51 protein-coding genes, 1 pseudogene and 1 riboswitch (1 of these 53 running past the window's edge) are annotated in these 57,671 nt (G+C 44.4%); of the genes and pseudogenes, 21 read left to right on the top strand and 31 right to left on the bottom strand.

Annotation, left to right across the window (positions count from 1 at the left end):
* The 4 genes from ACM0OZ_RS08565 to ACM0OZ_RS08550 all read left to right on the top strand — a co-directional run.
* Positions 1 to 3,567, top strand: partial view of a PfaB family protein gene (locus ACM0OZ_RS08565; protein ID WP_414582370.1) — the 3' portion only. The gene continues 1,281 nt to the left of window position 1, outside the view; only the last 3,567 of its 4,848 coding nucleotides appear in the window; the start codon falls outside the window, past its left edge; its stop codon occupies positions 3,565 to 3,567.
* Between the two features lie 176 nt (positions 3,568 to 3,743).
* Entirely contained in the window at positions 3,744 to 5,405 is a 1,662-nt protein-coding gene (locus tag ACM0OZ_RS08560; protein ID WP_414582369.1) for a PfaD family polyunsaturated fatty acid/polyketide biosynthesis protein, read from the top strand.
* Between the two features lie 93 nt (positions 5,406 to 5,498).
* Entirely contained in the window at positions 5,499 to 7,019 is a 1,521-nt protein-coding gene (locus tag ACM0OZ_RS08555) for a thioester reductase domain-containing protein (protein WP_414582368.1), read from the top strand.
* 673 nt (positions 7,020 to 7,692) lie between these two features.
* Positions 7,693 to 8,463 (top strand): glucose 1-dehydrogenase, encoded by a 771-nt coding sequence (locus ACM0OZ_RS08550; protein WP_414582367.1) that lies wholly within the window; start codon positions 7,693 to 7,695, stop codon positions 8,461 to 8,463.
* A gap of 248 nt (positions 8,464 to 8,711) precedes the next feature.
* Here ACM0OZ_RS08550 and hetI read toward each other — a convergent pair whose 3' ends face one another.
* From hetI to ACM0OZ_RS08520, 6 genes are all read right to left on the bottom strand, one after another.
* Positions 8,712 to 9,431 carry a 4'-phosphopantetheinyl transferase HetI gene (hetI, locus tag ACM0OZ_RS08545; RefSeq protein WP_414582366.1) on the bottom strand — a complete coding sequence of 240 codons (720 nt, stop codon included), beginning with the start codon at positions 9,429 to 9,431 and terminating at the stop codon, positions 8,712 to 8,714.
* 459 nt (positions 9,432 to 9,890) lie between these two features.
* Positions 9,891 to 11,744 carry a precorrin-3B C(17)-methyltransferase gene (cobJ, locus tag ACM0OZ_RS08540; RefSeq protein WP_414582365.1) on the bottom strand — a complete coding sequence of 618 codons (1,854 nt, stop codon included), beginning with the start codon at positions 11,742 to 11,744 and terminating at the stop codon, positions 9,891 to 9,893.
* A 139-nt stretch (positions 11,745 to 11,883) separates the two neighbouring features.
* Entirely contained in the window at positions 11,884 to 12,588 is a 705-nt protein-coding gene (locus ACM0OZ_RS08535; RefSeq protein WP_332992564.1) for a precorrin-2 C(20)-methyltransferase, read from the bottom strand.
* Positions 12,585 to 13,214: a precorrin-8X methylmutase gene (locus ACM0OZ_RS08530; RefSeq protein ID WP_414582364.1), complete on the bottom strand. Its 630-nt coding sequence runs from the start codon at positions 13,212 to 13,214 to the stop codon at positions 12,585 to 12,587. Before ACM0OZ_RS08530 ends, ACM0OZ_RS08535 begins: the two co-directional genes overlap by 4 nt.
* 13 nt (positions 13,215 to 13,227) lie before the next feature.
* Complete coding sequence (cobG, locus tag ACM0OZ_RS08525) at positions 13,228 to 14,853, bottom strand: precorrin-3B synthase (RefSeq protein ID WP_414582363.1); 1,626 nt, start codon at positions 14,851 to 14,853, stop codon at positions 13,228 to 13,230.
* A gap of 48 nt (positions 14,854 to 14,901) precedes the next feature.
* Positions 14,902 to 15,065, bottom strand: a riboswitch (cobalamin riboswitch).
* A gap of 13 nt (positions 15,066 to 15,078) precedes the next feature.
* On the bottom strand, positions 15,079 to 15,432 hold the full coding sequence (locus ACM0OZ_RS08520; protein WP_414582362.1) for an RNA-guided endonuclease TnpB family protein: 354 nt from the start codon (positions 15,430 to 15,432) through the stop codon (positions 15,079 to 15,081).
* A 10-nt stretch (positions 15,433 to 15,442) separates the two neighbouring features.
* Here ACM0OZ_RS08520 and cbiE point away from each other — a divergent pair, with 10 nt between their 5' ends.
* The 4 genes from cbiE to ACM0OZ_RS08500 all read left to right on the top strand — a co-directional run bounded on the left by cbiE (position 15,443) and on the right by ACM0OZ_RS08500 (position 18,795).
* On the top strand, positions 15,443 to 16,651 hold the full coding sequence (gene cbiE, locus ACM0OZ_RS08515; protein ID WP_414582360.1) for a precorrin-6y C5,15-methyltransferase (decarboxylating) subunit CbiE: 1,209 nt from the start codon (positions 15,443 to 15,445) through the stop codon (positions 16,649 to 16,651).
* Positions 16,652 to 16,925: 274 nt separating this feature from the next.
* Positions 16,926 to 17,879 carry a restriction endonuclease gene (locus ACM0OZ_RS08510; RefSeq protein ID WP_414582359.1) on the top strand — a complete coding sequence of 318 codons (954 nt, stop codon included), beginning with the start codon at positions 16,926 to 16,928 and terminating at the stop codon, positions 17,877 to 17,879.
* Between the two features lie 336 nt (positions 17,880 to 18,215).
* Entirely contained in the window at positions 18,216 to 18,557 is a 342-nt protein-coding gene (locus ACM0OZ_RS08505; protein ID WP_414582358.1) for a DUF6883 domain-containing protein, read from the top strand.
* Complete coding sequence (locus ACM0OZ_RS08500; RefSeq protein WP_414582357.1) at positions 18,547 to 18,795, top strand: DUF4926 domain-containing protein; 249 nt, start codon at positions 18,547 to 18,549, stop codon at positions 18,793 to 18,795. The genes ACM0OZ_RS08505 and ACM0OZ_RS08500 overlap by 11 nt, the downstream gene beginning before the upstream one ends.
* Before the next feature lie 155 nt (positions 18,796 to 18,950).
* On the opposite strand, the gene ACM0OZ_RS08495 is transcribed toward ACM0OZ_RS08500, so the two are convergent.
* A complete protein-coding gene (locus ACM0OZ_RS08495; RefSeq protein ID WP_414582356.1) occupies positions 18,951 to 19,331 on the bottom strand; it encodes a type II toxin-antitoxin system VapC family toxin in 381 nt (126 codons plus the stop codon).
* A complete protein-coding gene (locus ACM0OZ_RS08490) occupies positions 19,328 to 19,594 on the bottom strand; it encodes an AbrB/MazE/SpoVT family DNA-binding domain-containing protein (RefSeq protein ID WP_414582355.1) in 267 nt (88 codons plus the stop codon). The genes ACM0OZ_RS08495 and ACM0OZ_RS08490 overlap by 4 nt, the downstream gene beginning before the upstream one ends.
* 483 nt (positions 19,595 to 20,077) lie before the next feature.
* On the opposite strand from ACM0OZ_RS08490, the gene ACM0OZ_RS08485 reads away from it, so the two are divergent.
* The 6 genes from ACM0OZ_RS08485 (at position 20,078) to ACM0OZ_RS08460 (ending at position 25,255) form a co-directional block, all read left to right on the top strand.
* On the top strand, positions 20,078 to 21,613 hold the full coding sequence (locus tag ACM0OZ_RS08485; protein WP_414582354.1) for a glycosyltransferase: 1,536 nt from the start codon (positions 20,078 to 20,080) through the stop codon (positions 21,611 to 21,613).
* Between the two features lie 84 nt (positions 21,614 to 21,697).
* Positions 21,698 to 22,813, top strand: coding sequence for a carboxylate-amine ligase (locus ACM0OZ_RS08480; protein ID WP_414582353.1), 1,116 nt, complete (start codon positions 21,698 to 21,700; stop codon positions 22,811 to 22,813).
* A 19-nt stretch (positions 22,814 to 22,832) separates the two neighbouring features.
* A complete protein-coding gene (locus ACM0OZ_RS08475; RefSeq protein ID WP_414582352.1) occupies positions 22,833 to 23,282 on the top strand; it encodes a hypothetical protein in 450 nt (149 codons plus the stop codon).
* A 73-nt stretch (positions 23,283 to 23,355) separates the two neighbouring features.
* Positions 23,356 to 24,114, top strand: coding sequence for an S-adenosyl-l-methionine hydroxide adenosyltransferase family protein (locus ACM0OZ_RS08470; protein ID WP_414582351.1), 759 nt, complete (start codon positions 23,356 to 23,358; stop codon positions 24,112 to 24,114).
* A gap of 129 nt (positions 24,115 to 24,243) precedes the next feature.
* On the top strand, positions 24,244 to 24,792 hold the full coding sequence (locus ACM0OZ_RS08465) for an isochorismatase family cysteine hydrolase (protein ID WP_414582350.1): 549 nt from the start codon (positions 24,244 to 24,246) through the stop codon (positions 24,790 to 24,792).
* Between the two features lie 151 nt (positions 24,793 to 24,943).
* Positions 24,944 to 25,255 carry a nucleotidyltransferase domain-containing protein gene (locus ACM0OZ_RS08460; protein ID WP_414582349.1) on the top strand — a complete coding sequence of 104 codons (312 nt, stop codon included), beginning with the start codon at positions 24,944 to 24,946 and terminating at the stop codon, positions 25,253 to 25,255.
* Positions 25,256 to 25,363: 108 nt separating this feature from the next.
* Here the strand turns inward: ACM0OZ_RS08460 and ACM0OZ_RS08455 are convergent, their stop codons facing one another.
* From ACM0OZ_RS08455 to ACM0OZ_RS08435, 5 genes are all read right to left on the bottom strand, one after another.
* Positions 25,364 to 25,567 carry a hypothetical protein gene (locus tag ACM0OZ_RS08455; RefSeq protein WP_414582348.1) on the bottom strand — a complete coding sequence of 68 codons (204 nt, stop codon included), beginning with the start codon at positions 25,565 to 25,567 and terminating at the stop codon, positions 25,364 to 25,366.
* A 180-nt stretch (positions 25,568 to 25,747) separates the two neighbouring features.
* On the bottom strand, positions 25,748 to 25,855 hold the full coding sequence (locus ACM0OZ_RS08450; RefSeq protein WP_414582347.1) for a type II toxin-antitoxin system HicA family toxin: 108 nt from the start codon (positions 25,853 to 25,855) through the stop codon (positions 25,748 to 25,750).
* Complete coding sequence (locus tag ACM0OZ_RS08445; protein ID WP_414582346.1) at positions 25,852 to 26,082, bottom strand: type II toxin-antitoxin system HicB family antitoxin; 231 nt, start codon at positions 26,080 to 26,082, stop codon at positions 25,852 to 25,854. Before ACM0OZ_RS08445 ends, ACM0OZ_RS08450 begins: the two co-directional genes overlap by 4 nt.
* A gap of 71 nt (positions 26,083 to 26,153) precedes the next feature.
* Positions 26,154 to 26,798 carry a Uma2 family endonuclease gene (locus tag ACM0OZ_RS08440; RefSeq protein ID WP_414582345.1) on the bottom strand — a complete coding sequence of 215 codons (645 nt, stop codon included), beginning with the start codon at positions 26,796 to 26,798 and terminating at the stop codon, positions 26,154 to 26,156.
* Between the two features lie 30 nt (positions 26,799 to 26,828).
* Positions 26,829 to 27,572, bottom strand: a complete 744-nt coding sequence (locus ACM0OZ_RS08435) for a cobalt-precorrin-6A reductase (RefSeq protein WP_414582344.1) — start codon at positions 27,570 to 27,572, stop codon at positions 26,829 to 26,831.
* Positions 27,573 to 28,011: 439 nt separating this feature from the next.
* On the opposite strand from ACM0OZ_RS08435, the gene ACM0OZ_RS08430 reads away from it, so the two are divergent.
* On the top strand, positions 28,012 to 28,809 hold the full coding sequence (locus tag ACM0OZ_RS08430) for a sulfite exporter TauE/SafE family protein (protein WP_414582343.1): 798 nt from the start codon (positions 28,012 to 28,014) through the stop codon (positions 28,807 to 28,809).
* On the opposite strand, the gene cbiD is transcribed toward ACM0OZ_RS08430, so the two are convergent.
* Positions 28,790 to 29,875 (bottom strand): cobalt-precorrin-5B (C(1))-methyltransferase CbiD, encoded by a 1,086-nt coding sequence (gene cbiD, locus ACM0OZ_RS08425; RefSeq protein ID WP_414582342.1) that lies wholly within the window; start codon positions 29,873 to 29,875, stop codon positions 28,790 to 28,792. The two genes, ACM0OZ_RS08430 and cbiD, sit on opposite strands and share 20 nt — an antisense overlap.
* 148 nt (positions 29,876 to 30,023) lie before the next feature.
* On the opposite strand from cbiD, the gene ACM0OZ_RS08420 reads away from it, so the two are divergent.
* Positions 30,024 to 30,758 (top strand): HAD family hydrolase, encoded by a 735-nt coding sequence (locus ACM0OZ_RS08420; protein ID WP_414582443.1) that lies wholly within the window; start codon positions 30,024 to 30,026, stop codon positions 30,756 to 30,758.
* Between the two features lie 545 nt (positions 30,759 to 31,303).
* Here ACM0OZ_RS08420 and ACM0OZ_RS08415 read toward each other — a convergent pair.
* The 6 genes from ACM0OZ_RS08415 to ACM0OZ_RS08390 form a co-directional block, all read right to left on the bottom strand.
* The gene (locus tag ACM0OZ_RS08415; RefSeq protein WP_414582341.1) at positions 31,304 to 31,480 is read right to left on the bottom strand and encodes a hypothetical protein; all 177 of its coding nucleotides are present in this window, start codon (positions 31,478 to 31,480) and stop codon (positions 31,304 to 31,306) included.
* Between the two features lie 29 nt (positions 31,481 to 31,509).
* The gene (locus ACM0OZ_RS08410; RefSeq protein WP_414582339.1) at positions 31,510 to 33,183 is read right to left on the bottom strand and encodes a WD40 repeat domain-containing protein; all 1,674 of its coding nucleotides are present in this window, start codon (positions 33,181 to 33,183) and stop codon (positions 31,510 to 31,512) included.
* Between the two features lie 149 nt (positions 33,184 to 33,332).
* Entirely contained in the window at positions 33,333 to 35,351 is a 2,019-nt protein-coding gene (locus ACM0OZ_RS08405; RefSeq protein ID WP_414582338.1) for an NACHT and WD repeat domain-containing protein, read from the bottom strand.
* Positions 35,348 to 36,442 (bottom strand): CHAT domain-containing protein, encoded by a 1,095-nt coding sequence (locus ACM0OZ_RS08400; protein WP_414582337.1) that lies wholly within the window; start codon positions 36,440 to 36,442, stop codon positions 35,348 to 35,350. Before ACM0OZ_RS08400 ends, ACM0OZ_RS08405 begins: the two co-directional genes overlap by 4 nt.
* A 639-nt stretch (positions 36,443 to 37,081) precedes the next feature.
* Positions 37,082 to 37,888 (bottom strand): aldo/keto reductase, encoded by an 807-nt coding sequence (locus tag ACM0OZ_RS08395; RefSeq protein ID WP_414582336.1) that lies wholly within the window; start codon positions 37,886 to 37,888, stop codon positions 37,082 to 37,084.
* An 80-nt stretch (positions 37,889 to 37,968) separates the two neighbouring features.
* A complete protein-coding gene (locus tag ACM0OZ_RS08390) occupies positions 37,969 to 39,177 on the bottom strand; it encodes an RNA-guided endonuclease InsQ/TnpB family protein (RefSeq protein WP_414582335.1) in 1,209 nt (402 codons plus the stop codon).
* Positions 39,178 to 39,244: 67 nt separating this feature from the next.
* Here ACM0OZ_RS08390 and ACM0OZ_RS08385 point away from each other — a divergent pair, with 67 nt between their 5' ends.
* Positions 39,245 to 39,391: a DNA-binding protein gene (locus tag ACM0OZ_RS08385; RefSeq protein ID WP_096563784.1), complete on the top strand. Its 147-nt coding sequence runs from the start codon at positions 39,245 to 39,247 to the stop codon at positions 39,389 to 39,391.
* A gap of 61 nt (positions 39,392 to 39,452) precedes the next feature.
* Here ACM0OZ_RS08385 and ACM0OZ_RS08380 read toward each other — a convergent pair whose 3' ends face one another.
* Positions 39,453 to 39,584, bottom strand: coding sequence for a hypothetical protein (locus ACM0OZ_RS08380; RefSeq protein ID WP_414582334.1), 132 nt, complete (start codon positions 39,582 to 39,584; stop codon positions 39,453 to 39,455).
* Positions 39,585 to 40,449: 865 nt separating this feature from the next.
* Here ACM0OZ_RS08380 and ACM0OZ_RS08375 point away from each other — a divergent pair.
* Together ACM0OZ_RS08375 and ACM0OZ_RS08370 are read left to right on the top strand one after the other, a co-directional pair.
* Positions 40,450 to 41,685, top strand: a complete 1,236-nt coding sequence (locus ACM0OZ_RS08375) for an MFS transporter (protein ID WP_414582333.1) — start codon at positions 40,450 to 40,452, stop codon at positions 41,683 to 41,685.
* Positions 41,686 to 42,364: 679 nt separating this feature from the next.
* Positions 42,365 to 43,318 carry a c-type heme family protein gene (locus tag ACM0OZ_RS08370; RefSeq protein WP_414582332.1) on the top strand — a complete coding sequence of 318 codons (954 nt, stop codon included), beginning with the start codon at positions 42,365 to 42,367 and terminating at the stop codon, positions 43,316 to 43,318.
* 205 nt (positions 43,319 to 43,523) lie between these two features.
* Here the strand turns inward: ACM0OZ_RS08370 and ACM0OZ_RS08365 are convergent, their stop codons facing one another.
* The 4 genes and pseudogenes from ACM0OZ_RS08365 to ACM0OZ_RS08350 form a co-directional block, all read right to left on the bottom strand.
* Complete coding sequence (locus tag ACM0OZ_RS08365; protein ID WP_414582331.1) at positions 43,524 to 43,811, bottom strand: zinc ribbon domain-containing protein; 288 nt, start codon at positions 43,809 to 43,811, stop codon at positions 43,524 to 43,526.
* A 350-nt stretch (positions 43,812 to 44,161) separates the two neighbouring features.
* Positions 44,162 to 45,829, bottom strand: coding sequence for an FAD-dependent monooxygenase (locus ACM0OZ_RS08360; protein WP_414582330.1), 1,668 nt, complete (start codon positions 45,827 to 45,829; stop codon positions 44,162 to 44,164).
* A gap of 151 nt (positions 45,830 to 45,980) precedes the next feature.
* Positions 45,981 to 46,098: pseudogene (locus ACM0OZ_RS08355) on the bottom strand (anthranilate phosphoribosyltransferase); the annotation flags it as partial.
* Between the two features lie 250 nt (positions 46,099 to 46,348).
* Positions 46,349 to 46,504, bottom strand: coding sequence for a hypothetical protein (locus tag ACM0OZ_RS08350; RefSeq protein WP_414582448.1), 156 nt, complete (start codon positions 46,502 to 46,504; stop codon positions 46,349 to 46,351).
* Positions 46,505 to 46,837: 333 nt separating this feature from the next.
* Between ACM0OZ_RS08350 and ACM0OZ_RS08345 the strand changes: the two genes are divergently transcribed.
* Complete coding sequence (locus tag ACM0OZ_RS08345; protein WP_414582329.1) at positions 46,838 to 47,068, top strand: zinc ribbon domain-containing protein; 231 nt, start codon at positions 46,838 to 46,840, stop codon at positions 47,066 to 47,068.
* Positions 47,069 to 47,315: 247 nt separating this feature from the next.
* On the top strand, positions 47,316 to 47,474 hold the full coding sequence (locus ACM0OZ_RS08340) for a hypothetical protein (RefSeq protein WP_414582328.1): 159 nt from the start codon (positions 47,316 to 47,318) through the stop codon (positions 47,472 to 47,474).
* Positions 47,475 to 47,630: 156 nt separating this feature from the next.
* Here the strand turns inward: ACM0OZ_RS08340 and ACM0OZ_RS08335 are convergent, their stop codons facing one another.
* From ACM0OZ_RS08335 to ACM0OZ_RS08310, 6 genes are all read right to left on the bottom strand, one after another.
* Positions 47,631 to 48,644 carry an NAD(P)/FAD-dependent oxidoreductase gene (locus ACM0OZ_RS08335; RefSeq protein WP_414582327.1) on the bottom strand — a complete coding sequence of 338 codons (1,014 nt, stop codon included), beginning with the start codon at positions 48,642 to 48,644 and terminating at the stop codon, positions 47,631 to 47,633.
* A gap of 360 nt (positions 48,645 to 49,004) precedes the next feature.
* On the bottom strand, positions 49,005 to 50,867 hold the full coding sequence (locus ACM0OZ_RS08330) for an iron uptake porin (RefSeq protein ID WP_414582326.1): 1,863 nt from the start codon (positions 50,865 to 50,867) through the stop codon (positions 49,005 to 49,007).
* A gap of 342 nt (positions 50,868 to 51,209) precedes the next feature.
* Positions 51,210 to 52,457, bottom strand: a complete 1,248-nt coding sequence (gene trpB, locus ACM0OZ_RS08325; RefSeq protein WP_414582325.1) for a tryptophan synthase subunit beta — start codon at positions 52,455 to 52,457, stop codon at positions 51,210 to 51,212.
* A 210-nt stretch (positions 52,458 to 52,667) separates the two neighbouring features.
* Complete coding sequence (trpA, locus tag ACM0OZ_RS08320; protein ID WP_414582324.1) at positions 52,668 to 53,483, bottom strand: tryptophan synthase subunit alpha; 816 nt, start codon at positions 53,481 to 53,483, stop codon at positions 52,668 to 52,670.
* Positions 53,484 to 53,554: 71 nt separating this feature from the next.
* Positions 53,555 to 54,406 carry an indole-3-glycerol phosphate synthase TrpC gene (gene trpC / locus ACM0OZ_RS08315; protein ID WP_414582323.1) on the bottom strand — a complete coding sequence of 284 codons (852 nt, stop codon included), beginning with the start codon at positions 54,404 to 54,406 and terminating at the stop codon, positions 53,555 to 53,557.
* A gap of 403 nt (positions 54,407 to 54,809) precedes the next feature.
* Entirely contained in the window at positions 54,810 to 57,005 is a 2,196-nt protein-coding gene (locus ACM0OZ_RS08310) for an anthranilate synthase (protein WP_414582322.1), read from the bottom strand.
* Positions 57,006 to 57,671 lie beyond the last annotated feature (666 nt).

Below are 57,671 nucleotides of genomic sequence, written 5' to 3'. Positions count from 1 at the left end.
CCAGTCAAACGAGCCGCCATCAGTGCATTTGGTTTTGGTGGAACCAACGCCCATATGATTTTGGAACAAGAGAACCTCTCCCCTAACCCCTCTTTGCTAGCGGGGAGGGGTGCCGAAGGCGGGGTGGGGTTCCGAGGGATATCAACTGAACCTGATACGACCTCCCCATCTCAACCAGTGCAACTTGACAAAATCGCCATTGTGGGTATGGATACCTTTTTCGGCTCCTGCAATGGATTAGATGCTTTTGACCGCAGCATTTATAACGGAACGCAGCATTTTATTCCCCTTCCGCCTGACAGATGGCATGGCTTAGAAGACCAAGAAGACTTACTCAAGAAGTATGGGTTACCAAACGCTAAAGCACCAGTAGGGGCATACATCCAAGATTTGGAAATAGATACCTTATCTTATAAAATCCCCCCGAACGAACTATCTAAGCTGAACCCGCAACAACTCTTACTTCTGAAAGTTGCCGATCGCGCCTTGAAAGATGCGGGAATCAAAGAAGGTGCAAATGTTGCAGTCATCATCGCCGCTGAGACAGAATTTTCTGTCCACCAGTTACAGCAGAGATGGAATCTCTCTTGGCAAATAAAAGAAAGCTTGATTGCTGGAGAAATTTCTTTACCAGAAGAAAAGATTGCTCAACTGGAAAGTATCCTCAAAGATGGTGTTCACAATCCAGTAGAAATCGGCGAATATCTGAGTTATATCGCCAATATCATGGCAAGTCGCATTTCTTCCCTGTGGGATTTTACAGGTCCAGCATTCACCATCACAGCGGGCGAGAATTCCACTTTCAAGGTGTTGGAAATCGCACAAATGTTACTGAGTGCTGGGGAAGTGGACGCTGTGCTTGTGGGTGCTGTTGATTTAGCTGGCGGGGTAGAAAATATCTTGCTGCGAAATCTCACTGCACAAATCAATACAGGAGTCAATACCCTCAGTTACGACCAAAAGGCGAATGGTTGGACGGTTGGTGAAGGTGCAGGCGCAGTTGTCCTGAAGCGCCACGACACAGCAACAAAGCAGAGCGATCGCATTTATGCAGTCATCGATGCCGTTAGTTTTGCACAACAGCATTCTACATCCAATGACTTGGACAGCCGTCTAACAACGCCTGATGCAACAGCCGTCAACTCTGTCTCGAGACAAGCTTTTGAGATTGCAGGTGTCAAACCTACAGACATTGAATATCTAGAAGTTTGTGGGAGTGGTATTCCCCAAGAAGATGAAGCAGAAATCAAAGGTTTAGTCCAGGCATATCCAGCGGATAAAAATGGTCTTAATTGTGCAATTGGCAGTGTCAAAGCAAATATCGGTCACACATATGTAGCATCGGGAATTGCCAGCTTAATTAAAACGGCTCTTTGTCTCCATCACAGATACATTCCCGCAACCCCCAAATGGTCTGGTGTCAAAAACCAAGAGGTTTGGCAGGATAGTCCCTTTTATGTTGCCACAGAATCAAGACCTTGGTTTTTGGGCAAAGACGCTAAAAAGCGAGTTGCTGCAATTAATAGCATGGGGATGGATGGGACTTACGCGCATGTCATCTTGTCAGAAGAACCTCAGCAGATACAGCGCCACAGCAAGTATTTGGAGCAAACACCTTATTATCTGTTCCCCATTGCAGCTGATAATCGCTCCGATTTACTCCAGCAGATTAACGCTCTCAAAACAACCATCGAAAATTCTACTTCTTTAAACGTTACTGCAAGCCAAACTTTTGCTATCTACAAACAGCGTGTTGAAGCAAATTATGCGATCGCAATTCTTGGACGAAACAAAAACGAATTAGCAAGGGAAATTGAAGCTGCCTTCAAAGGTGTGAATAATGCCTTTGAAAACGGGGAAGACTGGCAAACACCAGTAGGCAGTTATTTCACAGCTAAAGCAATAGGCAAGAAGGGGGGTGTAGCATACGTTTATCCTGCTGCGGTTAATTCCTATCTTGGCATCGGTCGTAATCTCTTCCGCCTGTTTCCCAAAGTTCACGATGACTTGGTCATCAAAAGTCTTTTCAGCCTTTTTGCTGAAGTTTCTCAGCTCGTCTTTCCCAGAAGCTTGAATAAATTATCAACCAGGCAGTTGGAAAATCTCGAACAGCGATTGCTCAATAATTCCTTGGCAATCTTTGAAACTGACATGGCATTTGCCAGACTCATTACCACAATTATCCGAGATGATTTCCTCCTCAAGCCAAAATATGTTTTTGGTTATAGCCTGGGCGAGACTAGTATGATGGCGGCGATGGGGGTATGGAGCAACTTTAGCCAAGGGATTAACGCCTTTCACGCATCTCCTTTGTTTGGAGACAGGATATCTGGACCGAAAAACGCCGTGCGGGAATATTGGGGATTACCATCAGCACAACAATCGCCAGATAATGATTTTTGGAGTACCTATCTTTTGATGGCGACTCCATCCCAGGTGAGGGAATGCCTCAAAAATGAAAATCGCGTCTACTTGACTCAGATAAATTCACCAGAAGAAGTTTTAATTGCTGGTGATACAGCCGCCTGTCAGAGAGTGATCAAAAGTTTGGGTTGCAACGCTTTCCGCGCTCCCTTCAACCATGCAATCCACTGCGAACCAATGGCATCGGAGTACGACGAAATAGTTAAAGTCAACACCTTGCCGTCCCACAACATACCCGGCGTTGTGTTTTACTCTGCGGCTGAGTATATGCCCATCAGACTTGATAGTGATGTCATCGCTCATAGTCTTACAAAAACCTTGTGTGAACAGGTTGATTTCCCTCGATTAGTGAACCGCGTCTACGAGGATGGGGCAAGAATATTCGTTGAAGCAGGGTCTGGCAATGTTTGTTCTCGATGGATTGATAAAATCCTAGAAAACAAAGAACATATCACCGTATCCTTCAATAGAAGAGGTATGGACGACCATACTTCTATTATCAGAGCATTAGCAAAACTTTTCAGTCATCAAGTTTCTCTGGATTTATCATCTCTGTATAGTCAGACAACAGAAACATCCAGTCAACTTAAACCGACTGTGAAAACTGTCAACTTGGGTGGAAACAGAATTGTTGCCAAAATCTTGAGTGACGAAAACCGTACGCTTTTTGAGAATGTAGCTAGCAAAAAACAACTTCATCTTGTTAGCAACCAGCATCAAAATATTCCTCTCTCCATAGAGTCTGAACTCACAAATTCACTCAAAGACTCAAGCAGTATCCACAATGGTGGAAGTCATCTCGGCAACCTGACACTATCAACGACTAAGCAAGACGAAGAAAACGTGAAAAATACCACTAATAACAGTTTTGGATCTAGGGAAGAGTTACAATCTTGTGAGTCAACTGTAACTCAAGAAATTATTTCTCAATCCATTCTGCATCCAATCAACACCACTCAAAATTTTGTCCATTCAGTGCCTATCCTTGACTTAAGTCAGTCTCAGTACGACAAGTTAAGTGCTAACAATAAGAGCGTTAATAAAGCTCACGCTGACTTCTTAAAATCCAGACAAGAATTTAGCCAACAAATGAGCGAAATTATTCAATTACAACTGGCTTGTGCTGAAAACTTACTGACTTAGTTATTTATTAATAGGTAGTAGTTAGTTGTTATTCTTTCACTATTGACAACTAACAAATGTACAGACGCGCCATGGCGCGTGTCTACAACTAACAAATGTACAGACGCGCCATGGCGCGTGTCTACAACTAACCACTAACGACTCTCTCTTACTCACAATTCAAGGGAATCACTACCGTGAAAACTGAAAATGCGGTATTAGGTAAATACAATAACGGTCTTAGCTTTTTTGGTCACTTCAATCACAATCAAGTTTGGAAAGGTGACTTAGATTGTGTGGCGTTTGAACCATCAGATATCAAAGAGAAATTGCAGAATTTACATAAACCTTGTTACATCGTAAGAGTAGCAGGAAAAATTGGTGTCACCAACGAAGGTTATTCTTGTTCTACTGATAATGGGACAGGACAAGTAGAATTGTTGATTGCAGTTCCACCGACCTCAACACATAATTTAGGAGACCCCAGTTTTCTTTCCTCTCATGGTGTGAAATACGCCTATGCTACTGGTGCAATGGCTGGCGGTATTGCATCTGAAGAGATGGTGATTGCACTTGGAAAAGAGAAAATTTTGGGCTCCTTTGGTGCTGGTGGTTTAAGTCCAGACCGTCTTGAAGCAGCTATTAACCGTATTCAACAAGCCTTACCTCAAGGTCCCTATGCTTCTAATCTTATTCACAGTCCGAATGAACCTGCTATTGAACGCCGTGCTGTGGATATCTACCTCAAATATGGGGTGAAAACTGTAGAAGCTTCGGCATTTTTGGACTTGACTCCCAATATTGTCTATTACCGTGCGGCTGGGCTGGGCGTGAATGCAGCCAATCAAATTGAAATCAAAAACAAAGTCATTGCCAAAATCTCCCGTCGAGAAGTCGCTAGCAAATTTCTGCAACCAGCACCACTAAAAATTCTTAAAGAACTTGTTGCACAAGGACTCATCAGTGAGTTACAGGCAAATCTTGCGGCTACGCTTCCCATCGCCGATGATATTACTGTAGAAGCGGATTCTGGCGGACATACAGACAATCGCCCCCTAGTTTGTCTGCTGCCTTCTATGTTGGCATTAAAAAATGAAATTCAGGAAAAATATCGTTACTCAACACCTATCAGAGTTGGAGTAGCCGGGGGAATTGGGACACCACAATCAGCAATAGCCGGCTTTATGATGGGTGCTGCTTATGTGGTGACTGGTTCGATTAATCAGTCGTGTGTTGAAGCTGGAACTTGTGATTTTACCAAGCAATTGTTAGCACAAGCAGAAATGGCTGACATGATGATGGCTCCAGCAGCAGATATGTTTGAAATGGGAGTCAAACTTCAAGTTTTAAAAAGAGGAACTATGTTCCCTCTACGAGCTCAGAAACTGTATGAGATATACAGGAATTATGACTCGATTGAAGATATCCCTGTCCCAGAACGAGAAAAATTAGAAAAACAAATTTTTCGTAAGAGCCTTGCTCAAGTATGGGAAGAAGCTGCAACTTATTTGTCCAAAAGAAATCCTGAAAAACTAGGGAAAGCAATCAACAATCCCAAAATGAAAATGGCGGCAATTTTTCGCTGGTATTTAGGATTATCCTCTCGCTGGTCTAGTTCTGGAGAAAAGGGTCGAGAAGTCGATTATCAAATTTGGTGTGGTCCGGTGATGGGTAGTTTTAATGACTGGGTTCGTGGTTCTTATTTGGCTGAGCCAAAAAATCGCCGAGTCGTTGATGTTGCTGATCACATCATGACTGGAGCAGCATTTTTATACCGCATTCAAAGTTTAAAAATTCAAGGTCTACAAATCTCGGATGACTACTGTCAGTATCGTCCAGTTTATTCTACTAGCTTTTAAAAGCTACAAATTGAGGGGTTCAAGAAACCCGGTTTCTCAGAGAAACCGGGTTTCTAAGAAATCGCAGACTATGATGTTAGAGGTGTGTAAATAATGGCTTCAAAACAGTTTCATACGGCAGAAGAAGTTCAAGAATGGCTAGTGTCTATTCTTGCTGAGGCACTAAAAATCGAACCTGATGAAATTAATATCCAAGAGTCTTTAGAAAGCTACGGTTTAGACTCAGCTCAAGCTATGGTTTTAGTGACCCAAGCAGAGAAGATGCTGGGGTTTGAAGTCTCTCCTACGTTGCTGTGGCATTACCCAAATGTCGAAGCACTTTCACAGCGTTTAGCTGAAGAATCGCAAAATTTGGAGTCACAGGTTGAAGACACGGGAGTTGCTCCTCGAACAAATCTTTCCGCTGTCAAGACGGTAACGCTCGATTTAAGTGCTGAAGCTGTTTTAGACCCGAACATCCGTCCTGCATCGACTTTTAAATTTACAACTGAACTGGATAATGTCTTTTTAACTGGAGGAACAGGCTTTTTAGGAGCTTTTCTCATCCATGAACTGCTACAGACAACAAATGCAGATATCTATTGCTTAGTACGTGCTGCTAATTCTGAGGAAGGCAAGCGCAAGCTGAAGAAAAACTTGCAACAATATGCGGTTTGGGAAGAAGAGTTTAGCCCCAGAATTACTGCGATTCCTGGAGATTTATCTCAGCCACTTTTAGGTCTCAGTACTGAAGGGTTTGAAATGCTGGCAGCTAATCTTGACGCTGTGTATCACAGTGCTGCCACGCTGAATTATGTATATCCCTACTCAGCACTGAAGACTGCTAATGTTCTGGGAACGCAGGAAGTGATACGCTTAGCAAGCGAAATCAAAGTTAAACCTCTGCATTACGTTTCTAGTGTTGCTGTTTTTGAATCACCTGCTTATGCTGGCAAGGTCGTTAAAGAACAGGATAACTTTGACCATTGGGAGGGTATTTATCTCGGTTACTCTCAAACAAAATGGGTTGCTGAAAAGTTAGTTAAGATTGCCGGTGAGCGAGGACTTCCCATTACCATCCACAGACCACCATTGATAGCAGGGGACAGTCGAACAGGTGTGTCTAACACTCATGATTTTACCAACCTGATGATCAAAGGCTGTCTTCAGATGGGATGTTTTCCAGATGTGGATTATATGCTGGATATGTCTCCTGTGGACTATGTGAGCAAAGCGATTGTTTATCTATCAAGGCAAAAAGAATCTATAGGCAAAGCTTTCCACTTACAACATCCTGAACCTGTATCCTTAAAGATGTTAGTTGAATGGATGCGCTCTTTCGGTTTTCCAATTCAAATGCTTCCTTATGACGAGTGGCAAGCACTGTTAATGAAAAATGCGACTTCTGTGGAAAATCCTTTGTACACACTACGACCTTTCTTATTTGAACGGTGGTCTCAAGAAGGACTGACGATTCCAGATTTATATCTGCAAGCTAAAAGACCCTTTATAAGCTGTCAGGAAACACTCGATGCACTTGCAGGAAGCTCGATTCTTTGTCCACCGATAGACTCTAAATTGTTTATCACATACTCCTCTTACTTGATTGAAACCGGTTTTTTGAATGTTGCCTAGAAGTGCGCCACTAGCTTTGTTTGAAAGGTAATGTAGTTAGCGTGTTTCATTAATTCTAATGGGTTACAAGATCCCCGACTTCTTAAAGAAGTCGGGGATCTGATCCCTATGATATGTCAAAATTAATGACATAAACTACTAGTTTGTATTATTGGTAATTGGTCTGAAGTTTAGACTTTTACTGCAATTGTTTCGATAAATAAGCGCTCTTAGCGTTGTGCATTAAACTTTTTGAGGCAGTCTGAGCGTTAAAAGCCGTCGCTCCAGACTGCCGTTTCTTTATGGATAATATGAATCAGCTAATGGGGAATGAGCAAATACTTACTTGGTAAGCTTTTTATTATAAATATTAGTGTTATTTATAATTCAAGCTAAGAAAAAATAAAAATGTTATAATCTGGTTAACTCCGTGCTTTGTTTGAAAGTAAGCTCCGTGAAGCAAAGCATTTCGGAAATTCTACCTACCGCAACGGGTGCGCTCCGCTACGGAATTTAAGTTTGGTTATGGTTCACAGCGATAAATCACCCAAAAGAGCTGATATTAAAGTTGGTTAATCACTTCGTTTATGTTGTTATTTGTTATCAGCTACTAGTTAGTCTTTGAAAATAACTAATAATTAACAACTCACAACTCATAATTAACCACTAAAAGCAAATTTATGGAGGTATTGAAGTGGTAGCAACGTTCACAGGAAAAGTCGTTCTGGTGACTGGAGGCGGTTCGGGAATTGGCAGGGCTTCTGCACTAGCATTTGCCAGGGAAGGAGCAAAGGTCGTTGTTGCTGATGTAGCTGTTGAAGCGGGTGTTGATACAGTTAGCAAAATCGAGGCAAGCTACGGTGAAGCTATTTTCGTTAAGACAGACGTTTCCAAGGCGGCTGAGGTCAAGAAACTGATTAAAAAAACTGTTGATACCTATGGAGCGATCGATTGTGCATTTAACAATGCTGGTATCAAGGGAGTGAGTAGTTCAACGGCTGCTTGCACCGAGGACAACTGGGATCGAGTGCTCAACATTAATCTTAAGGGTGTGTGGTTGTGCATGAAATACCAAATTCCTTATATGCGGGAACAAGGCGGCGGAGCGATCGTCAATATGTCCGCCGCTGCTGGTTTGAGTAACTGCCTGGAACGTTTTCCTGCCTACACTGCCAGCAAGAATGCTGTCATAGGACTGACGAAAACCGCCGCCGTTGAATATGCAAAAGCGGGTATCCGCATCAACGCATTGTGTCCAGGCTACATCTACACACCAATGGTTGAAAGCGAGATTCATCAAAACCATCAAAACTCTGATTTGAAAGATTTGATGGCTGATAAAGTCCCTATGGGACGTTGGGGAACCCCGGAAGAAATCGCTGAGATTGCACTTTTTCTGTGTTCAGATACTGCATCGTATGTCAACGGACATGCGATGGTTGTAGATGGTGGTTTAGTCGCATAGCCAGAAATTTAACAGTTACCAGTTATCAGTTATCAGTTATCAGTTGTCAGTTGACAGTTAACAATTAACAGTTCACTGTCCACTATCCACTATCCACTGCGGCTGGTACTGTTCACTGTTCACTGTTCACTGTTTTAATCATTTATGCAGGACAACAGAAAGCTTGGCAGATGTGCAGACCCTGTTTTCCCAGATATGGTCTTTTAGGGTCTTGAGAGTGCTTCAATGATTGGGTGAGGTTCTCAAGATTAATACTGCCAGCATCTTAACTGCAAGCCACTACCCTCTACAGCAACAGCCGCAACAGAATTGTCAGCTGGTACCAACTCATCCAAGCTCCATTTTTCCTCTGTCTTTAGCTTTGCTGGTTGCCCTGGAGTGAGGGAAACCTCTATTTGCTCTAAGTGAGCAATTCCTACTCCAGTGGCTTTTAAATATGCTTCTTTGCAAGTCCAGTAGCGGAAAAATACCTCTTGCATTTTGTTGGGAGGAAGCCCACACATCACTGCATATTCCGCAGGTGAAAAGTATCGTTTAGCAAGGGCAAGAACGTCAGAAATCGGGCGGATGTATTCTAGGTCTACTCCCACGAGGCGATCGCAACTCACTGCACACAAAGCTAACCCAACTGAGTGAGTCAAGTTAAACGATAGTTTACTATCAGCAAACGTATCAGCTAACACTGGTTTGCCAGAGGATTCATAAGAGAACTGCAATTGTTGCGCCTCGACACCCAAGTAGCGACCCAATATAGTTCGCAGTATACCGCGACCAGCAATAAAACGCTGCCGATGCTGTTCTTTATAAAAACGCTTTGCTCGACAAACTTCGTCGCTGGAGAGGGTTGCTGCCAAATGTTGCAACTGTGCTTCTGGTCTGTCAAGGTCAATTCGCCAGACATGAACTTCATCCTGCAACAAAGTTAAATCTGCCGATGCAGGCAGCCACAAATGATTTTCAACAGTCATTGAGTCACGCAGTAATAGTTAGCTAATGCCTGAATTTAGATACCTAAATTTTGAGAGGATTGGTGTTAACAGCGGTGTTCTTCCGCTATGAACGATCGCCCCCTACTCATTGTGCGGTAATTTACCACTCTCACGACAAGATGTAGGAGATGTGTGGATTTATCCGTCATTCCTCTCGTTTGGGCTTTCATCGGAAAGCCCCAATCTCACACTCAACAAATCAATGGTCTAACGGTGTTGTCGCTTTTTCCAAGAGATAGAAGAAAAAGTGCGTTGTCAAAATCGGTTTTGCTTTTTGACTTTCCCGTTATTATATAACTTTATGACCTGATTCCGATAGTCTTCTTGTAAGCGATTCTTAACTATTTTCAGACTTTTCTTGTTGAAGCGATAAGAGGTACAAGGGGGACAAGGGAGAGAGGGTACAATTATGAACGCAACTTGGTATCAAAAGCGATTTTATGGAGTCTTGGGTTCATCATATCGACGGGGAGTGTAGACCCAAACGCTACCATCGCACCGCTGAATCATCCGGGTTTTGCTTGACCCGACAAGAATGACTGTCCGCATATCAGCAAGTTCTGGTGCTAAATCTTCCAAAGTGTAAACCTCAACAGATTCTCCATTCCTACCAAGGTTGCGGGCAAGTACCACGGTCGTATCAGGATGTCTGTAACGCAATAATATATTTCGTGTCTCTGCTAGTTGCCAAAGGCGCTGCTTTGACACTGGGTTATAAAAAGCAATCACGAAATCAGCTTGGGCAGCAGCAGTAATTCGCTGTTCGATAATTGACCACGGCTTCAAAATGTCAGACAGGGAGATGGTGCAGAAGTCATGACCAAGCGGGGCACCAATCTTTGCCGCCGCTGCTTGCATCGCGGAAATACCCGGTGCGACTTGAATTTCGATACCTTGCCATTCTGGTTTTGCCTCTTGATCAAGCACTTCAAATACTGCTGCTGCCATTGCATAAATACCGGGATCACCAGAGGATACCACCGCCACAAAACGCCCCTCTGCGGCTAAATCCAGCGCCATCCGCGCCCGTGCAAGTTCTTCCCGGTTGTCGGACTCATGCCGCCGTTTGTTGTTGCCAAGAGAACCCACTAATTCTAAGTATGTAGAATAACCTACTAAATCAGTGGCATTACGTAAAATTTCCTTGACTTCCGGTGACATCCAATCGCTTGCTCCGGGTCCGGTGCCAATTATTGCCAACCGACCACGTGGTTTGCCTGTGGTGTTGATATCGATGGGTAGGGGTGCAAGTGCGATTGGCTTTGCCACTGCCCCTTGGGCAATCGCCCCAAAGGGCGCTGCGCTCTGCGCAATCGCGCAGCTAAAGTCAGATAATTGTCGTTGCATCACCAACCGCCCAGAGGAAGCCGCTAATGCGATCGCTACTGCCCCATCTGCGGTATTGTTTTGCGACATAGCAGCAGCAATCTCATCGGTCGTAAAGAAGCGAATAGGCACGTTGAGGGCGTCGGCAATTGCTTGTAAAGCTGGATTGGCAGCATCAAGGGTGCTGGCGAAGACTCCGGCAACGGATGCTGGGGCTAACTCAGCATCAGCTAGCATTTGCTGCACAAGGGCGATTTCCTCAGAACCCCACCCCCTGCCCCTCCCCGCAAGCGAGGAGGGGTGCCCGATAGGGCGGGGTGAGGTGCAACTGACTCCAATTGCCACGGTTGCTGGGTGATAGACGAGGCGGGTTGAGATGGAAACGACTGGCTTTTCTGTAATTTGTATGACTCTTTCTGCATCTTGGTCGATAGGTAACGAACTATTCCTCAACCAAGGTGCATCACCCTCCAACCTCACGGAATGTCCCGCCAACAAGTCGGACATGAAAGATTTGGCGTATTCGGGGTTCGCCAGGCGGTAGCCTGCTGGGGGGTCTTCTAGTGCGATGCCAAATCGGATGTCACCTGTAGTTGTGATGGCAGGTTTGACACCCAGTACGCTAGCGATTTGGCGTGCCAGAGAATTTACACCATTGAGTCCGCCTAAAAGTGGCACGACTGCACTACCATCTTCGGCAACAGCTAGAACTGGGGGTTCCTGTCGCTTGTTGGCAAGCAGTGGCGCGAGGGTTCGGATCAGGATACCTGTAGCACAAATGCCAATGATGGGTGTTCCATTGGCGAACAACTCCCGTAGTGTCGTTCCAAACTCAGTAAAAGTGACATCCACATCAGAAGTACGACCTGCCAGCCCGTATAACTGCGCTCCTGGAAGAACACTGATAATTTTTTTGGCTACAGGGATGCTGTTAGCACCCAACAGCACGATAACAGCAGGTGTCATAACAATTCAAAATTCAAAATTATAAATTCAAAATTAATACCCTATACCCCTTTCAGGGGAATTCAAAATTCTTTTTTTGTAGAGTGCGTGCCGATAGCGCATACTTTGAATTTTGAATTCAAAAACGTCATTTTTGGCATCATAAATGACTCTTACTCGGCACCAGAACCATCGAAAAGTAAGGCACTTGGGCTGGATCTACGTCATCCAAAGGTATGGTTCGCTGGTTTGCCATCGTCCCTCGCTCAATGTAACGCGCCCTTGAGGCAAGCCCTAATTTATACAGCGCGTCAGATACTTTCGTGAAATGCCGCTGCAGTTTGATAATGGCGGCAGCATCAGCATTTAACAATTGTGCTTCTAGGACTTCGGCTGGTAGGGTGGCTGGCAGTACGCTGAAAATATCGTTTCGGTAACTCAGGGGGACTCCTAATGCTGAAGCACATCCCATCGGTGAAGAAACCCCTGGCACGACTTCTGTTTCAAACTGGTCAGACAGCCGTGTGAATACGTACATGAACGAGCCGTAAAATAATGGATCGCCCTCGCACAGGACTACCACATCCCGTCCGGCGGCAAGATGTTCGGCAATAGGCGTGACAACCTGGTCATAAACCGGTTGTGCTGCATACGGATCAAGCGCACGCGGGAGATGATATTTTACCTCGATTTGATTACCAGGGAGATATTGGGCTACGATACCTCTAGCAATACTCTCTTTATCTTCTGCGGATTGATAAGCAACCACTGGGCAAGAACGTAGTAACCGCAGTGCTTTCAGTGTTAAAAGTTCCGGATCACCCGGACCGACTCCAACTCCATAAAGACGACCTTTCGCCATCATTCTTCCTCCGTCGCTAAGGCGTTAACTGCGGCAGCGGTAATGGCACTTCCACCCCGCCGACCATGCAATGTTATAAATGGGACACCACGACTATCTGCTGCCAGTGCGGCTTTCGATTCTGCTGCCCCCACAAATCCTACTGGAAACCCTAGAATGAGCGCTGGTTTTGGTGCCCCGGCATCCAGCATTTCCAGCAACCGAAACAAGGCAGTCGGTGCATTGCCAATTGCCACCACTGCGCCTTCTAACTTTGGTAGCCACAATTCCAAGGCAGCGGCAGAACGCGTGGTTCCCAGTTTTTGGGCAAGTTCTGGCACTTCTGGATCATTGAGGGTGCAAATGACCCCATTGTCTGCTGGCAGTCGCCGCCGCGTAATTCCTTCTGCCACCATCCGGCAATCACACAGAATTGGTGCCGCTGCTGCTAAAGCTGTACGCCCAGATACCACAGCTGTTGGTGCAGCTGCTATATCATCAACAATATCTGTCATGCCGCAAGCATGAATCAGACGCACGACAACCTTCGCGACATCCGGGGCAAGTACAGACAGATTTGCCTCTGAGCGAATAGTGGCAAAGGATTTGCGATATATTTCGTTACCATCTCGAATGTATTCAATAGTCATTTGTCATTTGTCCCTAGTGCCTCACATCCCCTTGCTCAAACAACCGTTGTAAATCTTCAATAGCATATCGGTTCGCAAATTCCCCAAATGATTCATTGGGAGTAGCACGTTTTGCCATATAGATTTGCAGCATCCGTTCTAGCAATAGGCATAATTCTGCAAACGATACCAAACTGTAAAGTTCTCGTCCAAATTTCTCATTGCTGTCACCATCACCCACGTAGATTTTATAACCTTCCACCGTTTTCCCCTCCTGCTCAATACTGACACCAAGGAGGGCGATATCGCTTCTGCTGTGCTGGGCACAGGATTTTTCGCAACCTGTGAAGTGAATGTTGACTGGTTGGTCGAGAGTGAGGCAACTATCCAGATAGTTAGCTAATGCCAAGGCGTGACCTTTGGTATCTGTTGCTGAAGACGCACATCCCGTATTGCCAGCACAGGCGACTAAGGCGCTGCGAATGTTGGTTGCAGACCAATGCAATCCTAAGTTTTCGATTTGACTTTGTGCTTGAGGAACCGACTGATGGGGAATATCTGATATGAGAAGGTTTTGCCAAGGCGTCAGCCGAAGAGTACCAGTGCCATATGTTTCCGCAATATCCGCTAGACCACGCATTTGCCAAGTTTCCAATTTACCAACGGGTAGCACAACACCGATGTAAGATAGCCCTTTCTGTCGTTGGGGATGGACACCTATATGTTGGTATCTGGTAGAGACGTTGCATCTGAGAGTTCTACATCTGTCCACGTCATACCGAGTTGCGTTCATAGGTATCACCTCACCCCTGCCCCTCTCCTTGCCAAGGAGAGGGGTGCCCGGAGGGCGGGGTGAGGTTTTTGAACGCAACTTAGTATCACTCCATACTGGAGAAAACTGCCGCAATCGATAAGGAAGATGATGCTCAACTTCTTGGAAAAATCTTTCAATGCCTAAGTCGTTCAAAACCTGCCAGAGACGCGACTGGCGCGATTTGCGATGGGGAATTATCTTCTCACTCCCTACTGCCAAATGCTGCAAATAAACTTTCGCCAATCCAGCCACGACTTCTAGACATTCCTCTGGTTTCAGGAGAATGCCTGTATCAATGAATGGTTCAACCTGCGATACACCTAAATTCAACTTGAGGTGGAAGTAAGCTTTTGTACCAACTACGGCAGCGGTTAGGGCGATATCATTGAGGCGATCGCCTATCGACACAGAACCACCACCATCAAAAGCAACGCTAAATTTTGGTGAAAGTGGTGCTAGCTCCGCGTGAGTAGCAATATAATTGTCTAATTCGCGGATGAACGGTCGAGTATCAATTAATTCGTATGGGTCAATGCCTGCTGTAGGACTACCCATGATATTACGCAGATGGTCAACCTCTGGGAGACTTGAGGCTATGCCAATTTCCTGCAAGACTCTCAAAACATCAGCGGTCATTTCCTTGCGGATTTCACGGACTTGGAGGTTGGCGCGATTGGTAATATGAACATAGCCAGTTCCAAACTCGTCAGCTAAGTCAGCTATCACACGACACTGCTGGCTAGCGAGTATTCCTCCAGGTATGCGGATGCGAGATAATATACCGTCCCGCGCGGACGTTCCATAAAAAAGACCAGGACAACTAACAAAATCACACGGTAATGACACGCCTGCAACTCCTTCCCTGTGCGACGCAGGGAGCAGATAAGAACTGTGTCCGGAAGACACCCTTAGAGTTGGCATTCTGACTTACAAAGTCTAAAGTTATAACTTTTGACTTGATTACAGCTGCGGCACAGTCCCGGAATTTCACCGGACTTTCCCCACTCCAAGTGTGTGTAGTTTAGCATGAGTTGACAACTCCTCGGGCTAAAGCCTTTGAGGATTCTTCCTTCATCCAAGATTGCCTCTAAAAGCAGTGCCTTTAGATGGTCTTACACGTTGTCCAGAAGCAGTAGCGAGATGCCCTCCCGCCAAAAGCCGTAAACCTTCATCTCTAATATTTCTAGCTGCGTTCAAATCCCTATCGTGTAATGTTTGACATTTAGGACACTGCCAGCTACGAATATCCAAACTTAGGTTATCTACTTGATGTAGGCAGTTACTACAGATCTTTGAACTGGGAAAGAATCTATCTACTTCAATGTAGGTTTTTCCTTGCCATTGTGCCTTATACTTCAACATGGTGCAGAATTGACCCCACCCAGCATCACTGATTGATTTTGCTAGTTTGTGGTTTTTGACCATATTCTTATAAATGCACAACAAATGGTTATCAGTGGTCGGTATTGGTGAGGATGGGCTATCGGGATTGAGTTTGATCGCCTGTTGTCTCGTTGAGCGTGCAGAAGCGATCGTCGGGGGAAAACGCCATCTCGCCATGCTACCACCAGACGACCCGCGCGAGAAACTCATCTGGACTTCCCCCATCAGTGATTCGATAGAAGAAATTCTCCGTCGCCGGGGTCAGTCTGTCTGCGTATTGGCAAGTGGTGACCCCATGTGCTTTGGTATCGGTGTCACCCTCTCCCGCAAGATTCCCATTTCTGAGATGACCATCATCCCCGCACCGTCATCGTTCAGTCTCGCCTGTGCCAGATTGGGATGGTCACTTACCGAAGTCGAGACATTAAGCTTAAACGGTCGTCCCCCTGCTCTCATTCAAGCCGCTATCTACCCGAAAGCGCGTCTATTAATATTAAGTGAAGGGAAGGAAACCCCGGGAATTGTTGCTGATATCTTGACAAAGCGCGGTTTTAGTGGTAGTAAAATTACAGTTCTTGAACACATGGGCGGTTCTCAGGAACGAATTATCGAAGGCACAGCCGCGTCATGGACGACAACAGAACTGGCAGATTTAAACACCATCGCTGTAGAGTGTATTGCTGATCCTGGAGTCGTACCGTTACCTCGGCTAGCAGGATTGCCGGATGATGCTTATCACCATGATGGACAGCTAACTAAGCGTGAAGTGCGGGCAATAACACTATCGGCTTTGGCTCCCACACCGGGACAGTTATTGTGGGATGTGGGCGCTGGGTGTGGTTCGATTGGTATTGAGTGGATGCGGAGTCATCCTCGATGTCGGGCGATCGCCATTGAGCAAAACTCCACCCGACTCCAATATATTGCTGACAACGCCGCCGCCCTTGGTACACCTTATTTACAAATTGTTGCAGGCAAAGCTCCCGCTGCACTGAAAGATTTGCCTCAACCAGACGCCATTTTTGTCGGCGGTGGTGCAACGACAGAAGGTTTGTTTGAGGTTTGTTGGGAAGCTTTGCCTCCGGGTGGGCGTTTTGTTGCCAATGCAGTTACGGTTGAAAGTGAACAGAAGCTGTTGCAATGGCATAACCAGGTAGGCGGGGAGTTGATTCGCGTTGCTGTGCAACGGGCTGCTCCTATTGGTGGATTTTTAGGGTGGAAGCCGATGGTGCCGGTGACGCAGTGGGTGGTGGTGAAGTAGTTGGAAGCGAATATTCTTTTGAGTTATGTATCAGGAGGACAATGCTTGATTTGGATTGCATTGTCCTCCTGGTCAAGCGGCTTTATTTTAGACGTTGTTGCACAGAATAATACACAGAAACTGAGTGCAAGATATGCTGATATAAAAGGTTAAGGAAGAAATTGCCCTATATTATCTAAAAAAATACTGAAATTGCTTGTTTATCCTTGCTAGAGAGGGGTATATAGGGAAGAATTCCATTTAATAACAAACTATAAGCGAAAAATTTTACAATATGACTGCTGATTCAACAGAATTTGAACAACAGATTAAAAGAATACATGATCTTATCGAACAGCCCGGTTCGGTAGTCACTTGGAATGATCACTTACCCGATCCAGATAACCCTGATCAACTAAGACAGATTGATATCTCAATCAAAAGAGATGGAAAGTTAACACTTGTCGAGTGCCGCATTCACAAGAAAAAGCAGGATGTTAAATGGATTGAAGAACTTATTGGGCGGAAAGTAAGCCTCCGAGCAGATGCATTAATTGCGGTTTCCGCTTCAGGTTTCACAAAGTTAGCAATCAGAAAAGCAGAAGCACACAGTATTTTTTTACGTGATTTATTAACCCTAACTGATGAAGAGATTCGGCAGTGGGGGAATAAAGCAAAAATATGGGCGAATTACCTTAAATTTGAGAATCCAAAAATTATTTGTGTATTTCACAACCTCCCAAAAGATAGAAGCAATTTACAGAGTGCATTTATAGAGCTACTTACAAAAAAGGATTTAATTTACCTCATTTTTGATAAAGTTTCTAAACAGATTGATAGTATTACAATTCCGTACAATGGAGCACTTCTACAAAGCCAACTTGATATTACTGGTCTTAATTTAGCAGGACATAGTGTTAGTAAAATTAAATTTTCATCAGAAATTCTACTTATCACAAAAGAAATACTAGCACCCTATGTTCTTGTTTATGGCTCTCCTAATATACCTTCCGACAAAAGGGAGATTAAACTTGAAAAGGTTGATTTGGGCAAAAGTCAAATTACTCAAACTTCCAATAAAGCATCAATAGTACTTGATATTTCTAATATTGAAACTCTACCAAAATCGCATTTTCTACATCTAATAATAGACCTTAATAGAGTGGTAACAAGTAACATTGAAACGATTGGTTTAAAAGCTCCTTCAATTTTGCTGGAAGACATGAATTTTTCTGTAGCATTTGAGTGAAGAATATCTGTATAACACTGCGCTCGACTCCTAAGCTGGTATATGCTCCGCACAGGCAGCGCGAACGAGCATCGGTTGTAAAGTGAGAAGTTGCCTGCTGCCGATAAGCTAAAGCTAAACCATTAGACCACGAGGTTGCCTACGGAACGCTGCTTCAAAGTTATTGGTGGGAAATCGGCATCAGAGTTGTCGATGAGGCGATCGCGCTCTGAATAAGGTGAGCTCAGTCCTTAGACCTCGGCACAGTGGGGGTAAATTTTAGAACTAGGAAAATATTGCACTTCATAGCTTTTAGATTTACGTTATTTAGGTATCGAGGAGCATTGAGGTTTCAGTGTGAAAGTTCCAGCAGATGCAATTATTCCAGACGACAAACTAACCCGCTATCTGCTGGTATACAAAGCAAGAAGTGATAAATCCAAGTTTCTAGCGCAAGCTGGATTCACTCAAGAAAATCCGGAAGCATTGCGGGCAGCTATTTCCTCACTTGCTGAGTCAGTCGAAGCTGTGGAAGATGGAACTAATGAATATGGCATCTTCTACCGTGTTGAAGGAGATTTGAACGGCATCAATGGAGTCAACTTATCAGTTGTTACAATTTGGCTACAACGACAAAGTGACGGCAAATTTCAGTTTGTCACCCTCAAACCTCGTAAGGAGTCTCGCCATGACGCTTGAGTTGTATAAGGAGGTTGCTTTAACTCTCGACTTACCACAGCATCAGCTCAGAGCAGGTGATATTGCAACGTTAATTGATTTCGTTCCTCATCCTACTGGTGGAGAAGATGGCTGTGTACTGGAGGTATTCAACGCAGTAGGTGAGTCAATTGCTGTGATTATTGTTCCAGTATCTGCTGTTGAAGCGTTACGTGCCGATGAAATTCTGAGTGTACGTTCTCTAGCACAAGCCAGTTGATATACTGCCCTTGATTGGTGGGGCAGATCGCGGTTGCATTAGGGTTGTCAATGGGGCGTTGGCGTAGCCTCTCCTTTGGAGACTCGCTTCTTCTGTAGGGGAAGCAGTATCATAAAAGTACAGATTTTGGTTCTGTCTGTGTATGACCCAGTGAATCAGCGAACCATACGCACATCGAGAGACAGACCGAGAGTTGCCCAAATCTGATCGGTCGTCAAAACCGAAACATCAAGCCGCATTCCCAAACTTAAACAAGCGCGGTCGCCCAAAGACAGACCAGCCTGTCGAGTTTGCAACCACAACCTCCCCGCCATCTGGGCATCTTCAGGAGTAAATGGAGCAATCATCAGCCCCAACGCCTCCAAATCCTCCCGCATTCCATCTATCACTACACCCGCAGCCACAGATTTCTGCACCACCTCCGCCCAATTTACACTCGAAATCACCGACTCAGCCAGCACGACTTCAACGGCTTCACTTCCAGGCTCATCCTGCAAATAAGCAAGCAAAGCAGACGCATCCAAAACCACCGTCATGCGCCCATTTCCCGCTTGGCTTCCTCGCGTCGTTCCACTATCAACTCATCCGCTAGACTTATCCCTTTCGGCAGTTGCGAAAACCGAGCCTTCAGGCGCTGTTTAATCGCCTCCTGCTTTTCCAAAATCAGCCGCCCCTCTTCAGAACGAGCGACTAGTGTATCTCCCTCCTCAAAACCTAACAGCCGTCGCAGAGCCGCAGGAATCACCAAACGCCCTTGACGACCCAGATGGACTTCAACATATTTAGATGATTCGACCATAGATCTACTTGTTGTGCCACGTTGAATTTATATGTGCCATAAAAATGAAGTTTGTGGCAATAGTTAGTTATACTTGGTCTTCATTGTAGCTCTAGTGTCTGTCGGCGCTCTTCTTTTCATTACGCGATTCAGCTACAAGCCAAAATCGAAGAAGGTCTAACACTGGGCTGCAGTCCTACAAAGAGTGAGTTCACGCAAACTGCGGTACAAGGATAGAACAGGACAAGACTTTATGTCATCCGATATATGTGAGCGAGCCGCAATAACCATTAACTTAAGCATTAGGAAAATGCGCGAACGTCCTGTTAAGCCAAAGGGAACCCATGAAAGACCTTTGACTTACTTTTTAATGGCGCTCATGTAGAGCCTCACTGCCTGCGCTCTTCAGTCTTGGAAAGTCTCAATAGGCTCGCCAAGCTGTTGTGCTGCCGTCTTTGGGCACAAGTCTAAACTCGGAAATTAACCTGTATTAGGAAGTGGGCGATGCACATTGGATTTCTCAACCCTCAGGGCAACTTTGATTCAGGCAATAATCATATAACGAAACATCCCGATTTTGGGGGTCAGCTGATCTACGTCAAGCAAGTTGCTATAGCAATAGCTCAAAAGGGTCACAAAGTTGATATTCTTACCCGCCAAATCATTGACCCAGAGTGGCCAGAGTTTGCTGAACCTTTTGACACTTATCCAGGCGTCGATAATGTCCGCATCATCCGCTTACCAGCAGGACCAAAAGAATTTCTGCCTAAAGAGTTTTTGTGGCCTCATCTAGTGAGTGATTGGGTACCCAATATCCTGAAATTTTATCAAGAGCAGGGCGGTTTACCCGATGCTATGACTGCTCACTACGGCGATGGGGGACTGTGCGGCGTTCTGATTGAGGAGGAGACAGGCATACCTTTCACCTTTACTGCTCATTCTCTCGGTGCGCAAAAGATAGACAAACTGGAGGTCACTCCAGAAAATCTGGCACAAATAGACGAGCAATTCCAGTTCAGATACCGCATCATAGCTGAACGCCTGAGCATGAATCGCTCGGCTATTAATATCACCAGTACACGACAAGAACGCTTTGAACAGTACTCTCACCCTGTCTATCGTGATGCAGTGGACGTAGACAACGACAACCGCTTTGCGGTGATTCCACCAGGAGCAGATTTCTCCATCTTCGGTGCCGAGGCGCGTTCCGAAAACGAGGAAGGTATTTACCAGTTCATTCAGGAGCGATTGGCACGGGACATTGCAGAGCCACGTCGGGATTTGCCCGCTATCGTGGCATCTAGCCGATTAGAGCTTAAAAAAAACGTATTAGGGCTAGTGCAAGCCTTCGCAATGAGTCAAACGCTTCAGGAACGAGCCAACTTGGTGCTGCTTACAGGAGGGCTGGACGATCCGCTGCGAGAAAAGGCGAGCGACGACGTGAGCGAAGAGGTCTTAGCTCCCATCCGAGAGGTGGTCGAAGAAAACAACTTGTGGGGCAAGATTAGTGCCTTTGGCTTGTCAGAACAAGGACAAGAGGCACTGGCTGCAACTTATCGGTTTATGGCTAAACGGCGCTCGGTATTTGCGCTGACTGCGCTGTATGAACCCTTTGGCTTGGCTCCCTTAGAAGCGGCGGCTGCGGGGTTACCAGTGGTAGCAACTCAGAACGGTGGTCCCAGCGAGAGCCTGCGAAAAGGAGATACCGAATATGGCGTACTCGTTGATCCGGAAGACCCAGCTGATATTGCACGAGGTTTGGAGCGGTTGCTATGCGATGAAAAAGAGTGGGAGTATTTTGCTCAGGCTGGTCAGCAGCGGGTGCTGAAGACCTACACCTGGGAAAGTACCGCCGAGAACTACCTGACCCTGATCGAGCAGATGGTTTCCTCACCACAGGCACGCAGTCGGGATCAACTCCTGCCAATCCATGCCTACTTCCGTAATCCACAACCGCAGACGGATGTTTCCTTGGAAGAATTGAGCGACCTTTACTTTGGGTCTGACCAAAAAGTATTAAGCACTACACCTAGCGCTTAAAAGGGTTCCCAAATCCTGAACTCATTCATCTTAAAGTTGCCGCTCCCGCTAACAAGGTTCGTGAACACGCGAAGGACATTAGGTATGTCATCCCAGACTGAAGAATTCACTATTGGTGTCGAAGAGGAATATCAAATTATCAACCCCGTGACGCGGGAATTGAGTTCGCGTGTGGAACACGTTCTCCCGAAAGCTCAGAAAGCACTTGGCGAGGAGGTGCAGCCAGAAGCCCAGCGATCGCAGATAGAAATTGGTACGCCCATCTGTCGAACACTTGCGGATGTGCGTTCTGAGCTAGTTCGTTTGCGACGCGAAGTGATTGCGGCGGCTGCCAAGGACGGTAACCAAATTGCCGCCGCCGGGACGCACCCGTTCTCGCACTGGGATGAACAGCAGATCACGCCCAAAGAACGTTATCAAAGCCTGATGCGAGATTATCAACAACTTACCCGTGAGCTAGTCATCTTTGGCTGTCACGTGCATGTTGGGATAAGCGATCGCTCTGTTGCCATCCAGGTGATGAACCGTGCCCGTGTGTGGCTTTCCCCGCTCTTAGCACTGTCGGCGTCCTCGCCCTTCTGGTTAGGTACGGATACAGGCTATGCAAGTTATCGTACCGAGATTTGGAGCCGATGGCCCCTATCCGGTCCGCCGCTGATATTCGAGTCGGTAGCCGAGTACGAGGCGCTTGTACAAGCTCTGGTGGAGACGAAAAGTGTAGCGGAGGCGACGAAGATTTACTGGGATGTGCGTTTGTCAGAACGCTTCCCGACAATAGAGTTTCGAGTCACGGATATCTGCCAGACGGTGGATGAAGCGGTGATGGTGGCGGGGCTTGTGCGGGCTTTGGCGCGGACTTGTTACGAACAAGCCATGCGGGATGAACCGTTTCCCGCCGTGCGTCACGAACTCATACGCGCTGCTATTTGGCGTGCCGCACGTTATGGATTAGATGAGGATTTAATCGACGTTGTCGCGATGAAAGCTGTAAGGGCGCGTGATCTGGTTGAGAGCTTTCTCACCTTCCTGCGTCCATCGCTTGAAGAGTATGGAGACTGGGATGAAGTCTCGTCTCTTGTGTATGAAACCATGCAGCAAGGGAACGGCGCAACACGGCAGCGCGAAGTTTACAAGCGAACCGGGCGTTTGGAAGATGTCGTTGATCTCATTGTCCGAGAAACGGCAAAAGGGGTAGCGTGAGTATACAGGACAAAATTTTATGCTAGTTCACATCATCGCCGATTACGGCTTTGGCGACCTCGCCTTCGCAGAAGTCGTGCAGCGCCTCAAACTCTATCTACCGGATGCTGAGCCGATACTCACACCTAAAATACGCGGGAGCGTGGTAGCCCCGAAATATGAGTCTCAAGAAATTAAAAATGAATTGAGACTCATATGTTATTTATATCGGGGCGCAAACGCGACACGAGCAACTTTAGTTGCCTGGTATAGCTGTGGTACAATACTTACATATGACAGCAGAAACCGGGTATGGACACTGCGAACAGTCAAGTTTAGTCCTCAACTCATGGCTGAAAGTGCTGGAGTATTAGGTAGGACGAAGAATCAGGGGAGTTTTCATGTAGGGAGTTATCCCAAGGACGGAGCCGTTCTTTTTGGAGACATGAAAGCGCTGACCTTAAACTGCGAAGCGAGTAAGCGAGTCTGAAAGTACGTGCGCCTGATTGCCCGTTAGAGCGGTTCTCCAAGTAGCTGAAAAAGTATAACCAGATAGTCATTCTATGCAAATAGATTCGGACGACAAGTTATACCTAACTTTCAGCCAGAATCCACCAAATTCTATTTGGTGGTGTGGCTCAACCGTGCCTCCTTTTGCTACCCTAGCGGCAGGATTCTGTATTGCCCAGTTGGGCTTGAATAAAGCCCCCGCCGGGACAATTATTTACCACAACGTTGCGCCGCGAGAAGATGATGAACAGGCGCGTGCTGGAAATGCGGGTGAGCGTCTTGCTTTTGCACGTCTGCCAACGGGTGTGCGCGTTATCGGCGTCAATGCTGGTTATGCCTTTTCATTCGTGCGCGATCTGGCAGTTGAGTTGCGCTGGGCTGCTGTAGCGGCTGAAGGTTCACAGTTTCGTTCTCGTGACCTGTTTCCGGAAGCCGCAGGGGCGATCGCCTTGGGTCAACCTGATGCTCTAGATGAGGAGATCCCCCCTTCTGATATACCCGACGTACCGCCCAATTGTATTGCCTATATTGACGGCTACGGCAACTTGAAAACCACAATGAAACATGAGGCTAGTAAGCCGCACGAAGGCCAGGCTGTGCGTTTGCAGATCGGTGAGAGGGAACTGGAAGCGACCAAGAGTGATGGCAGCTTTGCCGTCGAATCCGGACAGTTAGCTTTTGCACCTGGTAGCAGTGGCTGGACAAATGGACAAGGCGAACATACGCGCTGGATGGAAGTTTTCCTGCGCGGTGGTAATGCCTGGGAATCATTTAATCGTCCATCTATCGGCACGCATATACAGATCAGTTAAGGGTTCGCGAGTTGAGTGCAATACATCAAGAAATAAGAACCACAGATGGACACAGATGGACACAGATAAATAATTAGTTCATCCAAACGAGAAGCACTATATTTACCACTGTTTTTTATCGCTTAAACAATGTCTGAGCCATTAATCATCGTTGATGTGCAATGCGGTTTTATCAACGAATTCACTCATCACATTGGGCAACGAGTTGCTCGTTTAATCGAGCGAAATGAGTATGCACCAGTTTTATTCACTCGGTTCGTCAACGCACCTGATGGACCGTACCAGAAATTCCTTGATTGGCACAGCTGTGCTAATGAGCCAGAAATTGATATTGTCCCAGAACTACAACCCTGGGTTCAACCGGAAAGAGTTTTTTCTAAGCTGGGGCTGTGCGGGATACCGGATGACCTGAAAGACTACCTTATAAAGCAGTGTTTTGAACGGGTTTTCATCGTCGGTATTGACACTGATATGTGTGTGTTGAAAATCGCGATGGATTTTTTCGACATTGGCATTGAACCGATCGTACTAACTGATTGCTGCGCGAGTACGGCGGGCTTACAGGCGCACTTGGCGGGGCTGGCAGTACTCAGCCGGAATATCGGTGCTTTTCGTCTGCGTGAAGCTGGTCTTTCTGAGGGATCGCTAGCCGCGCCAGTAGAAAAAAGCAGGGAATAGACGTTCAACGAACCAAGTTGTAGTAGAAGGATTTTAAAAAGATGCAGATAATACCTAACATTCTTAGCCTGCACTAGTATTATTACAGACGACAAATTAACCCGCTATCTGGTTGTGAATGAGTGAAAGCCCTAATTTATCCTGAACAACAATGGAATTCAGTGCACAAGAGCTAAATGCAGCACGTCAGCTTTTACTTGATAGAGTTGTCGAGTATTTTTTGGCGAAGCAAGGTATTGAAGTTTTATTTGTTCAAGGTTCCGTGGCATCAAATTCAACAGATGAGTTTTCAGATATTGACTTTCGGGTTGTAGTTCAGCCAGAGTTTTATGAACACTTCCTTTGGGAACGTTTTTCTGCTCCCAAGCACTGGGGAGAATGGCTATACAATGAATGGACAGGGATTCAGTGGGTTTGCGTCTCTCACTTCAAACCGTTCAACAAAATTGATGTCCTTTACTAAGACTGCTGCAACTTAAACAAACTTTTTTTGGAAGACAATCACTCTACTACGAAGCGCCCTACCTCTTCAGACTCTTTTTTTGGCTAAGGTATTGAACTGATTAATAAATTATTTTTTTCTTTCAAGTTCTTGCTTACGTAAATGCTCGCCTCGCCTTTTAAATTCATTGAGTTCAATAATGTCCCCATTAAGAGGATTCTTTTTTCGTTGTTCAGCCCTATTACAGAATCCTTCGCGCCCTTGCCTACACCGATTCTCTAATTCACGCAATGAATAATCATCAGATATTTGGTTTCCAGGTATTTGGTTCATCCTGTGTTTTCCAGAGTCTGCTGGGTTTCCTATGTAAAAGTATGGGTCTGTTAAGGGAACGTCAGACTGTCCCTTTACCGAAGATGTAAAGACACAAAAGCTTCCTAAGGAAAGAGTAGCTGTTAACAAAAAACGACTCAACATGTTATTACACCCCTTTGTCATCATTTTCTACGGTAACTAAACTTCTAAAATGATGTGACTTCCACCCTGCCGATTCACGACAAAGCCGATTTTCTCAAGTGCTTTCACACATTCTACACCTGAAACGACAGGCAGTTTACTCATAAGCGCACAACTTCAACTCTGTCCTCTGGAACAGGTTCACCTCGGTCTTGTAGAACTTCAATGTAGAGAGCGATCGCCTCTTCAATATTCGCTAAAGCTTCCTCACGAGTTTTCCCCTGGCTGATGCAACCGGGCAAACTCGGTACCTCGACGACAAAATAACCATCTTCGCCAGGATACAGCAGGACTTTGCGCTTAGATTCGGCTTGAGGTGTTGCCTCTGTCATTGCTCAACACCTCTGGGTGACTTCATCCAAATCCTAACACTCTATAGAGGAAGCAATCAGAGCGCACTGCCTTAAGCCCTAATCATCGCTTCAAATTCTTCCAATGCCTGAAGACTTCCCACCTGCCAAGCACGTTCCACTACACTAGGAATAATTTGCACCAGAGGCATCTCTTCAAAAATGGGACTCGTGTCAGATCTTAAGTAGATTCCATCTGTAAGCACATAGATATTGAGCCTGCCGCTATCATAAACCCATACTTCTGGGACACCAATTGCTCTATACGCATCGAGAGTGGTTTTAGAAGTGACATCTGTTTCAATTGCTAAATCCGGTGGTGGATCGTCTGCTTCCAAGCGACGACGACCAATCATGCGTTGATAATTTTGGATATAAAAGCACGCATCAGGTTCAACTCCTGCTGAACCTTCCCGTTTAAAGGTGGTGGAACCAAAAGGTTCGTACCTTCTGCCCCTAGCCCTGAGCAAGGTTTTTACAATGTCTGAAATGAGTTCTTTTGGTTTTTCATGCTCTGGTAAAGGAACCATAATTTCTAAAGTACCCTTGCTATAGGCTATCCTCGCACTTCGGCGTTCCCCTAATTCCTGCAAAATCGACTCAAATTCTTGCCAACTTACATTTGGAATGGTGACTGCGCTACCAGGAGCCAACTGCATCTGGCTAACAGGTTTGACAACGAGAGTGACAGCAGCCATAACTTAAGAATGAAAAATAATCTTTCAAATTTATCGTAGCTGATTTACTAACCACGCCACAGCACTCTCTACATCACTCACCTTTTCTCCTAGTGGAGTTGCTGGACGCTTCACCATCACGACCCTTATCCCAAGCTCCCGCGCTGCAATAATCTTGGCATAGGTAGCATCACCGCCGCTATTCTTACTGACTATAGTATCAATGTGATGTTCTATCAAGAGTTTGCGCTCATTATCTAGGGCAAAAGGACCGCGATCGCACAATATCATTCCTGGTGGCACCAATGCATCAGGCGCGGGGGGATCAATCAGCCGCATCAAAAACCAAATATCCTCCAAACTGGCAAAGGGGGCAAGTTGCTGCCTACCGATAGTCAGGAATACTCGCTTGGCAAATTCAGGTAATACGGCGGCGGCTGCTTCGACACTATCAACTTCAACCCACTGGTCATCAGGAAGACGCTCCCATGCAGGACGGATGAACATCAGATGCGGTATTTTACAGATAGTAGCGGCTGCTGCTGCATGAAAAGACATCTGTGCGGCAAAGGGATGAGTTGCATCAATCAGCACGTTTATATTGGCGTCACGTAAGTATTCAACGAGTCCCGCTTCACCGCCGAAACCGCCGATACGCAGCATTCCTGCTGGTGCTTGTGGTTGACTGGTGCGACCTGCTAGAGATGTGATAACTTCTACCTCTGGGATAGCCGAGGCTTTAGCTGCCAATTCTGCTGCATCACTAGTTCCGCCAAGAATAAGAAGACGTTTCATACATAGCAGAATAAAACGAAGAAGGATATTAATGCAATGCCGTGCAACTTGAATTTATACTGATTTTCTTTGATAATTTAATAAGAAATTCTTAGTAGGGTGGGCAATGCTCACTAAATCTGGTACTAGTAGACGGCAAAAATTATTGCCCACCTTACAAAATCTAATTTACTTACTTTCTTATTTTTATTTTCCTTAATTAGAGATGCTGAAACCAAATCTTAGCATCTTTTTCTCTAAAATATACCTACTTAGTTGTTACCAATAATAATGAACTCTCTACTAACTAAGTTGGCAAAAAAATATTGGATTGACGCTAATTTTTATTTGCATTGCTATAATCAAAAACTTACTGTATCTTCAGTAATGAAAAGCTTTTCATTACTGTTCCTAACTGGAATATTCCTCAAAAATAAATTTATTATAAAAGTAACATCTCATGACTGTTATCCAAATAATCATGCTTGCTGCTGTTTTCTTAATAGCAAGCATTATCAGTGTGATTGCTGGTAGCACTTCCCTCATTACTGTGCCAGTCATGCTTGAGTTTAGAGTTGAACCGCGCACTGCCCTTGCTACTAATATGTTGGCATTAACCTTGATGAGTATTGGTGGTACATTACCTTTTATTGGTAAAAAAGTGATTGATACACTTCGCTTACCACTACTGATAGTCCTAACACTGGCAGGCTCAATTTTAGGGGCATTGCTTGTTCTTGTTGTGCCGTCAAAATCAATGCCAGTTATTATTTCTATTTCAATGATTGCTGTTACGGTGTTATCAATTGCTAACCGGAATGCTGGAGTCGTTCCATCTGTGGGAATACCTTCACGGATAGCAGAAATAGCAGGGTATATAGTCACTTTCGTGCTTGGTATTTACGGTGGCTTTTTCAGTGGCGGTTACGTAACTTTGCTAACAGCAGCCTACATTATGCTATTTCGTATGACATTTATTCAAGCAATAGCTACGACCAAAGTCATTAATGTATTTTCCTCACTTGTTGCCACCCTAATATTTATAAAGCATGGAATAGTAGATTACCAACTAGGTATGATTCTTGGTCTTGCTATGTTTATAGGTGGAATTATTGGAGGGCGTATGACCCTTAGCTTGAGTAATGCCTGGTTACAACGTATTTACCTGACAGTTGTGGCTATCCTTGCATTTATCACACTGCGTCAAACTCAGCAACAAAATCACTCAACTAGCACGACTAATCTGACGATTGAATAAGTAACAGTTCTTTTGCTTGTGAGTCTTGGCTGATAATTTCGCCCTTGCGGTCAAACAAAACCGTCCCAGCTTTAAGGGCAACATTGGCATATTTTTGCACGTAAGCTTGAGCCTTCTGACTAATCTTTTCCGCCAGTATCCCAAATACTGATTCCGACAAGCCCAGTTCTATTAATTTTTTGTGTGCTGCATCAGCAGTCTTAGCATCTAAAACTGCTTGTACTGCTTGTATATCACCACCAACTGTAACCACCGCTGCACTAATAATTTCTAATTTGGCATCTGCTAAATGACTAGATGTATTGAAAATGCCACCTGCCAGCTTAATCAGTTTACCCTGATATCCCAGTAACAAAACAGAATTTGCTTGGTACAGTCCAGCTTCTACCAACAACGCACCAATCCAATTACCTGTTTGCACAATTGCCGATTCTGGTATGCCTAAACGTTGTGCGACTTGCATACCATTGCTACCAATACAAAATACGAGATTAGGACAAACTTTGACTTTATCCTGCAACGACAGTCGAAATTCTTCTAGGTGATCAGCCGCAGACAGGGGTTGAGAAATTCCACTCGTTCCCAATAAAGACAATCCCTCTAAAATGCCAAAGGCTTCATTAGAGGTACGTTTCGCTAGTTGACGACCTTCGGGAAGAATAATCGTCACCGTTACCGTTTGCTCTGGGGGAATGATAGGTAGTAAATTAGCATCAAACAAGCGACGGGCGTAGCTGTAAATTGCTGCTTCTCCAGAAGCTGTTTTTCCCAAACCCTCTCCCGCTTCTAAAATCAGGGCTTGCGATCGCCTTTCGGACAACCTCACCCAAGCCCAAATGGGCGTGTTCTTTGTTAAATCTAAGTTATCACCTGGATCGCTGAGTGTCACAGCCAAAGCACTTTGAGCATCTAAAGCTGCAACCTGAGAAATGGGAATCTCTGCTTTTTCAGGGAGGAGGTCAATCTCAACCGACAGTTGAGAATCGATTTTTTCACGCAGATGCATCAAAGCAGCTTTAGCAGCCGCTACGGCAAACACTGGTAGAGTATAACCTGTACGAGCCATATGGCTGTCAAATGAGTTTTGAGAAACACTTCTACTATAGGGGAGAAAGCGCCTCAGAAGAGCGCACCCAAGTTGGATGAGTACTAGTGAAATAGTACGGAAAACAGGGTTTAATGATTCTTGGTTGAGCGATCGCGAGAGGTCTATTTTGGCAACAATTAAGTGTAGAAATGTGACGTTTTCCAATATCCAGGCGATTCTTTTTGATAAAAACGGGACTCTGGAAGATTCTGAAGCTTATTTGCGTACTCTCGCACAAAGAGGAGCGCGGATGATAGACGCGCAAATTCCTGGAATTGGGGAACCATTGTTAATGGCGTTTGGGGTTAATGGCGATCGCCTCGATCCAGCGGGTTTAATCTCGGTAGCGAGTCGTCGCGAAACAGAAGTCGCCGCTGCTGCTTATATTGCGGAAACTGGGCGGGGATGGTTTGAATCTTTAACGATATCTCGTCAAGCTTTGGAAGACGCGGAAAAATATGTTGGTAAGACTCCTTCACCCTTGTTTGTTGGTAGCTTGGAAGTGCTAAAGTCTCTATCGGATGCAGGGCTGAAATTGGGGATTCTTTCAGCCGCGACAACCGAAGAAGTGCGTGCGTTTGTCCAAAATCATCAATTGAGTGATTACATTCAACTAGAAATGGGAGTTGATGAAGGTCCAAGTAAACCAGATCCAATTTTATTTTTACAAGCTTGTGAAGCTTTAGGAGTGGAACCCAGTGCCACACTCATGGTAGGAGATTCTGTGGGTGATATGCAAATGGCGCGTAATGCCAAAGCTGCTGGTTGCGTTGGTATTACTTGGGTAGGGAAGGCGGATAATGTTAAAGGTGCAGATGTGGTGATTAATCAACTTGATGAAATTCAAGTTGTTAGTGAATGAATTGCATCTATTAACTACACTTTATCCAACTCGTTATAGTTTGTAGTAAGGACTTCAGTCCTTGCTATATCAGCGAAAGAGGACTAAAGTCCTCACTACGAACTTATTAAAGTTGTATGACTGGACTTGATATTATTGGGTTTTTAGGCACATGAGCTACTGAATAATACACCTGCCTATGAGGTCCCCACAATTATTAGTTACGTAGGGCGTCGCCCTAGATAAGGTAGGACTGATTTATCAGGCTTCTATGGCAAAAGTATTCATCAAGAGTGAGTTGTACAAAAAAACTGGCTAAAACTCAAACTTGTAGTGCGATAGTTAAACAGACCCGGTTTCTTGGAAAAAACCAGGGTCTCTAGGCTAGGGACTATCTGAACTGTAGAAATCACAAAGGGTGCAATGAGAAAACTCTTTTTCTCAGAAATGACTTGCCTCCAGTTTTACCTGACTTTATGGTCGTTCATCATTGCCTGAATCCTCTATTTCCTTCAGTTTTGTTAGATTCTATCAGGTCTCCGATCCAGGGTCATTGGTCGGTCGGGTCATTGGTCGGGTCCTTGGTCGCGTCCTATATCTCCTTCATTAGGTAAAGGACGCCTCAATTTTGCTTCTGTAACCTCTTTTTTGCTATCTTCTGGTTTTTCTTGCTTTGTTTGGTCACCCTGCTGTTTATTAATATCGGGTTCATCTGGAATCCATTTTGTTCCTTTCTTTTCCATTTGCTTTCTCCTTATTGAGTAAAGTTACATTAGTAGTAGCACAAACGAGGTGAAACCTTTGGGTGAGTCTTCAAATAATCGCGGCTCTGACTACATCCCTTTGCCAGCAAGCCTTTCAAACTCAAGTCTGACACCTTCCATAGCAATATCACTCCATCTATGCCAGCAGAAGCTAACAATTTGTTATTAGGACTGAAACTCACAGTATTGACTTCAGACTGATGTCCGAACAAAGTTGTGATTAAAGTTCCATCCCGTTGCCAAAGTTTGATAGTCCTGTCACTACTAGCAGTGGCGATTGTTTGTCCATCTGGGCTGAAACTGACATCAAGCACTGCGGCAGTATGTCCAATCAGCGTTGTGATGATGTTTCCATCTAAACTCCAGAGGTTTACGGTCTTGTCAGCACTAGCTGTCGCTAGCATTTGCCCATCTGGGCTGAAACTAACATTCCAAACTCGACCTGTATGTCCCGACAGCGTTCTAAGTTCTGTACCGTTTAAAGTCCATAGCTTGACTGTCCGATCATCACTAGTAGTGGCAATTCTTTTTCCATTAGGACTAAAGCTGGCACTCAATACTGCGCTACTATGTCCTCTGAGAATTTTAAGTTGTTTACCATCTAGACTCCAAAGTCTGGCAGTTTTATCGTCACTAGCAGAGACAATCATTTGTCCATTAGGACTAAAGTTGACGGTATTAACAATATCTTGATGACCTAGCAAAGTTCTTAGTAATTTTCCATCTGTACTCCAGAGTTTTATAGTTTTGTCAACACTGGCAGTAGCGATTGTTCGTCTATCTGGACTGAAGCTAACGCCAAGGACTTTGTCTGTATGCCCTAGCAAAGTAGAGAGTAACTTGCCTTGTGTACTCCATAACCTTACCGTTTGGTCACTACCAGCACTCGCTACCTGTTTACCATCTGGGCTGAATTTTGCACTATTTGCAGAGTCTTCATGTCCTGCTAGAATAGTCAACCAGCTTCGATTCACCTGCCAGAGCTTTATGCTGCGATCATTACCCGCGGTTGCAAGAATCTGTCCATCTGGACTGAAATCTACACTCGGAATTCGTCCCTCGTGACTTGCCCATGTCTCAAGCCGTGTGCCATCCCGCGTCCAAAGGGTTACTTTTCCATCTAAGCTACCAGAGGCGATTGTTCCATTGCGACTGAAACTGACACTATAAACTTGTTGGGGATGCGGAAGGGTTTTTAGGAGTTGACCCTGTGGATTCCAGAGTTTCACCGTTTTATCCAGGCTAGCAGTTGCAAGTATCTTACTATCTGGGCTGAAGTCTGCACTTTTGATAGGGCCAGTATGTCCAGTGACGGTTTTGAGCAGCTTCCCGTCTCGTGTCCAAAGGTTTATCGTCTTGTCCTCGCTAATCGTGACAATCCGATTCCCATCAGGAGTAAAACTCACCTGCCTTACCCATCCGCGATGTCCACTTAGAGTTTTGAGAAACCGACCGTTAAGTCCCCACAATTTCGCTGTTTTATCTTTACTGCCAGTGGCAACTGTTTTACCATCAGGGCTAAAGCGGACACTAAAAACCGAGTTATTATGAGCTTTGATAAACCCTATTAACTTGCCATTGCGATCCCAAAGCCTGACTGTTCCATCTTTGCTACCAGAAGCAATCATTTTTCCATCGGGACTAAAACTGACGCTCATCACTGGCTTTGTATGTCCTTTCAAAGTCGTGATTAGACTACCATCAGAACGCCACAGCTTTACCGAAGAAAGGCAGAGGGCAGAGGGCAGAGGGCAGAAGGAAAGAAGGTAAGCTTTGATACAAAAATAAGTCCTCTGTTCTCTGCCATAAGGTTTAAAGCCCCTGAATTTATTTATGGAGAAAAATAAACGCGTAGCAACTTTATTAAATCCCCCGAATTCATTCGTGGGGACGCCTTCTGCCTTCTGCCTTCGTACTTCTGCCTTCTTAATGTGTTGTCATAACTACCTGTAGCAAGCATCTGACCATCGGGGCTAAAACTGACACTTTGAACAATATCCTGATGCCCTTCGAGACGGTTGCGCTCTCGCGTCCAGTAGAGTGATTGTACCAAGGTTGCCTGCATTTCAGCCTGCTTTTGCAAATTGGCATTACCCCAAATTTGTGATTTTGAGCGCTTGGCTGCATCTAATCCGACGAGTAGAGCATCCAACGTATTTCTACTGGCGGTAAAACGGGCTTCTGAGGTTTGCCGTAGAGCAGCGATTTGACCTGTTTCGGCTCTCTGATACTGAATGGTTGAGAAAGCAGCTAGCGCTAATGCCACAGCAGAAAAAACAGATAGTGTTGTAATTGTTTTGCGGCGTTGGCGATCGCGTCGTCCTACACTAGCATCAATAAACTGATTGGCAACGTCACCAAATCCACCCAAGACTTGATTAAATACCTGATTCCGTCTCAGTTCCAAAGCTTGCTCTAGTCTTGAGCCACTCCACAGTTCATCATCTGCTTTCGTCTTTTGCCAGTTTGCCACATCTTCATTCAAACGGTTGCGCAGGGCGATCGCCTGACGGTTTTCTCCAATCCATTCATTCAACCGTGTCCAAGAAGTTAACAAAGCTTCATGGGCAATTTCTACGGTGGAGACTTCAGAATGAGGTTGACGATTGCTCACTAACAAGTTTTGATCAATCAACTGAGTCAACACTTTTTGTTCGAGTGGATCGCTAAACTCAAATCGCATCGCCCGTCTACGAACGGGTTTCCACTCAGTTCCCGATTCTTCATCCCCACCAATCTCAACGACCCTCAAAAAGATGCGTTGTACGCACGTTTGCTCTTCTTTTGTCAAGTTGTTGTAAATCTTCTCAACTCGTTGGTGGAGTGCGCCCCACACGCCACCTAACTGCCGATAGGTATTGATATTGAGTGTGCGATCGCCAATATCGTGATTTTTAACTTCTGTTTCCCACACTAGATTCAGCGTATATTGCAACAACGGCAAATATCCTGCCTGTCCCTGTACATTTTGGATGATTTCTTCTACCAATCCCTTTTCAAACACGACCCCATGCTGAGCCGCAGGCTGTTCGATTGCTAACCGCAACTCATCTCGTTGCATCTCAGCAATAAATGGACGATGTTTATCTGTCACCTTTACAAGATGGGGATAAGGACTTAACCGATCCAGAAAATCCGCCCGCATCGTCGCCACAATTTTGACAGAACGCTGCTTAGTTTTACTTAATTCCACCAAGCTGGCAATAAACTGGTCGCGCTTTTGAGGTTGACTGCTCGTGAACAACTCCTCAAACTGGTCAATGAAGATAAGCCAATAATCATCAGGCTGCTTCAGGCGAGTTACCACCTGAGTGAGCGTACCAGCTTTAGCCTCACGGGCGATTTGGGCTTCCGTTTGCTTGTATTTACTGAGTAAGCTGGCATAAAAAGATTCAAAAGGGTCACTATCTGGAGTAAGCGTCAGGTGTACAAATCGCGATCGCCATTTCTGTAACAGCCAGGGAATTAAACCCGCACGTACAACTGATGACTTGCCACTACCACTAGCTCCTAAAAGTAAAATTAAGTTCGTTTGTTCTAGTTCGTTAACCAAACCTGTGAGAAATTGGTCACGACCAAAAAATAGGTCTTTGTCTTCTGGCTCAAATTTCTTTAACCCTTTGTAAGGGGAGGTTTCTATAAATTGACGGGTTTTAATCTCTTCAACAGCGATTTGTAGAATCTCTGTCTTGTTAAAAGTAACAACGTTGCTGTCACCCTGAATCTGAACATTATCATCGCCGATCGCCGCTATCATTCCACCACCCAATGTGGCGTTTTCCACCTGCTGCTGAAGAATTGGCTGTTGGGTGGATAGCGAATTTTCCTGATTGTGCAGACGTAGGTTCATAAACTAAAACCAAAGAAATTCTTAGGAACACCCAGCCAAGCAGATAGTTGTATCAGTATTAATTTAATATTCTCCCATAGAGTAAAAGTAGCGACAGTTTCAGTTGCAGTTTTTAATATTTCTGTCATCCGTTTGAGATTTCCGGCTGCTAACTGTTTATCCGGTTCATCTGATTGCGCTTCTTCCTTGGCTGCTGCTAAATACCTGAGTGATTTTTCTTTTGTTGCTTCTGGCAATTGAGAGGTTGATTGAATCAACTGCTCAATCTTTGCTAGTAACTGAATCACATCTTCCTGGGTGAGTTGTTTTTCATTAGCGGAGGCAGTATTTTTAATCTTCATAGTTTGTTGGTTGCGGTTGCCTTGTACCGCCTGCATTCCACCGTACATTTGCCCACCACTAAGACTTTGGGAAATTCCACCGGAGTATTTTGGCTGTGAGTTGTTTTCTTCTGATGCCAACACTACACCTTTGGAGTTGGTTTTGCGTTGTGTTTGTTCACCACTCGTTTCTGCATCAAAAGAAGACAATGAGCGCCGCCTTGCTTTGAGTACTGGTGTTTCTGACTCTGGAATTCCTTGTAAGTCGATAGAAGCACAACCAACTTCAAAACAATCTTCATAAGGTCTGCCAACACCTAGTGCATCATAGAATCCAATGGCAAACTCAATAGCAGCCACATCTCCAATCGCCTGATTCATGCCAACTACATAATCAATATGTTCGTGAATTGCCGCTGCTTGGGCTTGCGAATAACAGGCGTTGAGCAAAACACACTCAATCTTGCCCTGAAACAACCCAAATAACCTTGCCAGCGATTCTGTACTCACGAGTTGCACTTGTCCAAGATTATTCTCTAAAGCTAAGCCATCACTACCTGAACCATGCCCCGAAAAGTGAACGATCGCCGGTTGGTGTTCCAACAGTGCGCGGCGCAAATCTTCAACTCGTATCGCCTCGGAGGTAACGATTTCAAACTGCTCTCGATTGTTAGCACGTTTGATCGCCGCCTTAATTTCCCGCACCTCTTGGTCTAGGCGCAATTTATCTGTATTTTTAGGATTTGCGGATAATATTAAGATTTTTTTCATAATGCTATCTGTTCTCGAACATAGTTTTTGACAAAAACAGTTAGTCAATAGATGAATTTGGTTCTCTAAATTTTCAATAGTTGTCAGTCAAATCAACTTATGCACTTAGAGAACTCATCCAGCAGAATTTTTGTACAAAAATAGTTAGTCAATTGATAAATTTGGTTCTCTAAATTTTCAATAGTTGTCAGTCAAATCAACTTATGCACTTAGAGAAGCCATCGAGTACAATACAGCTTTTGATAAGATATTTATCCATTGTTTAGCAAAGATTAAGAAACTTAATTTTTAGCAACTTCACTCACAAGCGCGATATGCGATCGCGCTTCTTACTTCGTTGCAATACAGTCGGAACCCCACCCCTTAATCCCCTCCCCGCAAGCGGGGAGGGGAAGTTTTGGCGCAAGACAAAACTGGGGTGGGGTTCTTCAGGATTTATAAGCAATTAAGCAAACTTGATATTATATCATGTCCGGTTAAACACTTGTAATAAAAATACCCTGCCCCTAATCCCCAGAGGGGTTTGGTGAGTTCCCCAACCCTCCCCAAGGCATCGGGGAGGGTGCCGTTAGGCGGGTGGGGTTCTTCAGGATTTATAAGCAATTAAGCAAACTTGATATGACAAGCCCATCAGTTTTCTCAAATCCACCGAGTCTCAAATGCATCTTGCCCATCCCCATAAATTAAGTCTCCATATTCTTGCCAGTGGGCTACTTCTTCTGGGGAAAGTTGAGGTGTGTGCAAAACAGATAAGTTTTCCTCTAATTCCTGCCTGTTTTGTGGGGCGGTGAGTGCCACATGTACAGCAGGATGACGTAGCACGTAGCGGTAACAGTCTGCTGCCAGTGGTGGTTTATGCTGCCAGTTAGGATGCCCTTTCAGCAATGTCCCCCAGCGTGTACAGGTGAATGCGATCACGGGAATGCCTGCTTTTTCAGCGTTAGGGAAAACATTTTCTTCCGCTTTACGATGTGCCATGTTGTAGCGGTGCATCAAGACATCACACGCTTTGCGCTCAATCATCTCTAAGGCGATCGCTCTATTATGAGTCGTGACTCCCACGTAACGTATAAGTCCTTTGCTCTTCCATTCTTGCAATGCATCAAGCATTGCCTCAACCTGAGTCATGTCATCATCAGGAGAGATATATTCAGCAAAAAACACATCGACTTCATCGATATTTAGGCGATCGCGCACAGAGTCGAACTCATGACGCACTCTGCTCACATCTCGTTCTTGAGTTCCCGTTGCTACTAAGACTTGCTCACGCTTTGTCGTTAGTAGCAGTTTTAATCCATCCAGAAAGTTTTCAGATTCTAGATTATAGAAGAAGAAGTAATTCAGCCCTGCCTCAAACGCCTCTGCAACATAGGCAGCATCCATTGAGTCTCGCCCTGCTAAACCGAGAATACTTGCTGAAAGTCCTTGTCGTGTTGTTAGCTCCACGGTCAATTACCCACTTCTCCTATCAATTACTGTAGTACGCAAATAGGGTTCTGTACCGTTTATTATTGACACTCCTCGGGCTAAAGCCGCGAGGATTCTACACTCATCCTCGTTACTTGCTCAAGCAGGCTTTCACCAACTAGAGTAGAGGTCGCGAGTCCTGTAGCGTTACTTTGGGGTTGCCCACCCCTAGCTTGTTTTCCAAGATTCAGAATATTTATTGCTGCGTTCACGTCTCTTTGCATTTCGCATCCACAAGCACATTTATGGGTACGAGTTGAAAGAGACTTTTTCACAATTGCACCACAATCCGAACACTTTTGAGATGTCATTCTAGGATTGACAGCAACAACTGTAGTATTAAACTTTGCAGCAAAATATTCTAACCAATGACGAAATAGACTCCAAGCCACATCATTAATGGACTTGGCAAGACAATGATTTCGTACCATGCCTTTAACGTTCAAGTTTTCATAGGCGACTAAGCTGTTAAGCTTGCACACGTTACGCGCTATTACAAGCGCGTGTTCATTCCGCTGCCTACTTACTCTTAAATGCTTCTTTGCATATCGCTGTCTTGCTTTGCGTCGTTGGTTCTTTCCTTTTTCTTTTTTGTATATCTGACGTTGAGCGTGCTTAATCGCTTTTTCAGCTTTCCGTAAAAATCTTGGGTTTTCTTCATGATGTCCATTGGAATCAGAATAGAAATACTCAAGTCCTACATCAAGCCCTAACTCACCATCACCTGCTCTTGGTTCTGTTCTAACCTCAATATCAACAGCAAACTGACAATAGTAACCATCGGCTTTACGAACTAGTCGAACTCGTTTTATGGACTTAACAGGGTATGTCTGAATATCCCACTTTCCTAATAATTTGACTTCACCAATACTTTTCTTGTCAGTAAAGGTGATGCGTCTTTTAGTTGGGTTTAGTGACCACCCACTAGTCTTGTATTCAACAGAGCGGTTATCTTTCTGGAACCTTGGGAAGCCTTTTTTACCTAGCTTTTTAGACTTACAGTTGCTGTAGAATCTATCAATAGCTGACCAGGCTCTTTCTGTTGCAGCCTGACAAGCCATTGAGTTTAATTCTTCTACAAACTTAAATTCTTTACGCAGTGCTGTAGAGTAATTGTTCAAAGCAATTCTATTAATTTTTGATTCTCTGGGTGCATCTATCCAGTAACGAATAGCCTTATTTCTGATGAATTGAGTAGTACGAATAGCCTCATCAATGGCTTGATATTGCTGTTGTTTACCCTTTACTTTGTACTCTAAAACTAGCACTGCGTTATCACCTCCTTGCTTTTTCTGTTATACTCCTAATAATAACTGTTATAGGAGTAAGTGTCAAATGGCAAGAGGCAAAAAAATGCAGTTTTATTTATCTGACCAAGAATATATTTTGCTTCAAGAATACGCTGAAGACAAACAAATATCTATGGCAGAAGTATTGCGAGATTATATTAAAACTTTGCCCCAAATTAAAAAGAAAACGTGACTGTAGGCTTTAGCCTACGTTGTGGTTTTCATCCCTGGGCTGAAGCCACAGGGTTTTCAACCTACCCCTTATAAATATCCAGCTTTCCACCTTGTTGTTTGAGAGTCCCATCAATCGCTTTGAGCAGTTGGCGTAATTCATACCAAGCTATTGTACGACCATCTTCAGGGGCATAAGTCGTACGCACTACCATGCAATACAGAAGGTTCTATTACCGGACTTGATATTATTCGGTTTTTAAGCACATGAGGTATTGGATAATACACTCTTCTGGTCAAAGTATGAGGTTGCCATAATTATTAGTTACAAAAACTGGGGTGTAGGGGAGGAGAAAAGACATAGGTGGGGTGGGTGTAAGGAACATCAAGAAAAAAAATTTATGTCTGAACGCTACTTTGGGTTTCGATGAGGCATCCACAGTCGTGGATCCCCACACCGTTCGGCAGAACTCACGGCGAAGCCCCACACCCCACGCCGAGTGCGTAAGGGCAAAGCGCAGGCGCAGCCAAGCGCGTAAGCTCCCACCGGGTGAAGGCACAAAGCAGCGTGTCCGTAAGGACTCAGCGCTTTGAGCTCCCACACATCGTTTTCAAAAAAAAATGCGTTTGTTCTGCCTTGGTGCTGCATAACTATCATTTTCTGCCGGTAATGAACTAATAGTTATACGATTTACGCACTTTACTTTGAGACAGTTCGTGCATCAAGGGCACTGCACTCAGTCTTCTTGGTTGAACTGATCACAATACTGGCAATCTTTTCCATTTCTATCCCAAAACTGCATAAATTAAGCATGGTTACAGCTATTAAAAATACAAAAGGTTACCTCATTCATGCTTAACATCTGTTGGGGAAATCAAGTAAGGCTTAATGCATACAAAAAAACTTCTGGCATAGTTTGTAAGTTTATCAAATTTTCGGATTCAACAACAATTTAGCTTGTCTAAGTTTTTTTAAATTGTTACGTTTTTCAACAATTTATCGCTCAAATACAAACGATTGATTATCCAACCATCAACAACACAATATCCTAACATCAAAATTTTTCAGGAGATAAACACATGAGTTCATTAACAAAGAGAATCAACAGTAAAAATGCAAAGGAGCTACAGATTGATTTCAATCTTATTCTGATAATTTGTATATCCTTAGTAGCTATTAGTGGAATACTTAGCATTAATCCTATAATGCCAAACATTGCACAAGCATTCAATATTCCACCCCAAGAAATTGGGCTAGTAATGACAATATTTTTGATGCCAACTACAGTTGGTACTCTGATTTTTGGGGCATTAGCTGACCGTATTGGTACGAAGAAAATCCTGATTCCTTCTCTGCTAGTGTTTGGGGTTGGCGGAATATTATGCGCGTGCGCTAATAATTTTCGTAGCTTATTGGAGTGGCGGTTTTTGGCAGGTGTAGGTTCTGCTAGTTTAGAGTCTTTGGAACTCACTCTGATCAGCGATTTATATAGTGGGAAAATGCTCACTTCTGCGATGGGGTTTAACTCCGCAATGATTGGCATTGCTGCCACAGTTTATCCTCTGATTGGTGGATTCTTAGGCGAATTGAGTTGGCGATATCCGTTTTTACTATCGGTATTAGCCTTTCCAGTAGCATTGTTAATTTCTCAGAAGCTGAAGGTCGCAAGGAAGCAAAAGAATACCCAAAATTTGAATCTGGGCATCTATCTCAAAAATACCTGTGATAATATTAAGAATCCTCAAGTATTTGGGCTACTGTTTACGGTGTTTTCCTTATTCGTGATTGAGTTAGGTACTTTCTATACCTATATCCCAATTTATGCAGGAACTCAACTAGGTGCTTCAGTAGCAGAAATTGGTATTATTATTTGCTGTCAGTCAATAGCTTTTTGCTTTATTGCTTCTCAACTAGGATTTTTGGCAACTAAGCTTTCAGAAAAGAGCTTAATCATATCAGGTTTTCTTCTGTGTGGTTTGTCACTACTACTTATGCCTGCAACTCATAACACTTGGTTGCTGATCATTCCCTCTATTATATTTGGTGTATCTGCAGCCTTGGCTTTACCAACCCTGCAAGCAATGTTAGCAGGAATTGCCCCAGAAGGCTACCGCGCTGGATTTATGGCGCTGAATGTTACAGTTCAATCACTGGGAAGAGCGCTAGGTCCGTTACTTGCAGGTATTGCTTACGGTGTTTGGGGAGTTCAAGGAGTTTTTTATGCTAGTGCTGTTCTTACCATCATCACAGTTGTCGTATTTGGTTCGCTGCTAACTTCCAAAAAAACGAGAGCCGTTGAACAGCTAGAGTTATAAAACTCATTTTCGAGGCGGAAAAATTTTTATAATCGTTAGGGTCGAGAGAAAGATAACTTCTCGACCTTTTGTCTTGGAAAAAACTGTATATATTTTTCCCTTAAACAGGCGATTCTATTTGTTGCCCTAGTCTCGATGGAACCCCTGGCTTTTTGACAAGATTTTTGTTTTATAGCAATCCGGTTTGATTTTTGAAAAAATTTAAGTATCTTTCGGGTGTGCCTTGCCCACTATATCTCAATACGGTTCAGTTAAGGTTGATGTGTAAAAAATCATGTGTGTAGAGACGCTTCAAACAGCGCGTCTCTACATTGTGTTCTTGATAAGGGTTCTGGTCTTATCTGAACCGTATTGCACTATATCTAGGTTATATCTAAGTTTTGGTGAGCAAGGCACACCCTACGTGTATTTCAAAAATCTGCGGAGGAATCCTATATCAAGAAAAAATCATTCGTCAGAATTCAGAAACTAGAAAAAATAAGAAGAATTCTGTACTCCTGAGTCATGGTTCGGGTTATTGCCCTGTGGAATTTCCGCTCTTGAAAAAAGAATTCTAAGCGTAGCTGACTGAATTCCCCAAATTTATCCTTGAAATCATTGTGATTTATGTGTTCTTCTCAATCTTTGTTTTTGTGATTGATAATTAACATAGTTTATTTATAAATGACATTGTAAAGATATGTTAAGAACGCTTTCACAAAATCTTAACAATTTAGCATTAGCTCAAAAGCTAACCATACTACTACTTGTAATATTTCTGGGAGGAATTACCTTTAGTGGTATCGCTTTGGCTAATATCCTGAATTATAAAGCTCAAAATGAAATCACTTCCAATGCTTTATTGCTGTTGCGAACTCTAAACTCTGTTCGTTCTTATACAAACACTGAAGTGACTCCACACTTGCAGGCGAGTTTAGGGGATCAGGGGTTTTTACCGCAAGCTGTCCCTGCTTATTCGTCCCGTAAAGTCTTTGATGCCCTACGTAAAGATAACAATTCCTATCAGGACTTTTTGTATAAAGAAGCAATGCTAAATCCCACTAATCCTCAAGACAAGGCTGATAGCTTTGAAAAAGAAATTATACAAAATTTCGCTCTTGACAAAAATATGCAACAAACGTCAGGATTTCGTTCTTTTCAGGGAGAAAAATACTTTTATGTTGCTCGCCCCTTAGCTATCAATGATGCTAGTTGCTTGAGATGTCACAGTACCCCTGAAGTTGCACCCAAGGAAATGATTAAGATCTATGGAGATCAAAATGGTATGGGGTGGAAATTGAATGAAGTTCTGGGGACTCAAATTGTTTCTCTACCAACGAATGAAGTTTTGCAGAAAACTCGTCAATCTTTGATTTTGGTGATGGGTATTGTGACGATCATTTTTGCGATCGCTATCTACGTGGCTAATTTTTGGCTTAAGCGGTATGTTGTTCGACCCATCAAACGTGTCGTCCGCGTTGCAGAAGCTGTGAGTACCGGCGATATGGAGGCTGATTTTGAGAAAGTCTCTAATGATGAGATTGGCAGTTTGGTGGAAGCCTTTACACGTATGAAGTTGAGTTTGGTGATGGCAATTAGAAGGTTGGAACAATACCGTATAGACCATCGCGAACCCCACGATAAGTTATACTGATATTTTGCGCTGCTCCGTAGAAATCATGATTCAGCAAAAAGCGCAGAAAGAAAGTTACTTCCAAATGAACTACCCAGACCTACTTCGTAGAGGTCTGGGTTTCTGTAACCAGACCAGTAGATTTGGATTTCTGACGCTTCACGCGTCCTAGTTGCTTCAAGATCACCCGCTTGTTTACGGGTGCGTGAAGTAGAGCTAGAGACATTTACTCGTCTGCGAAGCCAGTTCCTGACTCCGACAGATTCCCTTTTGCCCAGTAAAGCATAACAAGAGCAGCAGCAATATCCCTGTCCTGTACATATCCGCAAACACTGCACTCGTGTACTCTAATGTCGAGTGTCTTCTTGTGTTGGTGTCCGCACTTAGGACAGGTTTGACTGGGCTTTACTTGACGCGTTGGCACTTCTATAAACACACCACCAATCTGCTCTACTTTGTATTTGATGGTAGTGCGAAGCATTCCAACCAAGCGATTGATTTGGAGATTCCTCATACATCTTCTTCCTCAGCAGCCGTTCGATGACTATTGGTCGAAGATGCAATCGTCATCTCACAGCACGCCATCCCCACCCAACATAATGGTTGAGGGTGGGGACTTCCGCGATACCGTTAAAAAAATCTCCAATTTGGAGTGACGCAGAAAACAATGGTGGGTTACGGCGCAATGCAAGTCCTGAATGTACAAGCTCAACTGTCGTGCGCCTAACCCACCCTACATAATGGATAATTTATTTTTTGTTACTCCCTTAGACTTGCAGGACTTACGCAAAAATTGCCAAAAAGCTTAATTTATCGTAGACGCGCACCGGCGTGCCGCAGCCTACCGCTCCTGAGCCAAGAACGCTAAGAATTCCTAGAGTGTGCGTAAGTCCTAACTTGTTTTGACTGGGACGAATTCTCATGATTTGCCCCTCTAACTCGGTCAATCAGTGCCCCTAAGTCAACAGGCAGAGTGTCACCTCTCCAAGCGACGTGTCCATCAGGTCGTACCAAAACAAAAGCACGCTCGTAAAGCTTGGCAATTTCCGGATTGTCGATTCGTTGACTAGTCAAAGGCACATTTCGTTGCTGGCAAACTTTGTGAAAGTTTTCAACGTTTTCAACTGGCTGTGTCCAGTCGAAGCACATCAGCACAAAAGCGCGACCGAACAAATCCAAAGTAGATTTTCCCGGTTCCAACCAAGCATGGGGTGCGCGATTGCCAGGATAGCTACTTTGCTGCCACTCGAAGGGGTCATCGCTAGGAGGTGTACCGTCGGGAATAATCGCATCAGACTCATAGCGGAACCCGAAGTGAACCCCAGGCGCGTCAAACTCGCGCTTGACGTTACTGCGTTCCATACCAATCGCCATATCTTTGCGGATTTGTTCACCTTCTTTTGAGTCGCTGATAATCGCTGGAGGGATAGCGCGTTTCTGGGTGCGTTGCAAATTGGCGTTGGCCGCCTCAAGGTTTCGCACTGCAATCGGACGCCGTTCAATTTCATAAGTGTCTAGTAAGTTGCTCCCAGCCCAGCCTTTTATCGTGGCGGCTAGTTTCCAACCCAAATCAGGGACATCACCCATGCCAGTGTTCATTCCAAAACCGCCAGAGGGTGAAAGTGTATGAGCGCTGTCACCGACGAAGAAGATATTTCCCACTCGGTACCTCTCTGCTACTCGGTGGGTGAGACGCCATGGAACGTTGGAAACAATCTCAAAAGGGGTATCAATTGATATGGCGGCACGGATGGCAAGAGAGGCGTCACGCACACTCCCGTCTTCTCGTGGCTTCAAAATTAAGCGATACAGTGAGTCTCCGTCTACTGCTCGCAATGGTTCCTGAACAATTGGGTTGACCAAATAATAGACCATTGCATGGTTTTTTCCCATCACAGTTGCCAGTTCAGGTGCTTTGAACACAACACTCTGAAACGCCTGGGTAGGGTGGAAGGTAGGAGCATCAACACCACAAGCCTTACGTACCGTACTGCGAGCACCATCGCAAGCTACCATGTATCGGGCGTGGATGACTTCTGTGCTTTGTGTTTCTAGGTTTGTGACATGGGCGATGATGCCTGAATCTTTCTGCTCAAAACTATCTAAGCGAGACATCAGCCGAACTGCTCCGTGTGGATATACTCCCAAGAAATTTAGGAATACCGGAGCGAACCAGTTTTGGGGACATACCTGCTCTGGCTCTGGTGTGTACTCAGGTAGTACACCTTCGGCATACGAGGGAAAGTGGGCTCGGTATATTTCGTGTCCACCAACAGATGTTACCCAGGCAATATCTAGAGTATGGTCGCTAGGCCAACCAGCATTGCGTATTTGTTGAGCAATACCCCAACGGCGGCAAAACTCCATTGAGCGGGGTCCAACTGTACTGACTTTGGGATCACTAACTACCCCATCGGTCTGGTCTATAAGAATGCAGTCCACACCTTGGTAGCGTAGTTCTACGGCCATCGCTAGACCAACAGGTCCGCCTCCGACTATTAGTACATCTGTTTGAATCTTGTTGTTGTTCATGGGATTTAGAATGGTTTATAAGTTGGTTCTTGGTTGTTAGTAAATCGAAAAGTTTTTCCCCAAGGGCTATCCCTTGGAGGTTTTTTAGTCTGTGATATTTTTATTAAGCAAATTTTTAACCAGCTAGCTGGCTTTTTATTTGTTAATACTTGCCTGATGCTTGTCCTGTAGGTCTTAGTGGGTTGAGCAATAGACCAAGTAGGTTAAAAACTGTACGTACTTTGAGCGTTTTTCGCTTCGGGGGCGATCGCCTTGAGGGCGGTATGCCAATAGGCGTGCAAACAAATTGTAACGGGCATTGCTATCAATGTTTGCATGAATTCAATATATCCAATTGACTCTAACTTGTCGTCCACTAAGAGTTGAAACTTTTGCATAATACAATGATTGATGAATCAGTCCATCTCAAAATGGAAGGTAAGCTCCAACTAAAGTTGTAATCTAAATTCAAACGTTAGATGTAAAAAATCTGGGTCAATATAGACCAATAGTTCCAACAAAAATAAAGAAAGCTGTATCCTACCACAAAGCTCCCACATTTAGAATGAAATAGCCCTGGTTATAAACCGAGATAAAATCCTTAAATTCTTTGAATTTCCCGCGTTTTTCTAGAGTAGTCAGGTCAACAATTACCTGTAAAAATGGTCTGCGAAGACCACGGTAGTAAAGTTTCATATTTTGCCTTGTTTTTTGTGAATAAAAATATGGTTGCGTGCGTTATTAACATTGCACTTTTTTACAATAGATAAATTTGATTGGGCATACATCGTCAATTCAGGAAATTGGTTTTCCAATTTTGGAAAGTCAATTATGGAGTACATGCCAAATCCATGAATAAATTGGTACAGAGCTACTCCTAATTGATTTATTTACTTGATTTTAAGGCGCATATTCGTTGCACAAACTCACAACACTACTTGCCAAGAACCACGGTGTAGTAGTCATTGAGGACTTGAACGTATCTAGAATGTTGGCTAACCATAAACCGGGCTTTGCGCGATTGCTGATATGAGCTTTTTCGAGTTCCGTAGACAGTTGACCTACAAGTGCCAACTGTATGGTTCCAAGCTGGTTGTAGTTGACCAATGGTTTGCCTCGAGTAAAACTTGTTCAAATTGCGGAACCAAAAAGAAAACACTCACTTTGGATGAGCGAGTGTTTGAATGTGGTCATTGCGGATTCAGTGTAGACAGAGACTTGAACGCAGCAATCAATTTGAAGCGAAGCGGTTCCTCTTAGGAACTAGAACGCGGTCAGTTAGATCGTATGAGCCTGTGGACTGGTCTTGTTGCCGACTTCTCCAGTCCTGTTGCAGGAAATAAACGAAGCTCAAAGTCATTCAACTAGTACAAGTTATCTTTGGCGAGAATTGTCCAATTGTGGGTAGCTTTGGGCAGGCTTTATGTAACGGAAAACTGAACCAGTACGCGAATTGCCTAAGCAGGAGATAGATTGGGAGGCTATCTCAAACGAGCAATTGAGAAATATGAAAGCACCAAGCGCGGTGGAGGAAAAGATTTATCGGGCGTTTCGTGCTACAGCCAACTACAACGACAATGCCCCAAGCAACGATGACCGCTGGTACATTGGCAGTGTCACCCTAAGTTCAGTCTCAGGGTGCAACAGACAAGCTGTAGGGGATTGAGTGAAGAGTCATCAGCACATAGTTGATGACCATAACAACAAGTACCGGTTAGGGCAGTATCACAACAAGCGCCATAAAGGAGTTGAAATCACGGGATTGGTCAAGTTGTGGAAAAAAGACCAACCGTCGGACGCACCTTAGTCGTGCAGAATCCGGTCAAGCGGTGGGTATTTTGGTGGAAGTGGCTTGAGGCATTTGTACCGGAGGTTTAGCTCCGACCACTCGGCGCAAATCTCGCCAGATTTGAGTAGCAGCCAATGCCCCGTCCGCTGCGGCAACTACAATTTGATTGAGTCCGACTTTGAGATCGCCGATCGCAAAGATGCGAGGATGGGAGGTACGTGCCATTTTATCAGTGACCAAATTGTCGCCCTGCTTTTCTAGATTGAACTTCTCTAGATAATCAGCGTGATACTTCGATCCCATTGAAATCAATCCAGCATCTAGCTCTATCACCCTGCCATCTTCTAGTTCCACACCGCTCATCTGATGGTCTTCACCGAGGAATTGCTTGATTGGGGTTTCAACCACCTGATAGCCCTGCTCTTGTAATTTCTGACGCAACTCATCTGCGACTTCAAACAGTCCCTGAGTGAACAACGTGATATGAGGGGTAAACCAACCGAGTGAAAAAACTACTTCCGCATTGCTGAGACTGCTGGCAAATACTCCCACTTTTTTATCATTCATTTCATAACCATCACAAATTAAACAGACGTGCAGATTGTAGCCTGCATAGTCATACACGTTTCGCATATTGTCTAAGTTAGGTAAGTAGTCAATGATGCCACTGGCAGCAACCAGGTACTTTGAGCGGAATGTCTGAGAGATACTGTCCTGTCTGCCAATTTTGACCCGCACAGCAAAAGTTTCTCCCTCATCTACGATGTCCTCTACAAAGCCATCCAGCATATCACCGCCGAGCGAGAGGTAGTGTTCCTTACCTTGCCGCAGTAAAGATCGCCCTGGGGTATCCGGTGGCAATCCGAGATAGTTATGGAGTTCTTGCATCCAGAAGGAACGGGCTTTGCCTTTGTCGATAATCAAACTCGAAAGAAGATAGCGTTGCAGGTAAATGCCAACAGACAACCCACCTGCTCCACCACCAACAACAATCACGTCATAAACATGATCAGCACGTTCTGAGAGATTTTGCTTTGTCAGTTTCATAGCACGCTCCAAGATGCGATTGCTTTCTACAAATCAATCCTGATTAGGCACAAATACGAAACAACAACAAATTAATGATTGTGTTTCAGTTGACATTTTGACTAGCTATGGATGCTTACAGCATACCGTTCCATCACTCTCTTGACAGAAAAAAAAGAATCGTTGCTACACAAGAGTTCCAAGCAACACTGATTATATAGCGCTTCTTGTTTGATCGTTAGTTAAGGGTGATGGTTCTACAGTAGTTTGTACCATAATTTTGCAACCTTCACGTTATAAGAACGACGCATGAAGAGTAGCAAGCACGCTATGTGCTTACTACAAACCAAGATTAAGAAAGCAGTTATTTTTTTGATGCTTTTAAAAGGAAAATACTGTACGGAGTGTACCTGTCACAATTGTGCCGTTGCTTTCTTCATTTCCTGCATGGTTAATCACTTGAACTGTTGGTGTGACTTGAATATTTTGGCTAAACGGGTAGTTATAAAACGCCTCGAAATTGGTCTGAGTTGAATCGCCGATTTGATTGACAACAAATGGCTGACCAACAGCAATTCCTGCTAAAGCACCGCGTGTAAACAAATCTCGCACCCCAACCCCTGCCATCCAGTAATTGGGTTTGATGTCGCCATAGTTAGTGGTGTTATCAAAGTTACCATAACCGTAGCGACCAAAAATACCAAACTTTTCTGCGAGTGTCAGTTCAACATTCACACCATAGCTATCAAAGCGGTTGCTGAATAGTTCGCCACCACTATATTGCAGACGTACGGCGAATGCCCTGGAAGGGGCATATTCTAGTTCTACAGTACCTTGAAAAGTATCTCCAAAAAAGCCGCGATCGCCTGTATTAACATTAGGAGGACCACCACCAGGAGGAGCACCAGCAGCAGCAAATTGCCTAGGATATAGTATATTTATGAATGGTGAAAGACCCTGAAGCACTCCCGGTCCCTGTTGGGTAGGATTGGCTGGGTCTGTTGCGGCATACAACGCCCGCAGAGAAAATGGTCCATTACCAGGTTTCCAATCAATTGCTGCCCCTGCACTCGCACCGTTAATTGGGAACAGAACAAAGTTATTTACAAAAGCTAGAGTGCTAAAGTCTCGGAAGCTGAGGTAAGCGTAACTGTTGAAGTCAACAAAATCGGTTGGGAAAAAACTTGGACCAACAGAGACCCTAAAGTCTTTAGCGAGTAGAAAGCTGTAATACAGTCTGCTGATCTCTATATCACCATTTGTGGGTGGCTTGACTGAGTAGTCTAAAACACTGCCAAAATTTGGCTCGAGTAAACCCGCAGCATTGTCTTTCCCAGCATCAACTGGTCGATCACTAAGACCACTTCCAGTGTCAAGGCGAATTTTCAGCAAGTCGGTTCCATAGAAGCTGGTGTTTAAATCGACACCTGCTCGGAACAAGATTGTGGGATTAGGTTGGCTGGTGATTTGATTACCTCTGGGGTTAGCAGGGTCAACTCTGACAGCGGGGTCAATAATGCGATCGCCCGAAAACCCACCAGCATTCACAGAGATAATTGCCTGACCTTGCAGCTTGGTCGTTGTAGAAAACTGATTGGCTTCCAGTTCCGCTGTACGTGCTTCTAGCACATCTACCCGACCTCGTAAAGTTGCTAACTCAGCAGTAAACTCTTCCTGTAGCTTTTGCAAAGTTGCTAAGTCTTCTTTTCTGACCAAATCTGTTGTTGCAGTCGCTATCAGTTCATTAATGCGGTTCAAGCAAGCATTGAGTCCAGCTGCAAACTCATAACGTGTCATCGCGCGATTCCCGCGATAAGTACCATTAGGATACCCAGCGATACAACCATAGCGTTCAACCAGTGACTGCAATGCCTGAAATGCCCAATCAGTAGGTTGGACATCACTCAGTTGATTAACATTTGTCACTTGACTTATTCCAGGCGTGCTTTTTTTTCCCTGGTTTTGACTGACGAAGTTTCCTGCATTACCTGAAGCGGAAGGTATTTCACCGGGTTGGACGTTACTCAGTTGATTGACATTTGTCACCTGATTCATTTCAGGTGTGTTTTTTTGAACCTGATTTTGACTGACTAAATTTGCTGCATCATTTGAAGCTGAAGGTATTTGCGCCCTTGTTGAATGGGTTCCTAAAAGTAATAAACTCAGCAGGCTGACTCCAGAAGCAATTGTATGAGCCAGAAATTTTTCGTAAACTTGAGGCTTTACAGTAGTATTTTCAGACACTTTCTTCTTCTGCATCTCGTTAATTTTGATATCAAAAATTAAATTTTTGTGTGAGGAAAAATGATAATAATTTTAGGCAGTTTGAAACTAAAGTGCCTAAAGTTGAAAAGAGTCGTTTAACGACAAACTTATTATCTAATAAAACTAACTAAAAAAAGCAGAAAATATCTTAAAATTACAATTTTGAGCATATTGCATGATGTTTTCAACCTCACAACCAATTATTTATAGCAATCCTATCTAATTTGTGTGAAATTGCCTGCGCGATCACCAAATTCCCGACTTCTTCAAGAAGTCGGGAATCTTGTTGTTCACGAATGATTTAGGACTCCTATATCAGCGTTAAAAAGTATCCAAGAATTTCGCAACTGTATGCACATCCTTGTCACCACGTCCAGAACAGTTGATAACAATTCTGGGGCTACCAGTCAGTTGCGGACAAAGAGTTTCTAGGAAAGCAATGGCGTGGGATGTTTCCAGTGCCGGAATAATTCCTTCGAGTTGCGACAGACGCTTAAATGCCTCCAATGCCTGCTGGTCAGTTATACTGTAATATTCAGCACGTTGAACATCCTTTAAATAACTATGTTCTGGACCGACACCGGGATAATCTAACCCAGCACTGACAGAGTGTGCTTCGACAATTTGACCATCGCCATCTTGCAGAACATAACTCATTGCTCCGTGCAAAACACCAGGTCTACCAAGTGTCAAAGTTGCCGCGTGTTTTTCCGTATCAATCCCTTCACCTGCTGCCTCAATTCCGATCAAGCGTACAGATGGTTCGTTGACAAATTCATGGAAAAGCCCAATAGCATTGGAACCTCCACCAACACAAGCAAGCAGAATATCGGGTAGTCCGCCCCATTTTTCTTGGGACTGGGCGCGAGTTTCCTTACCAATGATCGCTTGAAAATCTCGCACCATCATTGGGTAGGGATGGGGTCCAGCAACGGAACCTAAAATGTAGTGAGTGGTTTCTACATTCGTCACCCAATCCCGAATTGCTTCACTCGTCGCATCCTTGAGGGTTCCGGTTCCCGCCTCTACAGGACTGACTTCTGCCCCCATCAATCGCATCCGAAACACATTCAGGGCTTGTCGTTCCATGTCATGGATGCCCATGTAAATCAGGCACTTTAAGCCAAAACGGGCGCAGACTGTCGCGGTTGCAACACCATGCTGACCTGCTCCGGTTTCCGCAATAATCCGCTGTTTGCCCATACGTTTCGCGAGTAACACCTGAGCTAAGGCGTTATTAATTTTGTGAGCGCCTGTATGGTTTAAATCTTCCCGTTTTAAGTAAATTTGCGGTCCAGTGCCATCTGGCTTGGCATAGTGCTTAGTGAGACGTTCCGCAAAGTAGAGGGGAGTAGCGCGTCCAACGTAGTCGCGTAAGAGTGCCTGTAGTTCGTTTTGAAAATCCGGGTCGTTGCGGTATTGCTGATACGCGGCTTCTAATTCACTGAGTGCCGGCATTAATGTTTCAGGTACGTACTTACCCCCAAATTGACCAAACCGACCGAGGATATCTGGTTGTTGATGAGTCTGTGGAGTAGAAAGATTCGTGTTTTCAGTGTTTGCTAACATGGAATTTCCTAAATTTGTAATGTGGTTGGAATTTTCAGGGCTTACGCGAATTTATAGCGCTTCTCGTTTGAATGAAGTCATTCTTTATCTGTGTCCATCTGTGTCCATCTGTGGTTCTTATTTCTTGATGTATTTCATTCAACACCACCAAGCGCTATATTCAAGCGCAGTAGGCAACACAGAGAAAAAGATGGCGTAAGCCCAAAATGGTTAATTTTTAATTTTTACAGTGGGGGTAATAGATGCCTTCAAATCGTTACAAAAATCTCTAATAGCTCGCAGCCCGCGATATGGTGTAGTTTCTCCCAAACGTTGCACAAAGGCGCTTCCCACAATCACTGCATCTGCGCCCCAGTCCTTAACTTGACGAGCTTGTTCTGGAGTGGAGATACCAAAACCAACAGCAATTGGCTTGTCAGTTACACTGCGGATTTCTTGGAGTACATCTTTAACGCGCGTTTGCAACTCAGAGCGTACACCTGTAACACCTGTGACACTAACTAGGTAAATAAAACCACGAGATTGACGGGCGATCGCCTCAATTCGTTCTTTTGAGCTGTTAGGAGTCACTAACAATGTGACTTCAATCCCTTCAGTATCAGCAGACTGTAACAAATCATCTGCTTCTTCCAAAGGTAAATCGGGTACAACCAACCCCTTGATTCCAGAAGCTGCAACTTGCTTAAGAAACTGCTGGACGCCCAAATTTAAAATTGGGTTGTAATAAGTAAACAGGATGATAGGCGATCGCAACTTACGAGTAGCTGACTGCGCCATTTCTAAAACATGAGCTAAGCGAGTCCCCCCCTTAAGGGCGCGAGTCGCAGCCGCTTGAATCACAGGTCCATCAGCCAATGGGTCAGAATAGGGAACTCCCAGTTCAATGAAATCTGCACCACTAGCATCCAAAATTCCCAACGCTTCGGCTGTTGTTTCCAAATCAGGATCGCCAGCTGTAATAAAAGGAATTAAAGCGCATTGGTTTTGTGCGCGTAAAGATTCAAAGTGTCCGGAGATAGTACTCATCTTAATTAATTACCGAAAGCCAACAATAAGTTAATAGGGGAAAGACAGAATCAAAAATGCAATATTCAAGATCAATGAATCCTTAATTCCTTGACAGCTTGCTCCAAATCAGCTTGCTTAACCAAAGATTCTCCAATCAATACAGCTTCAGCTCCCGCTTGGGCGACAAAAGCTAAATCAGAAGATGTATACAAACCAGACTCACTGACAACCGTAATGTCTAAACTTTTTAACTTTTCTTTACGTTCTGACAACAAGTGTTTAGTCGTTTCTAAGTCAAGGTTAAAGTCTTCCAAATTGCGGTTGTTAATGCCGACGAGTTGCACATTTGATAATGCCAGCACTCGGTCAAGTTCAGTTAAAGTATGGACTTCCACCAAGGCAGTCATGCCTAAATCATGAACAATGTGCAGGAAATCTTGCAGCGTTTCGTCACTTAAGATAGCTGCAATCAGTAGCACTGCATCTGCACCATTGACTCGTGCTTTGTAAATTTGGTAAGGGTCTATGACAAACTCTTTGCAAAGTAGTGGCAACCCTACACTGTTTCTAATAAGTCGCAAATTTTCAAAACTGCCTTGAAAAAATTTCTCGTCAGTTAACACAGAAATACAACTTGCACCACCTCGCTCATATGCAGAAGCAATTTTCACCGGTTCAAAATCAGCACGAATGACTCCTTTACTTGGTGAGGCTTTCTTGACCTCCGCAATAATGCTGGGCTTGATGGGATTTTGGCGTAAAGCATTCAAGAAATTTCGCACAGCAGGAGCAAGGCTAATTTGAAGTTTTAAATCGGAAAACGGCAGTTGCTCTTTCATGACGGCAACTTCTTGCTGTTTGTGCCAAACAATTTCTTCGAGAATATGGCGCGGTTTGGCGGACTGTGCAGTTATTTCTGGTTGAGAGTGATAATTCAGCATCTTTTTTTATAGCGGTTATGAGTTGGGCGTTGCATATTTACGGGATGAACAAGCATTTTTTGTGGGATGGACTGGGCAGCCCGTCCGCTTTTGGCTCATTCCCAGCCTGAGGCTGGGAACGCAGCCTTGGGAGGCTCTGCCTGCCTTAGGGACTTCCAAATTAAAAAATATCCAACTTTTTTTGTGGGATGGGCTTCTAGCCCGTCCTATAAACTGGGCGGGCTTTCTGGCCCACCCCACTCATATTGAATAATTTATTTTTTGGAAGTCCCTTATGAGCGGCAGAGCCGCTTCAAGGGCATTTCCAGGTGAAACCTGGAAACCAGATTTTAGAAGGGTTTTGGCTTAAGTTGACACGCATGGGCTAAGTTCCCCCCTTTGTAAGGGGGGGCAGGGGGGGATCTTATGCAACGAGTGAAGAGGGAAGTTTGCTAGTGAATGCACGTACTACGTTTGTTACAATTGTTAATCCGACTCCTTCTGCCAAAGTCATGATAGATTCTGGATGGAACTGAACACCAGCAATTGGTAGTGTTTGATGCTCAATGCCCATAATCACACCATCCGCAGACATAGCTGTCACTTTGAGTTCTGCAGGTAGGCTTTCTGGTAGTGCATACAATGAGTGGTATCTACCAACTTCAAACGATTGTGGTAAGCCTTTAAAGGCAACAGAATCTGGATCAACAACAGATACCTGAGATACCTTGCCATGCTGGGGATAATCCAAAACTCCCAGTTTTCCACCGTGTGCCTCGACTATTGACTGTAATCCCAAACACACCCCAAATATAGGAATTTCCCGTTTTTTACAGGCTGCAATTGTATCTGCAACACGGAAGTCACTTGGTTTTCCAGGACCAGGAGATAAAACAACCAAGTCGGGTTTTTCTGTATCAAAAACTGATTCTGCAAAACCATGCCGTAGTGTTGTCACTGTAGCACCGGTTTGACGGATGTAATTTGCTAAGGTGTGAACAAATGAGTCTTCATAGTCAACCAGCAAGACACGCTTGAGCGCCCCTGGATTCGCTTCTTGAATGTCAAGGTTTGACAATATTGGCAAATCTGCACTCTTATGAATTACTGTACGAAGTGTTTGGAATAAGGCACCAGCTTTAGTAAGAGTTTCTTGTGCCTCGGCTTCTGGTTCTGAGTCATAAAGAACCGTTGCACCGACTCGCACCTGTGCAACTGAGTCCTTGAGTCGGATAGTTCGTAAAATCAAACCAGTATTCAAATTGCCTTTAAAACTTAAGCCTCCAACAGCTCCACCATACCAACGTCTGGGGCTGCGCTCATTTTGTTCGAGAAACTGCATCGCAGAACGTTTTGGTGCTCCTGTGACTGTAACTGCCCACAAATGGGTGAGGAATGCATCCAAAGCATCAGCTTCCGGTTTCAGTATACCTTCGACATGGTCTACTGTATGGATAAGATGGCTGTACATTTCAATTTGGCGACGACCAATGACTCGCACAGACCCTGGCTCACAAATTCGCGACTTATCGTTGCGGTCTACGTCGGTACACATGGTGAGTTCAGATTCATCTTTGCGCGAGTTCAGCAGTTTCTGAATTTGCGCCGCATCAGTAATTGCATCTTGTCCCCGGCGAATCGTACCACTGATTGGGCAAGTTTCAACACGTCTGCCGTCAACACGCACAAACATTTCTGGAGATGCACCAATCAGATATTCTCCACCTAAATTAAAGATAAATCCATAGGGACTGGGATTAATCTCCTTGAGAATTCGGAAAAGTTCGGTTGGCGATTTTTCGCAGGCTTGAAAGAAGCTTTGACTGGGAACAACCTCAAATAAATCGCCACGACGGAAGTAATCGAGGGCTTTGGTGACTTGTTCTTCATATTCACCTGGTGCATGGTCAGAGGCTTGAGTGACACTGAGGCGCTGACCTCGGTAATCCATAACTTCACCTTTGCGAGGTAAATCCCTAGTGCTACCAATCTTGGTTACGAAATCATACTGCAAACGAAATGCCTGTTGTAGGTGGTAGTCAACAACTAACAATTCATCAGGCAGATATAGTACCAAATCCCTTTGGTCTGCTGCACGTTCCAGATGCTTTGGCATTTGCTCAAACTGGAAAACCAAGTCATAGCCAAATGCGCCATAAAGTCCCAGATTTTCGTCTTCCTGACTGTAGAAGACAGATAATATCTCGCGAACCACACTGAAAACAGATGGTTGTCTGCTGCGTTCTTCTTCTGAAAATAAACGTTCTGTTGGTTTGACGGAACCGATGATTTGGTTGTTGTCTTTATTTACGGCTTGAAGGTATGGTTGGTCCAACAAACACTCTGCTAGATAATCTAGCAGCACTTTGCCTCGCTCGTTATGCGCCGTAATGGTAAAAGTGTTGTCGCGGGTAACAAGTTCTAAAGGTGGATTGACAAAACCGATCGCCCATCTTTTATACCGTCCTGGATATTCGTAGCTACTTGCCAGCAAGCCGCCGCGTTGGGAATCCAGACGTACCAAAACCTCCTCAATGGCGGAATCTATGGAAGTATTAGTTACAGTTCGTGATACAAATATTCCACCTTGAGTTGTGTAAGAGTGAGTATCAAATTGCATCAGTTTTACCTCTGAAAGCTAATTTAAAAAATCATTACCAGGATAGGTTGGCTACTTGGTGGCATTCCCTGCAAGACACTGGTTAAAATCTGACGTTGACCATCATTTTTTTGTGAGTGACTGTGGGTTGACAACAACTACTAATAAATAGGTGCAATTAAATGTGACTTATGCAGTTATAAGAAGAAATAAATGATTCTGGAGGATTTCGCATCAAATTATGTATTGCGTCTATTTTCATTGCCGATATCCACAAAGAAATTGATAGAGTCTCGGCAAATTTGTCAAGTAGTTTGTACAAAGATTTATGAGAATGTAACAGCAGTGTCAATTTTGGATTTGGGATAGGAAAATCCCAGCGAATAGATCGTCTAGATGGTCTGTGTGGATTCATTTATAGTCAAACTGAAAAAATAATACGCGCACATGATTGCTTTGATGGAATAATTTCAGGATGATTAAAGAATCATGGGTAAGCAAATCAATCAAGGAATTGGTGTCAACGTGAAATTACTTACCCGTTACAAACCACATACAATCAAGCAATTCAAACAGCCATACTCGCAGGGACTTTAGCAGCAAATGATGTCGCATTTCTCAAGGCTGACTTTGTTCCACGTCCGAAGAATTGAGCAAGAGGAGCGAGTTCTTGCATCAGTTCGATAA

The sequence above is a fragment of the Scytonema sp. PCC 10023 genome (genome assembly GCF_963920835.1).
Taxonomy (GTDB): Bacteria; Cyanobacteriota; Cyanobacteriia; order Cyanobacteriales; family Nostocaceae; genus Kalymmatonema.
The sequence above is the reverse complement of the archived record's forward strand: the minus strand, read 5'-3'. Positions and strand labels throughout refer to the sequence as shown.

What these genes read in the sequence shown, in the direction of transcription:
- ACM0OZ_RS08555 (WP_414582368.1), top strand. Translation starts at nt 5,499, where the DNA reads ATGGCTTCAAAACAGTTTCATACGGCAGAAGAAGTTCAAGAATGGCTA.
- hetI (WP_414582366.1), bottom strand. Translation starts at nt 9,431, where the DNA reads ATGACTGTTGAAAATCATTTGTGGCTGCCTGCATCGGCAGATTTAACT.
- cobJ (WP_414582365.1), bottom strand. Translation starts at nt 11,744, where the DNA reads ATGACACCTGCTGTTATCGTGCTGTTGGGTGCTAACAGCATCCCTGTA.
- ACM0OZ_RS08535 (WP_332992564.1), bottom strand. Translation starts at nt 12,588, where the DNA reads ATGATGGCGAAAGGTCGTCTTTATGGAGTTGGAGTCGGTCCGGGTGAT.
- ACM0OZ_RS08530 (WP_414582364.1), bottom strand. Translation starts at nt 13,214, where the DNA reads ATGACTATTGAATACATTCGAGATGGTAACGAAATATATCGCAAATCC.
- ACM0OZ_RS08520 (WP_414582362.1), bottom strand. Translation starts at nt 15,432, where the DNA reads ATGGTCAAAAACCACAAACTAGCAAAATCAATCAGTGATGCTGGGTGG.
- cbiE (WP_414582360.1), top strand. Translation starts at nt 15,443, where the DNA reads ATGCACAACAAATGGTTATCAGTGGTCGGTATTGGTGAGGATGGGCTA.
- ACM0OZ_RS08510 (WP_414582359.1), top strand. Translation starts at nt 16,926, where the DNA reads ATGACTGCTGATTCAACAGAATTTGAACAACAGATTAAAAGAATACAT.
- ACM0OZ_RS08500 (WP_414582357.1), top strand. Translation starts at nt 18,547, where the DNA reads ATGACGCTTGAGTTGTATAAGGAGGTTGCTTTAACTCTCGACTTACCA.
- ACM0OZ_RS08495 (WP_414582356.1), bottom strand. Translation starts at nt 19,331, where the DNA reads ATGACGGTGGTTTTGGATGCGTCTGCTTTGCTTGCTTATTTGCAGGAT.
- ACM0OZ_RS08490 (WP_414582355.1), bottom strand. Translation starts at nt 19,594, where the DNA reads ATGGTCGAATCATCTAAATATGTTGAAGTCCATCTGGGTCGTCAAGGG.
- ACM0OZ_RS08485 (WP_414582354.1), top strand. Translation starts at nt 20,078, where the DNA reads ATGCACATTGGATTTCTCAACCCTCAGGGCAACTTTGATTCAGGCAAT.
- ACM0OZ_RS08480 (WP_414582353.1), top strand. Translation starts at nt 21,698, where the DNA reads ATGTCATCCCAGACTGAAGAATTCACTATTGGTGTCGAAGAGGAATAT.
- ACM0OZ_RS08475 (WP_414582352.1), top strand. Translation starts at nt 22,833, where the DNA reads ATGCTAGTTCACATCATCGCCGATTACGGCTTTGGCGACCTCGCCTTC.
- ACM0OZ_RS08470 (WP_414582351.1), top strand. Translation starts at nt 23,356, where the DNA reads ATGCAAATAGATTCGGACGACAAGTTATACCTAACTTTCAGCCAGAAT.
- ACM0OZ_RS08465 (WP_414582350.1), top strand. Translation starts at nt 24,244, where the DNA reads ATGTCTGAGCCATTAATCATCGTTGATGTGCAATGCGGTTTTATCAAC.
- ACM0OZ_RS08460 (WP_414582349.1), top strand. Translation starts at nt 24,944, where the DNA reads ATGGAATTCAGTGCACAAGAGCTAAATGCAGCACGTCAGCTTTTACTT.
- ACM0OZ_RS08455 (WP_414582348.1), bottom strand. Translation starts at nt 25,567, where the DNA reads ATGAACCAAATACCTGGAAACCAAATATCTGATGATTATTCATTGCGT.
- ACM0OZ_RS08450 (WP_414582347.1), bottom strand. Translation starts at nt 25,855, where the DNA reads ATGAGTAAACTGCCTGTCGTTTCAGGTGTAGAATGTGTGAAAGCACTT.
- ACM0OZ_RS08445 (WP_414582346.1), bottom strand. Translation starts at nt 26,082, where the DNA reads ATGACAGAGGCAACACCTCAAGCCGAATCTAAGCGCAAAGTCCTGCTG.
- ACM0OZ_RS08440 (WP_414582345.1), bottom strand. Translation starts at nt 26,798, where the DNA reads ATGGCTGCTGTCACTCTCGTTGTCAAACCTGTTAGCCAGATGCAGTTG.
- ACM0OZ_RS08435 (WP_414582344.1), bottom strand. Translation starts at nt 27,572, where the DNA reads ATGAAACGTCTTCTTATTCTTGGCGGAACTAGTGATGCAGCAGAATTG.
- ACM0OZ_RS08430 (WP_414582343.1), top strand. Translation starts at nt 28,012, where the DNA reads ATGACTGTTATCCAAATAATCATGCTTGCTGCTGTTTTCTTAATAGCA.
- cbiD (WP_414582342.1), bottom strand. Translation starts at nt 29,875, where the DNA reads ATGGCTCGTACAGGTTATACTCTACCAGTGTTTGCCGTAGCGGCTGCT.
- ACM0OZ_RS08415 (WP_414582341.1), bottom strand. Translation starts at nt 31,480, where the DNA reads ATGGAAAAGAAAGGAACAAAATGGATTCCAGATGAACCCGATATTAAT.
- ACM0OZ_RS08405 (WP_414582338.1), bottom strand. Translation starts at nt 35,351, where the DNA reads ATGAACCTACGTCTGCACAATCAGGAAAATTCGCTATCCACCCAACAG.
- ACM0OZ_RS08400 (WP_414582337.1), bottom strand. Translation starts at nt 36,442, where the DNA reads ATGAAAAAAATCTTAATATTATCCGCAAATCCTAAAAATACAGATAAA.
- ACM0OZ_RS08385 (WP_096563784.1), top strand. Translation starts at nt 39,245, where the DNA reads ATGGCAAGAGGCAAAAAAATGCAGTTTTATTTATCTGACCAAGAATAT.
- ACM0OZ_RS08380 (WP_414582334.1), bottom strand. Translation starts at nt 39,584, where the DNA reads ATGGTAGTGCGTACGACTTATGCCCCTGAAGATGGTCGTACAATAGCT.
- ACM0OZ_RS08375 (WP_414582333.1), top strand. Translation starts at nt 40,450, where the DNA reads ATGAGTTCATTAACAAAGAGAATCAACAGTAAAAATGCAAAGGAGCTA.
- ACM0OZ_RS08370 (WP_414582332.1), top strand. Translation starts at nt 42,365, where the DNA reads ATGTTAAGAACGCTTTCACAAAATCTTAACAATTTAGCATTAGCTCAA.
- ACM0OZ_RS08365 (WP_414582331.1), bottom strand. Translation starts at nt 43,811, where the DNA reads ATGAGGAATCTCCAAATCAATCGCTTGGTTGGAATGCTTCGCACTACC.
- ACM0OZ_RS08360 (WP_414582330.1), bottom strand. Translation starts at nt 45,829, where the DNA reads ATGAACAACAACAAGATTCAAACAGATGTACTAATAGTCGGAGGCGGA.
- ACM0OZ_RS08350 (WP_414582448.1), bottom strand. Translation starts at nt 46,504, where the DNA reads ATGAAACTTTACTACCGTGGTCTTCGCAGACCATTTTTACAGGTAATT.
- ACM0OZ_RS08345 (WP_414582329.1), top strand. Translation starts at nt 46,838, where the DNA reads ATGAGCTTTTTCGAGTTCCGTAGACAGTTGACCTACAAGTGCCAACTG.
- ACM0OZ_RS08340 (WP_414582328.1), top strand. Translation starts at nt 47,316, where the DNA reads ATGAAAGCACCAAGCGCGGTGGAGGAAAAGATTTATCGGGCGTTTCGT.
- ACM0OZ_RS08335 (WP_414582327.1), bottom strand. Translation starts at nt 48,644, where the DNA reads ATGAAACTGACAAAGCAAAATCTCTCAGAACGTGCTGATCATGTTTAT.
- trpB (WP_414582325.1), bottom strand. Translation starts at nt 52,457, where the DNA reads ATGTTAGCAAACACTGAAAACACGAATCTTTCTACTCCACAGACTCAT.
- trpA (WP_414582324.1), bottom strand. Translation starts at nt 53,483, where the DNA reads ATGAGTACTATCTCCGGACACTTTGAATCTTTACGCGCACAAAACCAA.
- trpC (WP_414582323.1), bottom strand. Translation starts at nt 54,406, where the DNA reads ATGCTGAATTATCACTCTCAACCAGAAATAACTGCACAGTCCGCCAAA.
- ACM0OZ_RS08310 (WP_414582322.1), bottom strand. Translation starts at nt 57,005, where the DNA reads ATGCAATTTGATACTCACTCTTACACAACTCAAGGTGGAATATTTGTA.